The sequence below is a fragment of the Streptomyces mirabilis genome (assembly GCF_018310535.1).
GTDB lineage: Bacteria > Actinomycetota > Actinomycetes > Streptomycetales > Streptomycetaceae > Streptomyces.
The window spans coordinates 2,410,726-2,468,396 of record NZ_CP074102.1 but is presented as its reverse complement, the minus strand read 5'-3'; the positions used below and the strand labels follow the sequence as shown (position 1 = coordinate 2,468,396).

Genomic DNA, 57,671 nt, shown 5'->3' with positions numbered 1-57,671 from the left:
CCATGTTGGTGGTGCCGGGGACGCCGGGGGGCGAGCCGGCGGTCATCACGACGATGTCGCCGTCGTTGAACCGCTTGAGCTTCTGGAGCTCGTGGTCGACGAGGTCGACCATCTCGTCGGTGCTCTTCACGAACGGCACGACGTGCGACTCGACGCCCCAGCTCAGCGCGAGCTGGTTGCGGGTGCCCTCGTCGGTGGTGAAGGCCAGGATCGGCTGGGCCGCGCGGTAGCGGGAGAGCCGGCGGGCGGTGTCACCGGACTTGGTGAAGGCGACCAGGCCCTTGCCGCCGAGGAAGTCGGCGATCTCGCAGGCGGCACGGGCGACCGAACCGCCCTGCGTGCGCGGCTTCTTGCCGGGGACCAGGGGCTGCAGACCCTTGGAGAGGAGTTCTTCCTCGGCCGCCACGACGATCTTCGACATCGTCTTGACCGTCTCGATCGGGTACGCGCCCACGCTCGACTCGGCCGAGAGCATGACCGCGTCGGCGCCGTCGAGGATCGCGTTGGCGACGTCGGAGGCCTCCGCGCGGGTCGGGCGGGAGTTGGTGATCATCGACTCCATCATCTGGGTCGCGACGATCACGGGCTTGGCGTTGCGGCGGCACAGTTCCACGAGGCGCTTCTGCACCATCGGGACCTTCTCGAGCGGGTACTCGACGGCCAGGTCACCACGGGCCACCATGACGGCGTCGAACGCCGCGACGACGGCCTCCATGTTCTCGACCGCCTGCGGCTTCTCGACCTTGGCGATGACGGGGACCCGGCGGCCCTCCTCGTCCATCACCTTGTGCACGTCGTTCACGTCGCCCGCGTCACGCACGAAGGACAGGGCGACCATGTCGCAGCCCATCCGCAGCGCGAAGCGCAGGTCCTCGACGTCCTTCTCGGACAGCGCCGGCACGTTCACGGCCGTGCCGGGCAGGTTGATGCCCTTGTGGTCCGAGATCACACCGCCCTCGATGACGACCGTCTTGACCCGGGCACCGTCGACCTCGACGACCTTCAGCTCGACGTTGCCGTCGTTGATGAGGATCGGGTCGCCCTTGGAGACGTCACCGGGCAGGCCCTTGTAGGTCGTGCCGCAGATGTGCTTGTCGCCGGGCACGTCCTCGGTGGTGATGGTGAACTCGTCACCGCGCACCAGCTCGACGGGTCCCTCGGCGAAGGTCTCCAGACGGATCTTCGGGCCCTGCAGGTCGGCGAGGACACCGATGGCCTTGCCGGTCTCGGCCGCGGCGGCCCGGACCCGGTCGTAGCGGCTCTGGTGCTCGGCCTGCGTGCCGTGGCTGAAGTTGAAGCGGGCCACGTTCATGCCGGCTTCGATCAGCGCGACGAGCTGCTCGTGGGAGTCGACCGCGGGGCCGAGAGTACAGACGATTTTCGAACGGCGCATAGGGCGATCCTATCGGTTTGTTTCGCTACGGAATATTCCGTCTGGCGGAAGATACAAAGGGGCGCGCTGCCGCTCAGGTGAGGTGGCACGGTGCCGCCCGTTCGAGGTGGCGTGGTGCCGCTCAGATGAGGTCGTGGGACGCGCCCACGAGTGCGTAGGTCTGCGTGGCGATCTCCAGTTCCTCGTCGGTCGGCACCACGGCGACCGCGACCCGTGCGCCCTCGGGGGAGACGAGTCTGGGCCCGTCCCCTCGAGCCGCGTTCAGGTCGGCGTCGACCGCCAGGCCGAGTTCCTCCAGGCCGGCCACCGCGGCCTCGCGCACCGGAGCGGCGTTCTCGCCCACTCCGGCGGTGAAGGCGATCGCGTCCACCCGGCCCAGTACCGCGTAATAGGCGCCGATGTACTTCTTCAGGCGGTGGATGTAGATGTCGAAGGCGAGCCGCGCCTGCTCGTCACCCTCGTCGACACGGCGACGGATCTCCCGCATGTCGTTGTCGCCGCACAGACCGATCAGGCCGCTCTTCTTGTTCAGCAAAGTGTCGATCTCGTCCGTGGACATCCCGCCAACACGCGTCAAATGGAAGATGACCGCGGGATCCACGTCGCCCGACCGCGTGCCCATGACCAGTCCCTCCAGCGGCGTGAGCCCCATGGAGGTGTCCACGCATCGGCCGCCCCGTACGGCGGAGGCGGACGCGCCGTTGCCGAGGTGCAGCACGATGACGTTCACGTCCTCGGGGGCCTTGCCCAGGAGCTCGGCCGTCGCCCGGGACACATACGCGTGCGAGGTGCCGTGGAAGCCGTAGCGCCGGATGCGGTACTCGTCGGCGGTCTTCACGTCGATCGCGTAGCGCGCCGCCGACTCCGGCATCGTCGTGTGGAAGGCGGTGTCGAAGACGGCGACCTGGGGCAGGTCGGGGCGCAGCGCCCGGGCCGTACGGATACCGATCAGGTTCGCCGGGTTGTGCAGCGGGGCGACCGGGATCAGCCGCTCGATCTCGGCGAGCACGGCCTCGTCTATGACCGTGGGCTCGGTGAACTGCTTCCCGCCGTGCACCACCCGGTGGCCGATCGCGGCCAGCTCGGGGGAGTCCAGGCCGAGGCCGTCCTTGGCCAGCTCCTCGGCGACGGCCTTGAGCGCGGCGGCGTGGTCGGCGATGGGGCCGATCGTCTCGCGGGTCTCGCCCGTGGTGAGCGCCGTGTGCTTCAGCCGGGAGGTGCCCTCGCCGATGCGCTCGACGAGGCCCATGGCGAGACGGCTGCTGTCGCGCATGTCGAGCAGCTGGTACTTCACCGACGAGGAGCCGGAGTTGAGGACGAGGACGCGGGTGGCGGTCACTGCGGGGGTGCCTTCTGGGTGGAGGACGATGGTGGTCATGCCCTGCTCGGAGTCTGGGCCTGGATCGCCGTGATCGCGACCGTGTTGACAATGTCCTGTACCAGCGCGCCGCGCGACAGGTCGTTGACGGGCTTGCGCAGGCCCTGCAGGACCGGGCCGACGGCGATCGCGCCGGCCGAGCGCTGTACGGCCTTGTAGGTGTTGTTGCCGGTGTTGAGGTCGGGGAAGATCAGCACGGAGGCCTGCCCGGCGACCTCGGAGTCCGGCAGCTTGGTCGCCGCGACGGTCGGCTCGACCGCGGCGTCGTACTGGATCGGCCCCTCGATCTTCAGGTCGTCGCGACGCAGCCGCACCAGGTCGGTGGCCTCGCGCACCTTGTCGACGTCGGCGCCCGACCCGGACGTACCCGTCGAGTACGACAGCATCGCGATCCGGGGCTCGACGCCGAACTGTTCGGCGGTGGCGGCCGACTGGATGGCGATGTCGCAGAGCTGCTCGGCGTTCGGGTCGGGGTTCACGGCGCAGTCGCCGTAGACGAGGACCTTGTCGGCGAGGCACATGAAGAAGACGGAAGAGACGATCTTGGTGTCCGGCTTGGTCTTGATGATCTCGAAGGCGGGCCGGATGGTCGCGGCGGTGGAGTGCACGGAGCCGGAGACCATGCCGTCGGCGAGCCCCTCCTGCACCATCAGCGTCCCGAAGTAGTTCACGTCGGCGACGACGTCGTACGCCAGCTCGACGGTGACGCCCTTGTGGGCGCGCAGGACGGCGTACTTCTCGGCGAAGCGCTCGCGCAGCTCGGAGGTGACCGGGTCGATCAGCTGGCAGCCGCCCAGGTCGATGCCGAGGTCGGCGGCCTTCTTGCGGATCTGGTCGACAGGACCGAGCAGCGTCAGCTCGCACACGCCCCGGCGCAGCAGCACCTCGGCGGCGTGCAGGACGCGGGCCTCGGTGCCCTCGGGGAGCACGACGCGGCGCTTGTCGGAACGGGCCTGTTCGAGGAGCTTGTGCTCGAACATCATCGGGGTGAGGCGGTCGCTGCTCGGCGCGGAGACGCGCCTGAGGAGGTCGCTGGTGTCGACGTACCGCTCGAAGAGGCCGAGGGCGGTCTCCGCCTTGCGGGGGGTGGCGGCGTTCAACTTCCCCTCCAGGGAGAAGAGTTCGGCCGCGGTGGGGAAGGAGTTCCCGGCCACCGAGATCACCGGGGTGCCGGGGGCGAGACGGGCCGCGAGGGTGAGGACCTCGTCGCTGGGCCGCTCGTTCAGGGTGAGGAGCACGCCGGCTATGGGCGGGGTGCCGGCGCTGTGCGCGGCGAGCGAGCCGATGACCAGGTCGGCGCGGTCGCCCGGGGTGACCACGAGACATCCCGGGGTCAGGGCGTTCAGGAAGTTCGGCAGCATCGCGCCGCCGAAGACGAAGTCGAGCGCGTCCCGGGCGAGGCCCGCGTCGTCGCCGAGGAGCACCTTGCCGCCGAGGGCGTGGGTGATCTGCGCGACGGTGGGCGCGGAGAGAGCGGGCTCGTCGGGCAGGACGTAACAGGGGATGGGCAGACGGTGGTCGATCCGCTCGCTGATCTCGGCGCGGTCGGCCGGAGCCACCCGGTTCACGACCATGGCGAGGACGTCGCAGCCCAGGCCGTCGTACGCGCGGTAGGCGTTGCGCGTCTCGGCGCGCACGGACTCGGCGGTCTGTCCGCGTCCGCCGACCACGGGGATCACGGAGGCGCCGAACTCGTTCGCGAGCCGCGCGTTCAGCGCCAGCTCGTCCGGGAACTGGGTGTCGGCGAAGTCGGTGCCCAGGACGAGGACGACGTCGTAGTCGCGGGCGACGAGGTGGAACCGGTCGACGAGGGTGGAGACCAGCTCGTCCGCGCCCTGCTCGGCCTGGAGCGTGGACGCCTCGTGGTAGTCCATGCCGTACACGCTCGCCGGGTCCTGGGTCAGCCGGTAGCGGGCGCGCAGCAGCTCGAAGAGCCGGTCCGGGCCGTCGTGGACGAGTGGACGGAAGACGCCCACCCGGTCGACCTGGCGAGTCAGGAGCTCCATGACCCCCAGCTCGACGACCTGGCGGCCGTCGCCGCGGTCGATCCCGGTCACGTAGACGCTGCGGGTCACGCGTGCTCTCCATCCGTTGCGGCGCTGGGTGGTTTCGGGGCTCGGAAAAATGGCCCACTGGGGTGAGCGGAACCCTCTTGACAATACCTCTGAGGGTGGCTAAGGCGCCCGCCAGGACAAACGGCCTGGTGGGGAGGAGGGAATCGTCGGTGCCCTTCGGCGCATGAAACAATCGGACTGGCTCACACGTACCAGCAGCGAGCAGGAGACACAGCACGATGCGTATCGGAGTTCTCACCGCAGGCGGCGACTGCCCGGGCCTGAACGCCGTGATCCGGTCGGTCGTGCACCGAGCGGTCACCAATTTCGGGGACGAGGTCATCGGCTTCGAGGACGGCTACGCGGGCTTGCTCGACGGCCGCTACCGCACCCTCGACCTCAACGCGGTCAGCGGCATCCTCGCCCGCGGCGGCACGATTCTCGGCTCCTCGCGACTGCAGCGCGACCGGCTCCGCGAGGCCTGCGAGAACGCGCAGGACATGGCCCGCGAGTTCGGCATCGACGTGCTGATCCCGATCGGCGGCGAGGGCACGCTGACGGCAGCCCGGATGCTGTCGGACGCGGGGCTGCCGGTGGTCGGTGTCCCGAAGACGATCGACAACGACATCTCGTCGACGGACCGCACCTTCGGATTCGACACCGCGGTAGGTGTGGCCACGGAGGCCATGGACCGCCTCAAGACCACCGCCGAGTCCCACCAGCGCGTCATGGTCGTCGAGGTCATGGGCAGGCACGCCGGCTGGATCGCCCTGGAGTCCGGCATGGCGGCCGGCGCCCACGGCATCTGTCTGCCCGAGCGCCCCTTCGACCCGTCCGACGTGATGGCGATGGTCGAGGAGCGCTTCGCCCGCGGCAAGAAGTTCGCGGTCATCTGCGTCGCCGAGGGCGCCCACCCCGTCGAGGGCACCATGGACTACGGCCACGGCGCCATCGACCAGTTCGGTCACGAGCGCTTCCAGGGCATCGGTACGGCGCTGGCGTACGAGCTGGAGCGGCGCCTCGGCAAGGAGGCCAAGCCGGTCATCCTCGGTCATGTGCAGCGGGGCGGCACCCCGACCGCGTACGACCGGGTGCTCGCCACGCGGTTCGGCTGGCACGCGGTGGAGGCGGCGCACCGGGGCGACTTCGGGCGGATGACGGCGCTGCGCGGCACGGATGTGCTGATGGTGCCGCTGGCGGAGGCGGTCACGGAGCTGAAGACGGTGCCGAAGGACCGGATGGACGAGGCCGAGTCGGTGTTCTAGGTCGTACCCGCTCGGGTCGCACGACCTCGGGTCGAGTGGACTCAGTACGTACTTCTCTGGAGCATCGCCCAGAAGTGATCGACGATCCGGTCGAGGAAGTCGCGGCCGGAGTCGTCGGCGTCGGCGGCGGCCGATCCGCCGCTCCAGCTGAGCGTGACGACCATCTGCCCCTGGTACTCGGTGTGCATCTCCTGGAGGACGTCCTCCAGGAGGCGTCGGTCCAGCGGGATCATCTTCCCGACCGGACGGACGTACGCCTGCCAGCGCGTCGTCACCGCGCTGCGCAGCAGCTCGGCCAGCTTGGCGTCGCGTCCGGTGACGGTGATGAAGTCCCGCAGCGACAGTTCGAGGGTGTCGGCGAGGGCGACCGACTGCCGGTCGTTGCCGCGCCACTCGTCGGCCTCCTCCATCCGCTGGTAGGCGAGGAGTTCGAGGCCGACGGTACGGGCGATGTCCTCCTGGGCCAGCCCGCGTGACACGCGATGCTCGCGCAACGTCCTTGGCGCGCCGATGAGTTCACCCAGTGAGCACCACAACACGCCCGCCAGCGCGGTGAGTTCGGGGCCACTGGGGGTGGTCGTGCCTCTCTCCCAGGCCGCGACGAGGTCGGGGGTGACGTACGGCAGCCCGTACGAGGCTCGCATTCCGTACGCGACGTGCTCGGGGCCCATGCCGAGGGCCGCCCGCAGTCTGCGGGCGGCCGGAGCGTTGAAGGGCGGGGTGGGCTGATGGGCTTGCGGTTGCTGCACGCGCACAAAATATGGGGCCGGGGCGGTGGTGACTACGGTCTGTTCGGCCACAATTACGGATCGTACGAACATACGGTGTTGCCCTCGTCGCCCCTTCCCGTCACCGGTCACCAGGCACCCCGGCGAGACCGGCCCGGCTCTCACCCCTTGACCGCGCCGCCCAACGCGAACCCCCCGCCCAGCCGCCTGGACACCAGCACGTACAGCAGGATCACCGGCGTCGAGTAGATGACCGAGAACGCGGCCAGCTGCCCGTAGACCACCGTCCCCCGATTTCCGAAGAAGTCGTTGATGCTCACGGACGCCGGCATCTGGTCCGGTGTCAGCAGGAGCATGAACGGGACGAAGAAGTTCCCCCACATCATCACGAACGAGAAGACCGTCACCACCGCGACCCCCGGCCCCATCAGTGGCAGCACGATCCGTACCAGGGACTGGAGCGACGACGCCCCGTCCGTCCACGCCGCCTCCTCCAGTTCCTTCGGCACGCCGTCCATGAAGTTCTTCATCAGCCAGATGGCGAAGGGGAGTTGGGACGCGGCGAAGAAGAAGATGGTGCCCTGCACGGTGTCGATGAGGTTCACCCGTACGAACAACGCGTACACCGGGACCATGATCGCCGTGATCGGCAGGCACGTCGCGAAGAGGATCGTCAGCAGGAAGGGGCGGTTCAGGCGCGAGCGGAACCGCGACAGCGGATACGCGGCCAACGCCGCGCACACCACCGTGAGCAGCGTGCCGCCCCCGCACAGGATCAGACTGTTGAGCAGCGGTGTGTAGGTGATGTCCGGTTTCAGGACCGCGTCGAAGTTGTCCAGCGTGAGGCCGTCCGGAACCTTCACCCTGAGGCCCGCGTGCGGGTCGAGGGCCGACAGGACCACCCAGGCGAGGGGGAGGGCGAAGGCGGCGGCCACCGCCAGCAGGCCCGCGTCGGCGGCCAGTCGGCGGCCGGTGCGGCGGGACCTCAGTGTCTTACGGACCGGCATGTCACACCTCCGTCCGCAGCAGCCGCATGTACACCAGCGAGAACAGCGAGCCGACCACCAGCAGGAGCAGCGCCACCGCGGTGCCGTATCCGATCATGCTCTTCTGGAAGGCCTGCTCGTACATGAAGAGCGGCAGCGTCTGGCTCCTGTTCCCCGGGCCGCCCCTCGTCATCACCCAGATCAGCCCGAACACCGACAGCGTCTGAAGGGTGTTGAGCATCAGGTTCGTGCCGATCGAGCGGCGGATCATCGGCAGCGTGATGTGCCACATACGGCGCCAGCCACCCGCCCCGTCCACCTCCGCCGCCTCGGTGATCTCCTTCGGTATCTCGTTCAGGGCCGCCGAGTACACCAGCATGGAGAAGGCCGTCCCCCGCCAGACGTTCGCGAACGACACCGCCAGGATCGGCAGCGTGAACAGCCAGTTCTGGGTGGGGAGGTGGAGCCAGTCCAGGATCGCGTTCAGCGTGCCTTCCCGTCGGAAGAACGCGTACAGCAGGAACCCCGCCACCACCTCCGGCAGCACCCACGCCGTGATCACGATCCCGCCCACGACCGTTCGCACCGGCTTCGACGCCCGCTGCATCAGCGAAGCCAGCGCCAGGCCCAGCGTGTTCTGGCCGACCAGTGACGACAGGACCGTGAACACCAGCGTCAGCCAGACCGCGTTCAGGAACGCGTCGTCCTTGAACGCCGCCCGGAAGTTCTCGAAGCCGACGAAGGACGAGTGCGCCTGGCCGGTGAGCTGGAGGTCGGTGAAGGCGATGTACGCGCAGTACGCGATCGGGCCCGCCAGGAAGAGGAGCAGGAGGGCGACGGCGGGGGTGAGGGGGAGGGCGCGGGTCAGGGTGCGGCGCAGCCTCACTTCCTGATCACCTGGTTGTCGGTGGCCGTCTTCAGCTCCTCGTCGTACCCGCTCGCCGCCTTGTCGACCGAGCTGTCACCTGTCGTCACGCCCTCCATGGCCTCCTGGACGGCCGTCGAGACCTTGGGGTAGGCCGGGTACGCGGGGCGGTAGTGCGTGCTCGCGACCAGGTCCGTGAAGAACTTGATGCCGGGCTGCGCCTTCACGTATCCGGGGTCGGAGGCCACGTCCTTGCGCACCGCGATGCCGGAGTTGGCGATGTACCACTTCTGTGCGTTCGCCCTGGTCTGCATCGTCTCGATGAACTTGAAGGCGAGGTCCGGGTTGGACGCCTTGGCGGGGATCGACCAGGTCCAGCCGCCGGACATGCTCACCTTGCCGGGGGCCTGGCCGGATTGCGTCGGCATGTAGGCGAGGCCGAGTTTCTGCGACCACTCGGGCCACTCGTGCCCCGCGCCCTTCAGCCAGTCCTGCGGGAGCCAGCTGCCGTCCAGGTTGATGCCGAGCTTGCCCTTGGGCATCAGTTCGCCGCGGACGTTCGTGGGGAAGTTCGGGTCCAGGGCGTCCGAGACATCGGGGCCCAGCTTCTCCTTGTAGACCGTGTGCACGAAGGTGAGCGCGTCCTTGAAGGCCTGGCTGCCCGCGATCCACTTCTTCGACGCCGTGTCGTACAGGGGGTCCGACGTTCCGTCACCCGTCCCGTACAGCAGCATCTCGAATCCCTGCATGGTGGCCGCCTCGCCCGCCGGCTTGCCCGTGTAGACGTTGAGCGGGGTGACGCCGGGGACCTTCGCCTTGATGGTGCGTGCGGCGGCCAGCACCTCGTCCCACGTCTTCGGCTGCCAGTCGGCGGGCAGGCCCGCCTTCTTGAAGATGCCCTTGTCGAACCAGAGGCCCCGGGTGTCCGTGCCGTCCGGGACGCCGTACGTTTTCCCGTCCTGCGCCTTCGCGGCCGACTTCGCCGTGTCGATGAACTGGTTCCAGTCCGGCCACTTGTCGAGGTAGGGGTCGAGGGGCTTCAAGTACCCGCTCGTGATGTCCGAGTTGATGAGGAAGGTGTCCTCGTAGACCAGGTCGGGAGCCGTCTTGGGAGATCTCAGCATCTGCTGGAGCTTGGTGTAGTACTCGGAGTCCGGGGCCTTGATCGGGACGAGTTCGACCTTCTTGCCGGGGTTGGCCTTCTCGAACTCCTTCTTCATCTCCCCCAAGTAGGTGTCCATGACGCGGATCGAGTTGTCCGTGGACTGCTTGAAGGAGACCTTCACGGTGTCCGGATCGCTTCCGGAGCCCGATCCGCAGGCGCTGAGCGCGGTCGCGGTGAGCAGAGTGGCGAGGAGTAGCGGGGCGGCGGTGGGGCGCACGGGCACGACCTCCTACTGGCCGACGTCATTGGTGGCCGAGTTGTCTGCCCGGTGAACGTAAGAGCGTGGACTAGTCCACGTCAATGACCTTGCACCGGCTTCAGGAGATGGGGGACGAGATGGCGGAACAGGGCCGAGTTGGGGCCGAGGCTCGCCGAACTCGCCTGCACCGATGGCATTTTCAGGTGGGAGACTGCTCACCGCGGTGATACCCGGAGAGCATCGCGCAAGGTCATCCAGTGCGGCGTCGACCTGCTCGCCTTCGGCGTCGTGCCACTCGCCGGGCTCGTCGTGTACTGGGTCGGTGGCCAGGTCGCCGGCCCGGGGCTGCTGGTGCTGTCGGTGGTCGAGGCGCTCGCGGTCCTGGGGGCGAGTTGAACGCGCCATGCGGGGGCGACGTGACATCGGAGTCGCCGTGGGGCGGGTGTCGCCGCCCTCGGCTGGAGTGGCGGCCTGTTCCCGATGGTGCTCGGCACATGGACAGCCCTGGTCGACGATGTGATCAAGGGGGTGCGGTATCGCTGGCCGGCCTTCACGGTCGGCCTGCCGGCCGGATGGTTCGCCAACTGGCTCGTGCGGGTCGGCACCTCCGCTCCCGCCGATCCTGACTGGGCCCGCTATCCCGGTTTCGTGGTCGGGACTCTGGGCGCCTACGCCGTCTTCGTGGCGATCACCCGACTGCCGGACCACCGGCGGGCCGCTTCTCCCCATGGCTGACGCTCGACCGGGGCTACCCCTTCACCCACCGGTACTGCAACTCCGGCCGCCCCACCTGCCCGTACTGCGGGGCGCGCGCCGCCCGTCCCGCGTCCACCAGGTGCTCCAGATAGCGCCGGGCCGTGATCCGGGAGATGCCGACCGACTCCGCGACCCCGGCCGCCGTCAGGCCCTCGGCGCTGTCCCGCAGCGCCCGGGTGACCCGCTCCAGGGTCGGCGCGCTGAGGCCCTTGGGGAGGGCGGCCGGGCTCGGGGCGCGCAGGGTGGCCAGGGCGCGGTCCACCTCGTCCTGGCCACTCGCCTCGCCCACCGCCGCGTGGAACTCGGCGTACCGGACGAGGCGGTCGCGCAGGGTGGCGAAGGTGAAGGGCTTCAGGACGTACTGGACGACCCCGAGCGAGACCCCTTCCCGTACGACCGCGAGGTCCCGCGCGGACGTCACCGCGATCACGTCCGCGTGATAGCCGGCGGCACGCAGGGAGCGGGCGAGCTGCAGTCCGTGCACGTCCGGCAGGTGCAGGTCGAGCAGCAGCAGGTCCACCGGCGTACGGTCCAGCGCGCGCCGCGCCTCCGCTCCGGTGTGCGCCTTGCCGACCGCCGTGAAGCCGGGCACCCGGCCCACGTACATGACGTGCGCGTCGGCGGCGACCGGGTCGTCCTCGACGACGAGTACACGGATGGGGTCGGCGGTCATACGTCGCCTCCAGGCAGGGCGTGCTGGGCGGACTCGGGCTCGGCGGCGGCCCCTTCGGCGGTGGCCCCTTCGGCGGTGGCCGGGGCCGGTTCTCCGGCGGCCCCCGGCACGGGTTCGGCGGGGGCGCCCGGGGTAACCGTAGGCAACGGCAGCCGCGCCTCGAACTCCGCCCCGCCCCCGCGCGCCTCCGCCACCGTCAGCGTGCCGTAGTGACGGCTCACGGCCTGACGTACGAGGGCCAGACCGAGGCCCCGGCCGCCGGGCCCCGCCGGTTTGGTGGACCAGCCGCGCTGGAAGACCGCCTCCGCGTGGGCGGGGTCGACTCCCGCGCCCGTGTCGGCGACCCGCAGGACCAGGCCGGAGTCGTCCGTGAAGGCCGTGACGGTCACCCGTGCCCCCACCGTCCCCTGCGCCGCGTCCATCGCGTTGTCGATCAGATTGCCCAGCACGGTCACCAGGTCACGGGCCGGCAGGCCGGTCTGGAGCAGCCCGTCGTCGATACCGCTCTCCTCCGACACCACCAGTTCCACGCCCCGCTCGTTCGCCTGGGCCGCCTTGCCCAGCAGCAGGGCGGCGAGGACCGGCTCGCTGACCGCCGAGATCACCTCGTCGGTGAGCGTCTGGGCGAGTTCGAGCTCGGCGGTGGCGAACTCGACGGCCTCCTCGGCGCGCCCGAGCTCGATCAGCGAGACCACCGTGTGCAGCCGGTTCGCGGCCTCGTGCGCCTGTGAGCGCAGCGCCTGGGTGAAGCCGCGCTCGGAGTCCAACTCGCCCATCAAGGACTGGAGTTCGGTCACATCGCGCAGGGTGACCACTGTGCCGCGCCGCTCGCCGCCGGACACCGGGGAGGTGTTCACGACCAGTACGCGCGACGCCGTCAGATGCACCTCGTCCACCCGTGGCTCCGCCGACAGCAGGGCGCCGGTGAGCGGTGCGGGCAGCCCGAGGTCGGCCACGGAGTGTCCGACGACCTCGTCCGTCACCCCCAGCAGCTCCCGCCCGCCGTCGTTCATCAGCGCCACCCTGTACTGCCCGTCCAGCATCAGCAGCCCCTCGCGCACGGCGTGCAGCGCGGCCTGGTGGTAGTCGTGCATCCGGCTCAGCTCGGCCGCGTTCAGGCCGTGCGTGGAGCGGCGCAGCCGGGCGTTGATGACGTACGTGCCGATGCCGCCGAGCACGAGTGCGCTGCCTGCGACGCCGACGAGGGCGGTCACCTGCTCCTGCACGCGCTGCGTGATCGCCTCGACCTTGATGCCCGCGCTGACCAGGCCGACGATGTGGCCGTTGTCCAGGATCGGGGTGACGGCGCGGACGGACGCCCCGAGGCTGCCCGTGTATGTCTCGGTGAAGGACTTGCCGTGCAGGGCGGGTCCGATGTGCCCGAGGAAGTGCTTGCCTATCAGCGTCTCGTCGGGGTGGGTCCAGCGGATGCCCTGCGGGTTCATGATCGTCACGAAGTCCACGCCGGTGTCCCGCTGCACCTGGAGCGCGTACGGCTGGAGATCCTTGGTGGGGTTCGTGGTGCGGATGGCATCGCGGACGGAGGGTGCGTCGGCGATCGAACGGGCCACGGCCATGGCCTGGCGGCCCGCCGCGTCCTCGGCCTGGCTGCGGTCGCTGACGTAGCTGAACAGCGCGTAACCGGCGACGAGCACCGCGATGAGCACGGCCTGCATGGCGAAGAGCTGGCCGGCCAGGCTGCGGGGTCGCGGGACGTGGGGAAGGCGCATGGAATCAGTGTGCCTCGCCCTTGCCTGTCACTCGGAGTCCTGTAATTCGTACGTCCGTCGTCCGTCGTCCGCCGCCGTCGGGGTTCGAAGTTCGGTTGTTCCTATAAGTGTGAACTAATTGGCCTCTCCCCCCTTCAAGCAGGGGGGAATCTCCGACTCTGCACCGCTAAGCGGTGCTCCTTCGGAGCATTCCTGCTTCAGCGCCGACAGCCCGCCCGGAGGTTCTCCGCTGAGGTCTTACACCGGCTCCACAGGCCGACACCGCCAGCCCGGCGGCCAAAATGTTCTTCGCCGCGTTCTCGTCGCGGTCGTGGACAGTCCCGCACGCGGCACAGGTCCATTCCCGGATGTTCAACGGCAGCTTCGCGACCAGATGGCCACAGGCCGAGCAGGTCCTGCTCGACGGGTACCAGCGGTCCACCGCGATCAGGTCGCGGCCGTACCACTGGGTCTTGTACTCGAGCATGGAGCGCAATTCGGTCCAGGACGCGTCGGAAATCGCACGGGCCAGTGTGCGGTTTTTCAGCATGTTCCGGACGGTGAGGTCCTCGATCACGATCGTTTGGTTCTCACGAACGAGACGCGTGGACAGTTTGTGCAGGAAGTCCCGGCGCCGGTCGGCGATCCGGGCATGGATGCCGGCGACCCGGGCACGCGCCTTGTTGCGGTTGCTGGAACCCTCCGCCTTGCGGGACAGCTCTCGCTGGGCGTGGGAAAGCCTGGCCCGGTCCCTCTTCTCGAACTTCGGGTTGGTGACCTTTTCTCCGGTCGAAAGGGTCACCAGCGAGGTGACGCCGACATCGACGCCCACTGCCGCACTGATGGCCGGGAGCGCCTTCACTGAGGCGTCTTCGCAGAGCATGGAGACGAACCAGCGCCCCGCACCGTCCTGCGACACCGTCACTGTCGAGGGCACCTGCCCCTCGGGCAGCGGCCTGGACCAGGCGATGTCCAGCGGCTCCTGCATCTTCGCCAAGGTCAGCCGACCATCGCGGTAGGTGAAAGCCGAGCGGGTGTACTCCGCGGACTTGCGCGACTTCTTGAGGGACTTGAAGCGCGGGTAGGCGGAGCGCCTCTCGAAGAAGTTGGTGAAGGCGCCCTGCAGGTGCCGCAGCGTCTGCTGCAGCGGAACCGACGAGACTTCGGCCAGGAAGGCGTACTCCTCGGTCTTCTTCCAATCGGTCAGCAGCGCGGAGGTCTGGACGTAGTTGATCCGGCGGTGCTCGGTGAACCAGGCCGTGGTGCGGGCCTGCAGGGCCAGGTTGTAGACCTTGCGCACACAACCGAACGTGCGCGTCAGTTGAGCCGCCTGCGCGTCGTTCGGATAGAAGCGGTACTTGAACGCCCGCTTCACGTGATCCCCCATGCTCAGAAACTAGCACGCCAGTGTGTGAGTCGTGCCGATCGCTGTTTCGATGTACTAAATGAACGGAAGGGTGACCGCCCTCACAGGGCGGGAGATAGTCACCGCATCCCCCGGAGTGAGCCGCACCCCGGGATCCCCCCGAGTGAGCCGCACCCTGGGATCCCCCCAGGAGCAGGCCGCACACCGGGTTCCGCCGGACGTGAGCCGCACGCCGGATGATGCCGATGACGTCGTCAAGGAGGGCAGCCGTGGCCAGCACCCAAACGGCACCTGCCGCACCCGCAGCCAAGCGGGACCGCACCCACTATCTGTACATCGCGGTGATCATCGCGGTTGTGCTCGGCATCGCCGTCGGGTTCGCCGCACCGGACTTCGCCAAGGAGCTCAAGCCGATCGGCACGGGCTTCGTGAGCCTGATCAAGATGATGATCTCCCCGATCATCTTCTGCACGATCGTGCTCGGCGTCGGCTCGGTACGCAAGGCCGCCAAGGTCGGCAAGGTCGGCGGTCTCGCGCTCGGCTACTTCATCTGTATGTCCTTCGTGGCGCTGGCCATCGGCCTGGTCGTCGGCAACATCATCCACCCGGGCAGCGGGATGCACCTGACCGAGGCCGTGAAGGGCGTCGGGCACACGCAGGCCGCGGCCGCCGCCGAGGGCCCCGTCGACTTCATCCTCGGGATCATCCCGACCACCTTCGTCTCGGCCTTCACCGAGGGCCAGGTGCTCCAGACCCTGCTGATCGCCCTCCTCGTGGGCTTCGCGCTGCAGGCCATGGGCCGTGCGGGACAGCCGGTGCTCAAGGGTGTCGAGCACATCCAGAAGCTGGTCTTCCGCATCCTCGGCATGATCATGTGGGCCGCGCCCGTCGGTGCCTTCGGCGCCATGGCCGCCGTGATCGGCGAGACCGGCATGGACGCGCTGAAGGCGCTGGGCACGATCATGCTCGGCTTCTACATCACCTGTGCGCTCTTCATCGTCATCGTGCTCGGCACGCTCACGAAGCTCGTCGCCAAGGTCAGCCTCTTCCAGCTGCTGAAGTACCTCGGCCGGGAGTTCCTGCTGATCGTCTCCACCTCGTCGTCCGAGTCCGCGCTGCCGCGGCTCATCGCCAAGATGGAGCACCTGGGTGTCAGCCGCCCGGTCGTCGGCATCACCGTGCCGACCGGCTACTCCTTCAACCTCGACGGCACGATGATCTACCTGACCATGGCCTCGCTGTTCATCGCCGACGCGATGGACCAGCCGATGAGCATCGGTCAGCAGATCGGCCTGCTGCTCTTCATGATGGTCGCCTCGAAGGGCGCGGCGGGTGTCTCCGGCTCCGGTATCGCCGTCCTGGCCAGTGGTCTGCAGTCGCACAAGCCCGCGCTGGTGGACGGTGTCGGTCTGATCATCGGTATCGACCGCTTCATGAGCGAGGCGCGTGCGGTCACCAACTTCGCGGGCAACGCGGTCGCCACGCTGCTGATCGGTACGTGGACCGGTGAGGTCGACAAGGAGCGGGTGAACCGGGTTCTCGCCGGTGAGCTGCCGTTCGACGAGAAGACTCTGCTGGACAACGACGAGGATGACGTCTCGGACGTCGCCGCGGAGATCCCCGAGCAGGGCGGGGAGAAGGAGCTGGCGAAAGCGTAGGCGCTCCGCTGGAAGAGGGGCTGCGGGTCGTTCGGAGGCTGCGTGTGGATCGTGGCTTGTCGCGCAGTTCCTCGCGCCCCTGACGGGCGCGGTCCCGCACGGGGCTCATAAGCCCCCCCAAGCCGCCGGGCGGCCAGGTTCTCCCCCCGTAGACCTGGCCGCTCGGTGTTTTGCCGAAGAAGTGCGAAGAAGAACCTCAACAGCTCAATCGCTCAGCTTGGTCACCAGTTCGGTGGCTCTGGAGGCGGGTACGCCCGCCGCGGTCAGCATGGTGATCGCGGCGGAGCGGCCCGCCTCTTCCGGTGCCAGCAGGCCGTCGTTCACCGCCTCCATGAGGGCGAACAGCATCTGCTCGTGCACGTACGCCAGTGCGGGCGCCGGCAGCGCGGACTCGAACACGCCCTGGTCGAGGCCGCGCCGCAACAGCTCCGCGCAGGCCTCGCGCACCGGCGTCAGCCGCTCACGGATGCCCTGGACCGTGACGCTGCGCTGGGCGAGGGCGACCAGCAGCCGGTAGCGGTCGGCGATCTCCCAGACGGCGAGCGTCGAGCGGACCAGCGATTCCGCCGGGTCCCGGCCGCTCTCCCGGCCCGCCGCGTGCGCCGCGGCCACCGCCTCCACCGCGCCGTCGGTCAACGTGCCGATCAGGGCCTCGCGGCTCGGGAAGTGCCCGTACACCGTGCGCCGTACGACGCCCGCGGCCCGTGCGATCTGGTCCATGGACGCGTCGGGGTCGCGCAGCAGCTCGGCGAGCGCGACGTCGAGGATACGGCGGCGATTCGCATCCGCGCGGCTGGCACTACCCGTGGTCATGGCTGCCATTCTGCACGCCCCCGGAGCCGCGCGAGGTGATCACTCGTGCCCTCCACAAGGGCTCCACCTCCTTCATTTGCACAGCTGTGTGCATGGACGTACATTGCACATGGTTGAGCAATTACACGTCAGTGTGCAAGAAGAACGAGAGAGAGGGCGACCGTAGTCATGCGTCTCGTCATGAACGAACCGGTCGAGGGGATGGGCCGGCCCTACGCCCGACGCTGGTGGGCGCTGCTGGTGCTCTGCCTGAGCCTGCTGATCATCGTGATGGCGAACACCGCCCTCACGGTCGCGGCCCCCGACATGACCCAGGACCTGGGCCTGTCCAGCGCGGACCTGCAGTGGGTCATCGACGGCTACACCGTCCCGTACGCCGCGCTGATGCTGCTGCTCGGCGCGATCGGCGACAAGTACAGCCGGCGCGGCGCCCTCATCCTGGGGCTCGTCGTCTTCGGCGGGGGCGCGGTCGCGGGCTCGCTCGTCGACAGTTCCACCGGGGTCATCGCGGCCCGTGCCGTGATGGGCGTCGGCGCCGCCCTGATCATGCCCGCGACGCTCTCCCTGCTCGCCGCGACCTTCCCGCGCGAGGAGCGGGCGAAGGCGATCACCTTGTGGACCGCCACCGCCGGACTCGCCATCGCGGCCGGGCCACTGGTCGCCGGTGCGCTGCTGGAGCACCACGGCTGGTCGTCCACGTTCCTGATCAACGTGCCCATCGCCGCGCTCGCGATCGTCGGCGCCCTCGTCCTCGTACCGCCGTCCAGGGCCGCGCACCACCACCGCATCGACCACGTCGGCGGCCTGCTGTCCGTGGTCTGGATCGGCTCGCTGGTCTACATGATCATCGAGGGGCCGCACTTCGGATGGGGCGTCAAAGCCGTGACCGCCGCGGTCGTCGCGGGTGCCGGCCTCGTGGCCTTCGTGGTCTGGGAGCTGCGCCACCCGCGCCCGGTCGTCGACGTACGCCGCTTCGCCCACCGCCGGTTCGCCGGCTCCAACCTCGCCGTCGCCCTCTTCTTCCTTGCCGTCTTCGGCGCCTTCTACTACCTCACCCAGCACCTCCAGTTCGTCCTCGGCTACGACGCGCTGGACACCGGGGTGCGGATGCTGCCGCTCGCCGGGGCCGTGTTCGTCGGCTCGGCGCTCACCGGGTACCTCACCCCGCGCGTCGGCATGAAGATCACGGTCACCGCGGGCATGGTCGGCGGCACTGCGGCGCTCGCGCTGCTCACCCGGGTCGACGCGGCATCCTCGTACGGCGATTTCGTGCTGCCCCTCACCATCCTGGGCCTCGCGATCGGGCTCGCGCTCTCGCCCTGCACGGACGCCATCATGGGCGCGTTCCCCGAGGCCGAACTCGGCGTCGGCGGCGCCGTCAACGACACCTCGCTGGAGCTCGGCGGCTCACTCGGCATCGCGATCCTCGGTTCCGTGCTGGCGAGTTCGTACTCCTCGCACCTCTCGGACGCCACCGCGGGCAGCAAGCTCCCGGCGGGCGCCCTGTCCACGGCACAGGACTCGGTCGGCGCGGGCTACGCGGTCGCCCAGGGCATCGGCGACAAGGCCCGGCAGCTCGGCGACCAGGCCGCGCGGGCGGGGCACGCCGGGAACACCGAGAAGGCCGCGCAGCTGAAGGCGCAGGCCGACCAGCTCGCCCACGGGGCGCAGCGGATGGCGGACGCCGTCGGTTCGTCCTTCTCGGACGCGGTGGCGCACACCAGCCTGATCGGCGCGGTGATCCTGGGAGTGGGGACCGTGCTGGTCGCCGTCCTGCTGCCCCGAAAGGGCGGTGCGCACCCGGGGGAGGCCCCGGAGCAGGTGGCGCAGGAACTACCGGAGCTCACCGGCGCGGCGACGCGCTGAGCGCATCCTCGCCCGCCTCGGAACCGTGACCCTCGGGCCTCCGTCTCGTAGAACATGCACTACCGTGCCGTGCCGGACTGACCGGCACGGCGCGGCATGTTCTGCGGAGGACACGGAGTATGAAGATCGACTGGGACCGGCGGACGTGTGCGCGCAAAGGCCATGTGACGTACGCGCCCGACGAGCCGGAACTGCGCCGGCGGCTGCGCGCCGAGACGAGCCTCGGCGAGGCCTGGCGCTGTCTGCGCTGCGGCGATTTCGTGCTGGACGAACCACATGGCTCGGGCCCCGCGCAGGACGCTCCCCTGGTGCCGCGCGGCAAGGTGCTGCGCGATCTGTTCATCCTGCGCTTCCTGGCGATCGAACGGGCCGTGCGCGGGGTGTTCATCGTGCTGGTCGCGGCCGCGGTGTGGAAGTTCAGCAACAGCCAGGACTCGGTGCGCCGGCTCTTCGACGAGAACCTCGCAGTCTTCCGGCCGGTCTTCAGGCACTTCCACTACGACCTCGACCACTCGCCGGTCGTCGGCACCATCCAGAAGTCCTTCGGCTACAAGCACTCCACGCTGGCCCTGGTGGCCGCGCTGCTGCTGGCGTACGCGCTGATCGAACTCGTCGAGGCGGGCGGCCTCTGGTACGCCAAGCGCTGGGCGGAGTATCTGACGGTGGTCGCCACCGCCGCCTTCCTGCCTCTGGAGATCTACGAACTCACCGAGCACGTCAGCTACTTGAAGATCGCCACCCTGGTCCTCAACATCCTCGCCGTCCTCTACATCGCCCTCGCCAAACGCCTCTTCGGGCTGCGCGGCGGACGCAAGGCGTTCGAGGAGGAGCGGCACAGCGCGTCGCTCCTGGAGGTCGAGGAGTCCGCGGGCGTGGCCGCGCACGCCTGACGGACAGGTCCTAGTAGTGGCCCAGCCGTGCCAGCTCCACCGCGCTCAGCACCAGGTCCGCCGCGGCCGCCGAGTCGCGGATCGTCTCCGGGCGGCCGGAGCCCGGGATCGGGAGCACGGTGGGGGAGAGCGACAGCAGCCAGGCCAGGCAGATCCGTTGGGGGCTGACACCGCGCTCGCGGGCCACTTCGTGGAAGGCGTCGAAGCCCTCGGGTGCCAGTTCCGAGGAGCCGTCCAGGGAGCTGCGGGAGATGCCGCCCAGGGGGCTCCACGGCATGAAGGCGAGGCCCAGCTCGGCGCAGAGGCGGAGCTCGGGGTCGCTGTCGCGTACCGCGGGGGAGTACTGGTTCTGGACGGAGACCAGCCGGTCGCCGAGGATCGCGCGGGCCCGGCAGATCTGGTCGGTGTCCGTGTTGGAGAGGCCGACCAGCCGGACCTTGCCCTCGTCGAGGAGTTCGCGCAGGGCGCCGACCGAGTCCTCGAAGGGGACGGCGGGGTCGGGCTTGTGGAGCTGGTAGAGGCCGATCGCCGCCACGCCGAGCCGCTTCAGGGAGGCCTCGGCCGCCGCCTTGAGGTGGCGCGGGGAGCCGTTCACCGTCCAGCTGCCGTCGGCCGGTCGCCCGCGCCCGCCCTTCGTGGCCACCAGGACGTCCGCCGTGTCGCCGCCGTACGACGCCAGGGCGCGGGCCACGAGCCGCTCGTTGTGGCCGGGCTCGTCCCCGGGCAAGTGGTAGGAGTCCGCGGTGTCCAGGAGGGTGACGCCCGCGTCGAGGGCGGCGTGCACCGTGGCCAGGGCCCGCGCCTCGTCCGGCCGGTTCTCGATGGACAGGGGCATCGCGCCGAGCCCCACGGCGCTCACGCGCAGGCCGCCAAGCGTGCGGTACCGCATGTCAGGCGTCCCTTCCCAGCGTCTCCGCCACAGCCTGCGGCAGCCACGCCCGCGCGTCGCCGAAGGCGAACCCGAGCCGGCCGGCCCGGGAGTTGTCCATGCCGTAGGAACGGCTGAAGGAGAAGGGGGAGACCTCGCCCACCTCGACGGGACGCAGGAGGGTCTTGCCGTCCGGGAGGTGCGCGGCGATCGCCTCGCACAGCTCCTGCGTGGTCAGCGGCCCGTGGGAGGCCGCGTTGACCGGGCCCGTGAAGTCCTCGCCCGCCGCCCAGAACAGGAAGTCGGCGATCTCCTCGACGTGGATGTACGTCGCCGGGTGGTTCACGGGCGGTACGGCGATCGGCTCGCCCGTGCGGACGCGCTCCGCGTAGTGCTGGAGGCGGCCGGTGAAGTCGTCGTCCCCGCCCAGGACGTGGGCCACCCGGACGGCCGTGTACGGGAACGCGGGGCCGGCCGCGAACACCGCCTCGGCCTGACGCTTGCCCTCCCCGTAGTGGCTGTCGAGGAACTCCGGTTCGTCCCAGGGGAGTCCGAGGTCGACGGGCACGGCACGGGGGTCCACGGCGTCCTCCCGTACGAGATCCGCCGAGTCCTCGTACTCGTACACCTCGACGGTGGAGGTCATGACGTACCGCCGAGTGCGTCCCGCGAAGACCCGGCGCGCGATCTCCGCCTGCCGCGGTGTGTAGCAGACCTGGTCGACCACGACATCGAAGGTGCGTGACCCCAGCGCCTTCTCCAGGGAATGTCCGTCATTGCGGTCCGCGACGAGATGCACCGCCCCGGCGGGCGGTGCGGAGGAACCTCGATTGATGACGGTGACGTGGTCTCCGGCGGCCAGCAGCCGGGCAATCAGCCGCTTTCCGAAATAGCGGTTTCCGCCAATGACACCTATCTCGCGCACGGCGTTCCTCCCCCTCGTACTTCCCACGCCCGCTGGGCTTCTGTGGCCATAATTCTCCCGGCGTACGCGTCACGTCTGAAGGGGGAGACATGGGAGATCCGGCCGCTGTACCGAAGGAACCACGGCAGCCGCGTGCGGGCGCCAACGAAACGTCGGTGGCCTTCGACGCGCTGGACCGGCAGATCCTGGAACTGCTGCAGAGCGACGGCCGGATCAAGCTCAGCGAGCTGGGCCGGCGCGTCCGGCTGAGCCCGGCGGCCGTCGCCGAACGCGTGCGACGGCTGGAGTCCACGGGAGCCGTCACCGGCTACGGCGCCCATGTCTCACCGCCCCTCCTCGGCTACGGCATCCAGGCCTTCGTCCGCGTCAACCCGCACGGCGGCTACACCCTGCGCCACCCCAGGACCCTGGAGCTGATCTCCCGCCCGGAGATCATCGAGGTCCACCACGTCGTCGGCGAGGACTGCTGGATCCTCAAGGTCGCCGTCGCGGACACGATCCACCTGGAGGACGTCCTGGAACAGACCTCCGCGCTGGGGCGCACGACGACCTCGATCGTCCTGTCCTCACCGGTGGAGCGAAAGCCATTGCTGCCCTTGCCTTGACGTCGGCGTCAAGGAATATCGTCGGGGCATGCGAATCGGCGAGCTGGCGGCGCGGGCCGGGACCACCACGCGGACTCTTCGGTACTACGAGTCGCGGGGGCTGCTGCCCGCGCGGCGGGGCGAGAACGGGTACCGGACGTACGACGAGCACGACCTGCGGCTGCTGCGGCAGATCAGGACACTGCAGGACTTCGGGTTCGACCTGGAGGAGACCCGGCCCTTCGTGGAGTGTCTGCGGGCGGGACACCCGCAGGGCGACTCCTGTCCGGCCTCGCTCGCGATCTACCGGCGCAAGCTGGGCGAGCTGGACTCGCTGATCGACGAGTTGCAGGCCGTACGGGCCGAGGTCGGCGCGCAGCTGGCGCGGGCCGAGCGGGCGCGTGACGAGCTGGCGGCCGAGGCGGAGGTTCCGGGCGGCCCGGAACCCGTATGCGAACTGGAAGGGCGGACACGGTGATCAAGGTGGCAGGCGTGGCTTCGGTGACGGACGCGGACTTCGAGACGGAGGTGATCGGCGCCGAGCTCCCGGTGCTGGTGGAGTTCACGGCCGACTGGTGCCCGCCGTGCCGGCAGATGGGGCCGGTGCTGAGCGCCCTGGCGGCCGAGGAGGGCGAGCGGCTCAAGGTGGTCCAGTTGGACGTGGACACCAACCCGCTGACGACGAACGCCTACCGGGTGCTGTCGATGCCCACGTTCATGGTGTTCCGCGGTGGTGAGCCGGTGAAGTCGATGGTGGGCGCCCGGCCGAAGCGCCGGCTGCTGGAGGAGCTGTCCGACGTGCTCTGACTGTCCGGCGGGCTCGGACCTAGCCGATATACAGCGGAACCACAAGAAATCCCCCGGGCAATTGCGCCCGGGGGATTTCTTTGCGTATATTGAATGATTCGCGACTTCAGAAGAATTGAGTCGCGGAGAAGTTCACTGGGCACAGTATATCCGGCCGGGAGCGGAATTGTCAAACAGGGGCGCAAACGCAGAGAGCACCACAGGATTTCCCGACGATGAATTGCTGCACGAGCAGGAATTCATCGACGGGTTGTACGCACGCGTGGACGCGCTGCGGGGCGACACCGAGGCCTCCGTCGGCGACGCGCTCGCGCAGGGCAACACACCCATGCAAGCCAGGCTCGAAAGGGACGTGCTCGTCGCCGAGCGCTCGGGCCTGCTCGCCGCGCTGAACGCCGTGGACGGATCGCTCTGCTTCGGCCGGATCGACCTCACCTCCGGCGTCACCCACCACATCGGCCGTATCGGCATCCGCGCCGACGACACCGAGCACACCCCCATCCTCATCGACTGGCGGGCCCCGGTCGCCCGCCCCTTCTACCTCGCCACCGGCCACACGCCGATGGACCTGCGCCGCCGCCGGCACATCACCACCGACGGCCGCCGGGTGACCGACCTGCACGACGAGATCCTCGACCTCGGCGACCACGAGCGCACCGGCCACGAGGACCCGACCGGCGACGCCGTACTGCTGTCCGCGCTGAACTCGGCACGCACCGGCCGCATGAGCGACATCGTGCAGACCATCCAGGCCGAACAGGACCGGATCATCCGCGCCCCGCACAAGGGCGTGCTGGTCGTCGAAGGCGGCCCCGGCACCGGAAAGACGGCCGTGGCGCTGCACAGGGCCGCGTACCTGTTGTACGAGTACCGGGAACTGCTGGCGAAGCGCGCCGTCCTGATCGTCGGCCCGAACCCCGCCTTCCTCGGTTACATCGGCGAGGTACTGCCCTCGCTCGGCGAGACGGGCGTGCTCCTCGCGACCGTCGGCGAACTGTTCCCCGGCGTCAGGGCGACCGCCGGCGACACCCCGCGGGCCGCCGCGGTGAAGGGCCGCGCCGACATGGCCGAGGTGCTCGCCGCCGTGGTCCAGGGCCGCCAGGTGCTGCCCGACCCGGTCATCGCGATCGAGCACGACCGGGACATCCTGATGCTCGACGCCGGGCTGGTCCAGGTCGCCCGCGAGCGCACCCGTGAGGCGAAGCTGCCGCACAACGTGGCCCGCGAGTACTTCGAGGGCCACATCCTCAACACGCTCACCGACATGCTGGCCGAGCGCATCGGCACCGACCCCTTCGACGGTTCGAACCTGCTCGACCCGAGCGACATCACCCAGATCCGCGACGACCTCGCCGAGAACCCCGAGGTCTGGTCGGCCATCGACCAGCTGTGGCCAAGGCTGACCCCGCAGAGTCTGGTCGCCGACTTCCTCGCGGACCCCGAGGGATACGTCCCGGACGAGGACGCGGACGCGATCCGCCGCCCGGTCGACGGGGCCTGGACCACCGCCGACGTCCCCCTCCTCGACGAGGCCGCCGAACTGCTCGGCGAGGACGACCGCGTGGCCCGCGCCCTCGCCGACCAGGAACGCCGCGCCCAGGTGGCGTACGCGCAGGGCGTGCTGGACGTGTCCTACGCCTCCCGTACCTACGAGTTCGAGGACAAGGACGAGGAGGACTCCGAGGTCCTGTCCGCGCACAACATCATCGACGCCGAGCGGATGGCCGAGCGGCACGAGGAGGAGGACCACCGCAGCGCCGCCGAACGCGCGGCGGCCGACCGGACCTGGGCGTTCGGCCACATCATCGTCGACGAGGCGCAGGAGCTCTCGCCGATGGCCTGGCGCCTGCTGATGCGGCGCATCCCGACCCGCTCGATGACCCTGGTCGGCGACCCCGCGCAGACCGCGGAGGCGGCCGGAGTGGGATCCTGGTCGGAGATCCTCACCCCCTACGTCGAGGACCGCTGGGAGCACAAGCGCCTCGCCGTCAACTACCGCACCCCGTCCGAGATCATGGACGTGGCGGCAGGCGTACTGCGTGCGCAGCACCCGGACTTCGAGCCGCCGCGTTCGGTGCGTTCGACAGGTGTACGGCCGTGGGCGCGCGCCGCCGGGGACGACCTGCCCGGCACCGTCGCGAAGGCCGTCGCCGAACTGACCCCCGCCGAGGGACGGCTCGCCGTGATCGCGCCCCGCGAACTGCACACCTCGCTCGCGGCCCGGCTGGAGGACGTGACGGCCGGGGAGGAGCCCGACCTGACCCGGACGGTCGTCCTCCTCGACCCCCGCCAGGCCAAGGGGCTGGAATTCGACTCCGTCCTCGTGGTCGAACCGGCGCGGTACGGCACGAGCGACCTGTACGTGGCGCTGACGCGGGCGACGCAGGCGCTCGGGATCGTGTACGAGGGCGAGCTGCCCGAGGCGCTGCGGGCGGCGACGGTCTGACCACCGGGCGGGGCGAGGCGCTCACCTTCCTCGCCCCGCCCCGCGCGGGCATCATCGACGCGCGACCGTCGACGCCGTGGTCACCGGAGGCGTCAGGCGGGGCGGAGCCAGATCGTGGCCAGGGGAGGCAGGGTCAGGCGAAGGCTGGTGGGGTGGGCGTGGGCGGGGTGGGGTTCGGGTTTGACGGGGTGGGGGTTGTGGACGTCGCTGCCGCCGTAGCGGGCGGCGTCGGTGTTGAGGACTTCGTGCCAGGCGGGGATGTCTTCGGGGATGCCGAGGCGGTAGTCGTGGCGGACGACGGGGGAGAAGTGGGAGACGGCGAGCAGGGGGGTGCCGTCGGCGTCGTGGCGGAGGAAGGCGAGGACGTTGTCGTCGGCGGCGTCGCCGGCGATCCAGGTGAAGCCGGCGGGGTCGGTGTCGCGTTGCCAGAGGGCGGGTTCGCCCCGGTAGACGGTGTTGAGGTCGCGGACGAGGTCGCGTACGCCGCGGTGGTCGGGTTCGGCGGGGTAGGCGGGGTCCAGGAGCCACCAGTCGGGGCCGTGGGTTTCGGACCATTCGGCGCCCTGGGCGAATTCCTGGCCCATGAAGAGGAGTTGTTTGCCGGGGTGGGCCCACATGAAGCCGAGGTAGGCGCGGGTGGTGGCGCGTTGTTGCCACCAGTCGCCGGGCATTTTCGACACGAGTGAGCGTTTGCCGTGGACGACCTCGTCGTGGGAGATGGGCAGGACGTAGTTCTCGCTGTAGGCGTACACCATCGAGAACGTCATCTCGTTGTGGTGGTACTTGCGATGGACCGGCTCGTGCTGCACGTAGCTCAGCGAGTCGTGCATCCACCCCATGTTCCACTTCAGCCCGAACCCCAGCCCCCCGAACCCGCCGGGCCCGGTGTGATGGGTGGCCCGCGTGACGCCGTCCCAGGCCGTGGACTCCTCGGCGATCGTCATGACGCCGGGTGCGCGCCGGTAGACGGTGGCGTTCATCTCCTGGAGGAAGGCGACGGCGTCGAGGTTCTCCCGGCCGCCGTGTTCGTTCGGGGTCCACTGTCCCGGCTCGCGCGAGTAGTCGAGGTAGAGCATCGAGGCGACGGCGTCGACGCGCAGTCCGTCGATGTGGAACTCCTCGCACCAGTACACGGCGTTGGCGACGAGGAAGTTGCGTACCTCGTGGCGGCCGTAGTCGAATTCGAGGGTGCCCCAGTCGGGGTGGGCGGCCCGCTGCGGGTCCGCGTGTTCGTAGAGGGGGCGTCCGTCGAACTCGGCGAGGGCCCATGCGTCGCGCGGGAAGTGGGCGGGTACCCAGTCCATGAGGACGCCGATCCCGGCGCGGTGCAGGGCGTCGACGAGGTGTTTGAAGTCGTCGGGGGTGCCCAGCCGTGCGGTGGGGGCGTAGAAGCCGGTGACCTGGTAGCCCCAGGAGCCGCCGAAGGGGTGCTCGGCGACCGGCATCAGTTCGACATGGGTGAAGCCCAGGTCGCGGACGTAGGCGGGCAGTTGCTCGGCCAGTTGGCGGTAGGTCAGGCCCGGTCGCCAGGACGGCAGGTGGACCTCGTACACCGACAACGGTGCCTCGTGCACCGGACGGGCCCCCCGCGCCGCCATCCACTCCTCGTCCGTCCACACGTGGTGCGAGGCGTGCACGATCGACGACGTGCGCGGCGGGACCTCGGTCCGCCGGGCCATCGGGTCGGCGCGCAGGGTGCGGGAGCCGTCCGGGCGGGTGATCTCGAACTTGTAGAGCTCGCCCTCGCCGATCGCCGGCACGAACAGCTCCCACACCCCGGAGGAGCCGAGCGACCGCATCGGAAACCCGGTGCCGTCCCAGAAGTTGAAGGTGCCGGCGAGGCGGACACCGCGCGCGTTCGGCGCCCAGACCGTGAAACGGGTGCCGGTCACCCCTTGGTGCACCATCGGCTCCGCACCCAGGGCGCGCCACAGCTCCTCGTGGCGTCCCTCGCCGAGCAGATGGAGATCGAACTCCCCGAGCGCGGGCAGGAAACGGTACGCGTCCTCGGTGTCCTGAACCGTCCCCTCGTACGCGACGAGCAGCCGGTACGCCTCCGGGACCGCGCGCAGCGGCACCAGCGCCGAGAAGAACCCGTCCCCGTCGTCGTGCAGCTCGGCCCGCAGGTCGTCCGTCACGACGGTCACCCCGAGCGCGTACGGACGGAAGGCCAGGAAGGCCACACCGCCGGGCACCGGATGGGCGCCGAGCACCCCGTGCGGATCGTGGTGCGTGCCGGAGAGCAGCCGCTCGCGGTCACCGGGCTCGACCCCGGCGAAGACGGGAGCGCTGTCGACGACGGCGGGCTCGCAAACCCCGACGACGGGCTCGGCACCCTTCGGTTCGGCGGCGCGCGGTTCGGGAACCCTCGCCCCGGCCCCCTTCCCAGAGACCTTGGAGACCGTCGGGACCTTCGCATCCTTCGTGGCCTTGCTCCCGGCAGGCTTCTGAGCAGCGGCCTTCTTGACCGCCGCTTTCTTCACCGCCGCCTTCTTGGCGGCAGCCGGCTTCTTGGCACCGTTCTTCTTCGGACTGTCGTCGGACGGGGGGCGGGGTGTCACGGGCAGGGCCTCCTCGGCGGGGTGAGGTGGGGAAGGTCAGGGGGATGCGGCGAGTCGGCGTATCGCCGCCATCGGCACCGGTAGCCAGTCGGGCCGGTGCCGGGCCTCGTACAGGACTTCGTAGATCGCCTTGTCCGTCTCGTAGGCGCGCAGGAGTACGGGATCGGCGCGCGGGTCGCGGCCGGCGACCTCCGCGTATCCGGCGCAGTACGCGGCCCGGCAGGTGTCGGCCCAGTCACCCACGCCGTCCCCGGAGCAAAGGGCCCCGGGGACGGCGTGGGCCGCGTAGTCGAAGGAACGGAGCATCCCCGCTATGTCCCGCAGGGGCGGCTGGGGCATGCGGCGCTCGGCGAGCGGTTTCGAGGGCTCGCCCTCGAAGTCTATGAGCGACCACTCCCCGGAGGGCGCGCGCAGGCACTGGCCGAGGTGCAGATCCCCGTGTATGCGCTGAGCGGTCCAGGTCTGCCGCTCGGCGGCCAGGTCGGCCAGCGCCTCGAAGGCGGCGCGCAGACCGGCGGCGTACGGCCGCAGCGCGGGCACCGCCTGCACTGCCGCGGCCAGCCGCTCGGTCATGCCGTCGACGAGCAGTTCCATCTGCACGTGCCCCAGCGTGACCGTGGGCAGCGCCCGGGCGAGGGCCGTGTGCACCTCGGCGGTGGCCCGGCCCAGCGCCCGCGCCTCCTCTGCGAAGCCCTCGCCGCCGAGGTCGCCGCCTTTGGCCAGTTCGCTCAGCGCCAGCTCCCAGCCGTCCACCGCGCCCTGGACATAGGGTTGCAGCACTCCCAGGACGTACGTCTCCTCGTCCAGGTCGGCGACCATCCACGCCGCCGGCGCCGGCACCCGCGGGCAGCCCTCCCGGGACAGCATCAGCGGCAGCTCCAGATCGGGGTTCACCCCCGGAACCACGCGGCGCAACAGCTTCAGGATGAACGTATCTCCGAAGACCAGGGACGAGTTGGACTGTTCCGCGGTGATCAGGCGCGGTATCAGATCGCCCCGTATCTCCTGGCGTCGATCCCGCTCGAAGCGCAGCTCGCCGACGCGGGCCTGGGTGCGCAGGGCCTCCAGGAGTACGTCGGCGGGGCGCGGGTCGTGCAGTGCCTCGTAGACCGTGTGTCCCGCCAGCGGTCCCTCCTCCACGTGTCCGATCAGGGCGGGCGCGAGGTGCGGCGGGAGTGCCTCGCGTACGCCGATGAGCAGTTGGTAGCAGTCGCCGGGCTGGGTGCCGGCTCCCTGGGCGGGGGTGAGCGGCTGGTGCGCCCGGACCAGCAGGTGGAGCAGGCCCAGCTGACCCGCCGAGGGCAGCAGTTCGTTGGCCGTCACCAGGGAGAACCCGGTCACCGGACGCCCCTTGCCCGCGAACCAGCGCTGCCGTGGCAGCCATTCCCTCAGCAGCGGATCGAGCGACGCGAGCAACTCGGGGCGTGCGACGGGGGCCGTGGCAGAGTGGATTGCGGCTTCCGACATGACGTCGCGTCCTTTCCCCAGGGGCCCGGAGACCGGGCGAGTCGGGGTGTTACTGATGCGTGCCCAGGGCGGGACGGAGGAAACCGCCCCGCCGCCCGGGTTCTGGAGTCTGTCCTTGGATCAGACGGCGTCCTTGCGGAGCCGGAACCAGTAGAAGCCGTGGCCCGCGAGGGTGAGCAAGTACGGCAGCTCTCCGATGGCCGGGAATCGCACCCCGCCGATGAGCTCGACCGGGTGGCGGCCGCTGAAGGCCCGCAGGTCCAGTTCGGTGGGCTGGGCGAAGCGGGAGAAGTTGTGCACGCACAGGACGAGGTCGTCCTCCGTGTCCTCGGTGGAGGGAGCCTCGCGCAGGAACGCGATGACCGCCGGGTTGGAGGACTGGAGTTCCGTGTAGGAGCCGAGGCCGAAGGCCTTGTTCTGTTTGCGGATCTCGATCATGCGGCGGGTCCAGTGCAGCAGGGACGAGGGCGAGGACATCGAGGCCTCGACGTTGGTCACCTGGTAGCCGTAGACCGGGTCCATGATCGTGGGCAGGAACAGCCGGCCGGGATCCGACGAGGAGAAGCCCGCGTTGCGGTCGGGCGTCCACTGCATCGGGGTGCGTACCGCGTCCCGGTCGCCGAGCCAGATGTTGTCGCCCATGCCGATCTCGTCGCCGTAGTAGAGGATCGGCGAGCCGGGCAGGGACAGCAGCAGGGCGGTGAACAACTCGATCTGGTTGCGGTCGTTGTCGAGCAGGGGCGCGAGCCGCCGCCGGATCCCGATATTGGCGCGCATGCGCGGGTCCTTGGCGTATTCCGCGTACATGTAGTCGCGTTCCTCGTCGGTGACCATTTCGAGGGTCAGCTCGTCGTGGTTGCGCAGGAAGATGCCCCACTGGCAGCCGGACGGGATCGCCGGGGTCTTCGACAGGATTTCCGACACCGGGTACCGGGACTCCCTGCGCACCGCCATGAAGATCCGGGGCATGACGGGGAAGTGGAACGCCATGTGGCACTCGTCGCCGCCCGAGGGGAAGTCGCCGAAGTAGTCGACGACGTCCTCGGGCCACTGGTTCGCCTCCGCCAGCAGCACCGTGTCCGGGTAGTGCGTGTCGATCTCCTTGCGGACCCGCTTCAGGAACTCGTGCGTTGCCGGAAGGTTTTCGCAGTTCGTTCCCTCGACCTGGTACAGGTACGGCACCGCGTCCAGCCGGAACCCGTCGATGCCCAGGTCCAGCCAGAACCGCAGCGCGGAGATGATCTCTTCCTGGACGGCCGGGTTCTCGTAGTTGAGGTCGGGCTGGTGGGAGAAGAAGCGGTGCCAGAAGTACTGCTTGCGGACCGGGTCGAAGGTCCAGTTGGAGGCCTCGGTGTCGACGAAGATGATCCGGGCGTCCTCGTACTGTTTGTCGTCGTCGGCCCAGACGTAGTAGTCGCCGTAGGGTCCGTCGGGGTTCGAGCGGGACTCCTGGAACCACGGGTGCTGGTCGCTGGTGTGGTTCATGACGAAGTCGATGATGACGCGCATGCCGCGCTGGTGGGCGGCGTCGACGAACTCGACGAAGTCGGCGAGGTCACCGAACTCGGGCAGGACGGCCGTGTAGTCGGAGACGTCGTAGCCGCCGTCCCTGAGGGGGGACTTGAAGAACGGCGGCAGCCACAGGCAGTCGATGCCCAGCCATTGCAGGTAGTCGAGTTTCGCGGTGAGGCCCTTGAGGTCGCCGACGCCGTCGCCGTTGCTGTCCTGGAAGGAGCGGACCAGGACTTCGTAGAAGACGGCGCGTTTGAACCAGTCGGGGTCGCGGTCCCTGGCCGGGGTGTCCTCGAAAGTGTCCGGGACGGGCTCGTTGACGATCATGTGGTGGGTGACCCTCCGATCTGCGGTGAGGACGGTCGCAGGACGGTGAGGATGTGCGCGGGGCTATGCCCTGGCTCAAGACGCACATAGTTGGCCCTGCCCCAGTTGTAGGTCTCGCCGGTGAGCTCGTCGCGCACCGGCACGGACTCGTGCCAGTCCAGGCCGAGTTGCGGCATGTCCAACGAGACCGTCGCCTCCTGGGTGTGGTGGGGGTCGAGGTTGACCACCACCACAACCGTGTTCGATCCGCTCCCGTCCGTGACCGACTTCGAGTAGGCGATCACCGTGTCCTTGTCCGTGTGGTGGAAGTGGAGGCCGCGCAACTGGCGCAACGCCGGACTGCGCCGCCTGATGGTGTTGAGCGCACCCAGCAACGGCGCGATGCTACGACCCTCCCGCTCCGCCGACTCCCAATCCCGCGGACGCAGTTGGTACTTCTCGGAGTTCAGGTACTCTTCGCTGCCCGCACGCATCGGGGTGTTCTCACAGAGCTCGAATCCGCTGTAGACGCCCCAGGTCGGAGACAGCGTCGCGGCGAGCACCGCACGCAGTTCGAAGGCCGGCCGGCCGCCGTGCTGAAGGAACTCGTGCAGGATGTCCGGGGTGTTCACGAAGAAATTGGGCCGCATGTAGGCGGCCGCCTCCCCCGACAGCTCACTGAGGTAGTCGGTGAGCTCCTCCTTCGTGTTGCGCCAGGTGAAATAGGTGTACGACTGCTGGAAGCCGATCGCCCCCAGCGTGCGCATCATCGCGGGCCGGGTGAACGCCTCGGCCAGGAAGATCACGTCCGGGTCGGTGCGGTTGACGTCCGCGATGACCCGCTCCCAGAAGACGACCGGCTTGGTGTGCGGGTTGTCGACGCGGAAGATCCGCACGCCGTGGCTCATCCAGTGCCGCAGCACCCGCAACGTCTCCTGGACCAGCCCCGGCATGTCCCGGTCGAAGGCGATCGGGTAGATGTCCTGGTACTTCTTCGGCGGATTCTCCGCGTACGCGATCGACCCGTCCGCCCGGTGGTGGAACCACTCGGGATGCTTCTGCACCCACGGGTGGTCCGGCGAGCACTGCAGCGCGAAGTCGAGCGCGATCTCCAGCCCCTCCCGCTCCGCCCGCCTCACGAAGGCGTCGAAGTCGTCGATCGTGCCGAGGTCCGGATGAACGGCGTCGTGCCCGCCCTCCGGGGATCCGATCGCCCACGGCACACCGACGTCGTAGGCCCCAGCCGAGAGCGTGTTGTTGGGCCCCTTGCGATAAGTGGCCCCGATGGGATGGATCGGCGGCAGATACACCACGTCGAAGCCCATCCGCGCGATGGCGGGCAACCGCTCGGCGGCGCTGCGGAAGGTGCCGTGCACCGGCGGATCGAGATGTCCGCTCTCCGAACGCGGGAAGAACTCGTACCAGGAGCCGTACAGCGCCCGCTCGCGCTCCACCAGCAGGGGCAACGGCTCCGAACTGCTGACCAGCTCACGCAGCGGATGACGAGCGAGGACCCTGTCCACTTCAGGGGTGCGGGCGGCGGCGAGCCGGGCCGCCGCGGGACGGTCCACATCCCGCAGCGCGTCCGCCGCGGTGAGGACGACATCCCTTCTGCCCTTGCTCTTCGGCACTCCGGCGGCAGCGCGCTCGTACAGCCGGGCGCCCTCCTCCAGGACCAGTTCCGTGTCGATGCCCGCCGGGATCTTGATCCCCGCGTGATGGCGCCAGGTGCAGACCGGATCGCTCCAGGCCTCCACGGTGTACGTCCAGTGGCCGGTCGTCCCGGCGGAGACGGTGGCGCCCCAGCGGTCGGTGCCGGGGGCGAGTTCGCGCATCGGGGTCCAGGGGCCGGTGCGGCCCTCCGGATCGCGCAGGACGACGTTCGCGGCGACGGCGTCGTGGCCTTCACGGAAGACGGTGGCCGAGACTTCGAAGGCCTCGCCGACGACCGCCTTGGCCGGGCGGCGGCCTTGCAGGACGAGGGGCCGAACGTCGACGACGGGAATACGTCCGACGCTCCCGCCGCCTTCGCCGACCTGGTCGGAGGGTTGCTCCGGGGCGCGGGGGACGGCGTCGACCTTGCGTATGGGGGGTGTGTCGGAGGTGGTCGTCGGGGGTGGCGACGTGTGGTGCGTGGCGGGCATGACCGCTCCTGTCCGCGTCAACGTGGGTGGGCGGATGACGGTGTGGGGAGGTGGGGCCTGCGGGGTGTACCGGGGGAGCCTTCCCACCCTATTCGGGTGAGCAATCCGGCAGGTTGCTAACTACTTACGCGTATGTCTACACACAAGACCGGCCTCGTCCGACGGGCGAGGCCGGTACCTGTTCCGGCGGTTCTTTACGAAGAGCCGACCTGCAGAAGCCTGTTCGGCGAACCGAGCCCCGCACCGCCGACCTTCCCGTACACCGCCCGCTGAACCAACGCTTTGCCCACTTGGGCCGGGGTCGCCTTCGGGTGGCCGGCGAGATAGAGCGCCGCCGCGCCCGCGACATGCGGGCTCGCCATCGACGTACCGGAGAAGGTCGCCTTCCCGGTGTCGCTCGCGTACGACGCCGACGTGATCGCCACGCCGGGCGCGAACAGGTCGAGCGCCGCGCCGAAGTTGGAGAAGCTCGCCCGGGCGTCGGTCCTGTCACTCGCTCCGACCGTCAGCGCCTCCTTGACCCGGGCGGGGGAGTACAGCCCGGCGGGCAGCGCGTCGTTGCCCGCCGCGACCGAGTACGTCACTCCCGAGGCGATGGAGTTGCGTACGGCGACGTCCAGCTGGGCGTTCGCGTGGCCGCCCAGGCTCAGATTGGCGACCGCCGGCTTGTGCGCGTGCCGGGTCACCCAGTCGATACCGGCGATGACCTGCGCGGTGGTGCCGGACCCGGCGTTGTCGAGCACCCGCACGGACACGACCTTGGCCTTCTTCGCCACACCATAGGTGGTTCCCGCGATGGTCCCGGCGACATGGGTCCCGTGCCCGTTTCCGTCCCCCGCCGCCTTGTCGTTGTCCACGAAGTCCCAGCCGTAACTGGCCCGCCCCCCGAAGTCCTTGTGCGTGATCCGGATCCCCGTGTCGATGACGTACGCCGTCACGCCCGCGCCCGCCGACTCCGGCCACGTGTAGCCCTTGTCGAGCGGCAGAGCGGGCTGGTCGATCCGGTCCAGCCCCCAGGACGGCGGGTTCTTCTCGAAGTGGTCGAGTGTCACTCGGGTGTCCTGGACGACGGAGGCCACACGGGAGTCCCCCGCGAGCCGCCGAGCCTGCCTTTCGCTGACCTGGACCGCGTATCCGTTGAGCGCCGTGCCGTACGTGTGGCTGATTCGCGCCCCGTACTTCTCGGCGATGCCCTTACCCACCGACGACGGAGCCTTCGTACCCCCCTTGAGCGTCACGATGTAACTACCGCTGACGGAACCGGGTTCGCCGGCGCCGAGTATCCGCCCCTCCGGGGCGGCGTGCGCGGGCAGGGTGATGGCCGAAAGCACCGCGGTCGTCGTGACCGCGGTGAGGCATCCTGCCCAGCGCAGACGCCGCTGTCTCGTCTGTGCCATGACGTGAGTTCCCCTCCTCAAGTCGGCGTACGCCGACCGGGACCGACCGGTGTGCGACCGGGGTCGCCCGTACGCCACTTGGCAGCCTCTCGTGTGGTGTGAAGCACCACAAGGCCGCCCATGCGTGCGGAATCGGCCATACCCTCCGGGGGTTGCGCGGAATGGTTGCGTCGATTACCAGCCGAGGGCTCCGCCGGTGGGGCCGGTGGGGTGAGTTCGTCGGCTGCGGGCCGGTGGGGGCCGTTCGCGCAGTTCCCCGCGCCCCTGAGGCGGGGGCTGCGCCCCGCGCTCCCCGACTGGGCGTTTTGTTCGACTGACGGCCGGTGGGGGCTCGTCGCGCAGTTCTCCGCGCCCCTGAGGCGAGGGCTGTGCCCCGCCCTGCCTGTGGGGTGTCCCCATCACTCGCGGTCGGCGTACCCCGACCCACCCACGACGCCGGAGTTCATCGATGCGCCGTGTTGTGGAAACACCCTCGCCGCTACCGTCGTGAGTGACGTACCTCCCGCCGCATACGTCTTTTGTGAAGGTGGAACTCGTGAAGGCAATCCGCAGATTCACCGTTCGCCCCGTACTGCCCGACGCCCTTCACCCGCTCAGTGACCTCGCCCGCAACCTGCGCTGGTCCTGGCACGCCGAGACCCGCGACCTCTTCCAGTCCGTCGACCCCGAACGCTGGACCGCCTCCGACGGCGACCCCGTACGCCTGCTCGGCAGCGTCCCTCCCCGCCGCCTCGCGGAACTCGCCGAGGACCGCCGCTTCCTGCGCCGCCTCGCCGCCGTCGCCGACGACCTGCGCGACTACGTGACCGGCGAACGCTGGTATCAGACCCAGACCCAGATTCCCGACCTCCCCGCCGCCATCGCCTACTTCTCACCCGAGTTCGGCATCACCGCGGCCCTGCCCCAGTACTCCGGCGGCCTTGGCATCCTCGCCGGCGACCACCTCAAGGCCGCCAGCGACCTCGGCGTACCCCTCATCGGCGTAGGACTCCTCTACCGGCACGGCTACTTCCGCCAGTCCCTCTCCCGAGACGGCTGGCAGCAGGAGCACTATCCCGTCCTCGACCCCAACGAACTCCCGCTCGTACCCCTGCGTGAATCCGACGGCACCCCGGCCCAGGTCACCCTCGCTCTCCCCGGCAGCCGCGCCCTGCGCGCCCGCATCTGGCTGGCGCAGGTCGGCCGCGTTCCCCTCCTCATGCTCGACTCCGACGTCGAGGAGAACGACCTCGGCGAACGCGGCGTGACGGACCGGCTGTACGGCGGCGGCAGCGAGCACCGGCTGCTGCAGGAGATGCTGCTCGGCATCGGCGGGGTGCGCGCCGTAAGGACGTACTGCCGACTGACCGGCCATGCCCAGCCCGAGGTGTTCCACACCAACGAGGGCCACGCGGGCTTCCTCGGACTGGAACGCATCGCCGAGCTCGGCGAAGGGCACGACGGGCTGGACTTCGAGGCCGCCCTCGAATCCGTCCGCGCCGGTACCGTCTTCACCACCCACACCCCCGTCCCCGCAGGCATCGACCGCTTCGACCGTGAACTGGTCGCCCACCACTTCGGCCCGGACGCCGAACTCCCCCGTATCGACGTCGAGCGGATCCTCGGCCTCGGCATGGAGACCTACCCGGGCGGTGAGCCGAACCTCTTCAACATGGCCGTGATGGGGCTCAGGCTCGGCCAGCGGGCCAATGGGGTGTCGCTGCTCCACGGTCACGTCAGCCGCGAGATGTTCTCCGGGCTGTGGCCGGGTTTCGACCCGGACGAGGTCCCGATCACCTCGGTCACCAACGGCGTGCACGCACCCACCTGGGTGGCACCGGAGGTCTTCCGGCTCGGCGCCCGCCAGATCGGCGCCCAGCGCACCGAGGACGCGATGACGGTCGGCGGCTCGGACCGCTGGGACGCGGTGGCGGACATCGCCGACCAGGAGATCTGGGACCTGCGCCGGGTACTGCGCGAGCAGCTGGTGATCGAGGTACGGGAACGCCTGCACGCCTCCTGGCGCCAGCGCGGCGCCGGAACGGCCGAACTCGGCTGGATCGACGGAGTGCTGGACCCGGACGTGCTCACGATCGGCTTCGCGCGCCGCGTCCCTTCCTACAAGCGCCTGACCCTGATGCTGCGCGACCGCGACCGTCTGATGGACCTCCTCCTGCACGCCGAGCGCCCGATCCAGATCGTGGTCGCGGGCAAGGCGCACCCCGCCGACGACGGCGGCAAGCGACTCGTCCAGGAACTTGTCCGGTTCGCGGACGACCCGCGCGTACGCCACCGGATCGTCTTCCTCCCGGACTACGGGATGGCGATGGCGCAGAAGCTGTACCCGGGCTGCGACATCTGGCTGAACAACCCGCTCCGCCCGCTGGAGGCCTGCGGCACGTCCGGGATGAAGGCGGCGCTCAACGGCTGTCTGAACCTCTCCGTCCTGGACGGCTGGTGGGACGAGTGGTTCCAGCCGGACTTCGGCTGGGCGATTCCGACGGCGGACGGTACGGCGACGGACGACGACCGCCGCGACGAGCTGGAGGCGGCGGCCCTCTACGAGCTGCTGGAACAGCGCGTGGCGCCCCGCTTCTACGAGCGGGGTCAGTACGGTCTGCCCGACCGGTGGATCGAGATGGTGCGCCAGACTCTGACCCATCTCGGCCCGAAGGTCCTGGCGGGCCGGATGGTGCGCGAGTACGTGGAGCGCCTGTACGCCCCCGCGGCCCGCGCCCACCGCGCCCTGGCCCCGGAGGCGGCCCGCGAACTGGCTGCCTGGAAGTCCCGCGTCCGGGCGGCCTGGCCCCGGGTCACGGTGGACCATCTGGAGGCCTCCGCCGCCACCACGACCGCCGAACTGGGCACCGCCCTCTCCCTGCGCGTGCGGGTGGCGCTGGCCGACCTCGCCCCGGACGACGTCGAGGTTCAGGCGGTCTCGGGCCGCGTCGACTCGCAGGACCGCATCGCGGACGCGAGCTGCGTCCCGCTGAAACCGGCGGGCGGTCCGGACCTGGAAGGGCGCTGGGTGTACGAGGGCCCCCTCTCCCTCGACCGCACCGGCCCGTTCGGCTACACGGTCCGTATTCTCCCCACGCACCGGCTGCTCGCGTCCGGCGCCGAGCTGGGCCTGGTGACGATGCCTTCGGAGGAGGTGGGGGAGGAGGCCGGGGTCTTGATGCGCTGAGCGAGCCGAAAGCGGGCGGCAGGCAGCCGACCTACGGCTCGAACCCCGCGCACAGCCGGCGCAGTACCGCCCCACAGCGCCGCGCGTAGGCGTGCTGGAGCCCCCGGGTCGCCGGTCCGCCGGCACGGGTGTACCACTTGGCCGCACGGCTGAAGGCGGTCACGGTCAGCCAGACCGTGCCGTCGCCCGTGCGGTCGACCACGAAGGCCTCCTCGCCGCGCTCGGGGTGGCCGGGCAGCGTGCCGTAGGCCCAGCCGGCCCGGCGGTACTCCTCGACCGTCCAGACCACACGACAGGGAGCCTTGAGGGGGCCGAGTCCGACGGTGACGTCGACTCCGGGGGCCGCCTTCTCGGCGGTGGCGGTGATGCCCACGCCCATCAGGCGGTGCATCTCCCAGGTCATCACCGCTTGGCACGCGGCGCGGAAGGCGGCCTCGCCCTCGCCGACGCGGGTGCGCAGGTGCAGGGGGTGGAACCCCGGCGGGCAGCGGCCGTCGCGCGTCGCGCCCACGTCCTCGTATGTGAAGGGGTTGTCCGGGGAGACCATGGGGAACAGCGTAGGGCGGTACCCGGAGGTGCCTTCTCTCCGGGTACCGCCCAAGGTGCCTAAGGGAGTCTCGAGGACCCCGTGGGCACTAGCTCACGTTGACCGCGGTCCAGGCCGCGGCCACCGCCTTGTACTCGGCGCTGGTCGAGCCATACAGGGCGGACGCCGCGGAGAGCGTCCCCGTGCGGGCCGACTTGTAGTTCGTCGTCGACGTGAAGTACGTCGTCAGCGCCTTGTACCAGATCTGCAGGGCCTTGTCCCGGCCGATGCCGGTGACGGCCGTGCCGTTGTACGTGGGCGAGTTGTAGCTGACGCCGTTGATGGTCTTGGCGCCGCTGCCCTCGCTCAGCAGGTAGAAGAAGTGGTTGGCGACACCGGACGAGTAGTGCACGTCCAGGTTGCCGACGCTGGAGGACCAGTAGTCGGCGGAGCCGCCGTCCTTGCTGGGCTTGTCCATGTAGCGCAGCGGGGTGCCGTCGCCGTTGATGTTGATCTTCTCGCCGATGAGGTAGTCACCCACGTCGGAGGAGTTCCCCGCGTAGAACTCGACGCCCGTGCCGAAGATGTCGGAGGTCGCCTCGTTCAGACCGCCGGACTCGCCCGAGTAGTTGAGACCGGCCGTGTTGGCGGTGACGCCGTGGCTCATCTCGTGGCCGGCCACGTCCAGCGAGGTCAGCGGGTGGGTGTTCCCGGAGCCGTCGCCGTACGTCATGCAGAAGCAGCTGTCGTCCCAGAACGCGTTGACGTACGCGTTGCCGTAGTGGACGCGGGAGTACGCGCCGACGCCGTTGTTCTTGATGCCGCTGCGGCCGAAGGTGTTCTTGTAGAAGTCCCACGTCTCCTGCGCGCCGTACGCGGCGTCGGCGGCCGCGGTCTGGTCGGTGGTGGAGCTGGAGGCCGCGCCGGTGCCCCAGGTGTCGTCCGCGTCGGTGAACAGGGTGCCCGCGGAGGAGGTGGTGGTGTGCGACTTGTTGTACGTCTTGTGGCCGCCGCGGGTGCCGTCGGTCAGCTGGTACGTCGAGCCCGACAGGGTCGTGTTGAGGCTGACCGTGCCCGAGTAGAGGGTCTTGCCGGTGCCGGTCTCGATGCCCTGGTACTCGTAGAGCTTCTTGCCGGTGGCCGCGTCGGTGATGACGTGCAGCTCGTTCGGGGTGCCGTCGTCCTGGAGACCGCCGATGACCGTCTCGTAGGCGAGGGTGGGCTTGCCGGTGGCGGCCCAGATCACCTTGCGGGGGGCGCGGTCGGCCGTGGTCTTCTCCGAGCCGGCGGCCTTCGCGGCGGTGAGGGCCTGCTTCTCGGCCTTCGCGCTGGTGACCTGCGGCTTCAGCGAGGCGACCTTGATGGCCGTCTTCACGGCCTTGGTGACGCCCTCGGTCTTGCCGGCCTTGGACTCGTGGACGACCAGGTCGCCGCCCAGGACGGGAAGGCCGTTGTACGTGCGCTCGTAGCGGGTGTGCACCGTGCCGTCCGCGTCCTTGAGGACGTCTCTGACGACGAGCTTCTCCTTGGCGCCGAGGCCTATCTGCTGGGCGGTCTCGGGCGCGGCCGCGTCGGCCTTCTGGATCAGGCTCGTGCGCGCGGTGGCGGAGAGCTGGACCGTGGCGCCGGGGAGCTTCGCCTTGGCGGCGGCCGACTCGGTCTGGGCGGAGGCACCGGTGGTCAGACCGGTGGTGAGCAGGGCTCCGGCAGCGACAGCGGTAGCGATGGCCAGAGTGGTGCGCTTGTGACGCGCGTAGAGGGGGGTCACGCAATCTCCTCTTGTGGGGGCGACCGGACGGCGTGGGGTGGCCGTACGGAAGGTGCGAAGTTGCGGTGCGGGTGAGCCGTGCGGTGGAAGAGTGACATCCGGGACGCGTACATGTCAGGAGGGCGATGAAATCTTGGCCGGAAAGCGTCCGTTGGATGAAGATCGCTGTTCGTTGCGCGGATCTCGATCTTGGTCAAGCGGCAACAAAAGCAGGGTCATGGCGCGGCAAAGAGGGCGCCGCCCCGGGGAGTCGAACCCCGGGGCGGCGCCCTCTCGATGCCGTGTGTTCAGGTGCGGTCTACGGGAACGTCAGCTTCCAGCTGTCGATGTAGCCGGTGTCCTGCGCGGCCTTGTCCTGGACCCTCAACTTCCAAGTGCCGTTGGCGACTTCGGAGGACGCGTTGACCGTGTAGGTCTCCTGGACGTTGTCCGCCGAGTCGGAGGAGCTGAAGGCCTTCAGGGGGTACACCGTGCCGTCCGGGGCCAGCAGATCCACGACCAGGTCGCCGCGCCAGGTGTGCACGATGTTCACGTCGACCAGAAGGTTCGACGGGGCGTTGCCGGTACGGCCGGTGACCGCGATCGACGACGTCACGGCCGGCCCGTTGTCCGGAATCGATACGTCGCCGGTGTTCTCGAACGACGTACCGGTGCCGCCGCCACCGCCCGGACGCGAGCCGACCTTCACGGCCGCCCAGGCGTTCTGCACCGCCGTGTACTCGGCGCTCGTCGTGCCGTACAGCTCGCCCGTCGCCGCGAGCGTGCCGGTGCGGGCCGCCGCGTAGTTGGTGGTCGAGGTGAACTTGGTGGTGAGCGCCCGGTACCAGATCTGCAGGGCCTTGTCCCGGCCGATGCCGGTGACCGGAAGGCCGTCGGCGGTCGGCGAGTTGTAGCTGACGCCGTTGATGACCTTGGCGCCGCTGCCCTCGCTCAGCAGGTAGAAGAAGTGGTTGGCGACACCGGACGAGTAGTGGACGTCGAGACCGCCCACGCTGGAGGACCAGTTGTCCGCCGAGCCGCCGTCCTTGCTGGGCTTGTCCATGTAGCGCAGCGGGGTGCCGTCGCCGTTGATGTCGATCTTCTCGCCGATGAGGTAGTCACCGGGGTCGGAGGCGTTGTTGGCGTAGAACTCGACGCCGGTGCCGAAGATGTCCGAGGTCGCCTCGTTCAGGCCGCCGGACTCACCGGTGTAGTTGAGACCCGCGGTGTTGGAGGTGACGCCGTGGCTCATCTCGTGCCCGGCCACGTCCAGCGCGGTCAGCGGGTCCGCGTTGCCGGCCCCGTCGCCGTACGTCATGCAGAAGCAGCTGTCGTCCCAGAACGCGTTGACGTACGCGTTGCCGTAGTGGACCCGGGAGTACGCACCCACGCCGTTGTTCTTGATGCCGCTGCGGCCGAAGGTGTTCTTGTAGAAGTCCCAGGTCTCGGCGGCGCCGTAGTGCGCGTCGGCGCCCGCGGTCGCCGCGTTCGACGTGGTGCCGTTGCCCCAGGTGTCGCTGGTCTGGGAGAACAGGGTGCCGGTGCCGGACGTACCGCGGTTGAGGTTGTACGTCTTGTGGCCGCCGCGCGCGCCGTCGGTGAGCGTGTAGTTGGAGCCCGACTGCGTGGTCGTCAGCGTCACCTGGCCGCTGTACTGGGTGTTGCCGATACCGGTCTCGATGCCCTGGTACTCGTAGAGCTTCTTGCCGGTGGCCGCGTCGGTGATGACGTGCAGCTGGTTCGGGGTGCCGTCGTCCTGGAAGCCGCCGACGACCGTCTCGTACGCGAGGGTCGGTCTGCCGTCCGCCGCCCAGATCACCTTGCGGGGCGCCCGGTCGGCGTCGGTCTTCTTCGAACCGTCGGCCTTGGCGACGGAGAGGGCCTGCTTCTCCGCCTTCGAGGCGGCGATGGCGGGCGTGAGCGAGGCGACCTTGAGGGTGGCCCGCGTGGCCTTGATGACCCGCTCGGTCTTCCCGGCCTTGGTGGTGTCGACCACGAGGTCGCCGCCGAGGACCGGGAGTCCCGCGTAGGTCCGCTCGTAGCGGGTGTGGACCGTGCCGTCCGCGTCCTTGATGACGTCGCGGGCGACGAGCTTCTCGTTGGCTCCGAGGCCGAGGTCCTTGGCGGTGGCCGCCTTGGCGGCGTCCGCGTCGCGTATCAGCTCCGCGCGCTGCGAAGGCGTGAGCTGGACGGCGAGAGAACCACGGTTGATCTTGCCGAGGGAGGATTTCTGGGGGGCCGCGCTCGCGGCGCCCGACTGGACGGCCGCGGCCAGCAGGGCGGAGACGCCGACGAGGGCGACGGCCGCGACACGGCGCTGAGTGGTGTGGGAGGTGCGTCTGTGGGAGGAACTGCTGCTCAACACACTGACTCCTTCTGCGTGGCCACGGGTCGCGCGGCCAGTGGGGATCCGGTCGGGGTGGGTACCCGTCCGGGCAGAACAGGGCAGAACAGGGCGGAACGCGGAACCAGTTGCATGGGGTCTACGACCACGACACGGCGATGGTGCTGTGGGATTGCTGTGAAGTTGCCGTGGGAAGAGTGGCAGGAGATTTCGCTTTCTGTCAGGACCGCGTCAGGAACTTGGCCGGAATTCGTCCGTTGTCCGGGTGTTCATGTTCGGCATGCGGACTGTTCGCCGGAGTGCGTCTGGTCTGTGGCGCGGCAAGGCGCGGCGGCCCTGCCGCCCCGGGCCCAGGACGACCGGACGCGACCCGATCAGTCGCCCCCTAGTCCCCGTGCCACGTCCGCCAAAGTGCCGCGTACGCGCCCCCGGCCGCCGCCAGCTCGTCATGCGTGCCGAGTTCGGTGAGCAGTCCGTCCTCCATCACGGCGACCCGGTCCGCGTCGTGCGCGGTGTGCAGCCGGTGCGCGATGGCGATCACGGTGCGCCCCTCCAGTACGGCGGCGAGCGCACGCTCGGTGTGGCGCGCGGTCGTCGGATCGAGCAGCGCGGTCGCCTCGTCGAGGATGAGAGTGTGCGGGTCGGCCAGCACCACCCTGGCCAGGGCGAGCTGCTGGGCCCGCGACCCGTCCGTCCGGCGGCCGCCGGTGCCGAGCTCGGTGTCCAGCCCGTCCGGCAGCTCCCGGACCCAGCCGTCGGCACCGACGGCGGCCAGCGCCGCCCACAACGCCGCGTCACCGGCGGCGGGTTCGGCGATCAGCAGGTTGTCGCGAACGGAGCCCAGGAACACGTGGTGCTCCTGGGTGACGAGGACGACCTGCCGGCGCAGCTGCTCGGGATCGAGGTCGGCGATCGGTACGCCCCCCACCGTCACCGACCCGGACCGCGGCGCGTCGATGCCCGCGAGCAGCCGGCTCAGCGTGGTCTTCCCGGCGCCGGAGGGCCCGACGACGGCCAGCCGTTCCCCGGGCCGGACGGTCAGGTCGACTCCGCGCAGCACCTCGCCCCCGCGGTCGTAGGAGTAGCGGACATCCGTCACGTCGATCCGGTCGTCGGCCGGGGTGGGCGAGCCCGACGGCACGGCCCGTGGCGCCCGGGCCAGCCCCTCTACGCGGGCGAACGAGGCACCGCTGCTCTGGAGTTGCTCGACCTGCATCAGGATCTGGTCGAGTGGTTCCGCGAGCTGGCGCAGATACAGGGTCGCGGCGACCACCGCCCCCAGGCTCATCGACCCCCGCGCGTGCAGGGCACCGCCCACCAGCAGGGCGGCGACCACGGGAACGACGTACGACACCTCCACGGCCGGGAAGAACACGCTGCGCAGGAAGAGGGTCCGCATCCGCCTGAGGCGGGACGTCTCCAGCGTCCGACGGCTCGCGGTGATCCGGCCGCGCTGAAGCCCGAACGCCTCCACCGTACGGGCACCGGACGCGGTGGCCGCGAGGATCTCGGCGACGTCCGAGGTGGCGGTGCCCTCGGCGAGATACGCGGTGCGCGCACGGCGCAGATACCAGCGAAGGGCGAACCAGATGCCGACGAGCCCGAGCACCCCGCAGACGCCGAGCAGCGGGGCGATGACGAAGACCGCGCCGAGGATGAACAGCGCCTGGGCGCAGGAGATGAGCAGTTCGGGTCCGGCGTCGCGCAGGGTGTTGCCCACCACGGTGACATCGGCGGTGCCGCGCGCGGTCAGGTCACCGGTGCCTGCCCGCTCCACGACCGACGCGGGCAGGCTCAGCGCCCGCTCCACGAACTGCTCCCGCACCCGGGCCAGCGTCCGCTCCCCGAAGCGGTGCCCCACGTACCGGGCCCACCGCGCCAGCAGCAACTGCGCAAGCGAGCACACCAGGATGACCGACGCCAGCCGGTCCACCACGTCCACACCGTCCCCGGCCCGTACGTCGTCGATGATCCGCCCGAGCAGCCACGGCCCGACCAGACCGGTCGCGGCGGCCAGCGCGTTGAGGCCGAGCACAGCGGCGAAGGCCCGCCCGTCCGCCCGGATCAGCCGCAGTGCCGCCCGGCGCACCTCGGCGGGCTCGGCGACCGGCAGGTGCGCGCTCATCGCAGGGCCTCTTGCGTGTCGCGGGCCACCAGCGCCCGGTATCCCGGCTCCGCGCCGAGGAGTTCGTGATGGCTGCCGCTCGCCGCGACCTTGCCGTCGACCAGGAAGTGCACGGTGTCCACCTGGTCCAGCATCAGCGGAGAGGTGCTGGTGACGACGGTCGTACGGCCAGAGCGGGCGGCCCGCAGCCGGGCCGCCACGGCCGCCTCGGTGTGCGCGTCGAGCGCCGAGGTCGGTTCGACGGCGAGCAGTACCTCGGGGTCGGCGAGCAGCGCCCGCACCAGGCGTACACGCTGTCGCTGGCCGCCGGAGAGGCTGCGGCCCTGGGCGGCGACGTCCGAGTCGAGACCGTCGGGGAGACCGAGCACGATGTCGTCCGCCGCCGCCGCGCGCACCGCCCGGGCGATCGCCTCCTCGTCGTGCTCCCGGCGACCGCAGACCAGCTCGCGCAGGGTGCCGGCGAACAGGTCGGCCTCGTTGTCCGCGACCAGGATCCGCTCGCGCACCTGCGCCACGGCGATCTCGTCGAGCCGTACGCCACCCCACGTGACCGCCGACTCCGCGTACCGGCCGAGGCGGTCGACGACGGCCTCGGACTCCGCGGGAAGTGCTCCGACCAGCGCGGTGAGCCGCCCCGGCAGCACCCGTACCCCGGAGTCCGGATCGTGCAGCACCGCCGGGGAGGCGGGCGCGTCCCGGGCGTCGGGATGGTCGGCGACGGGCTCCAGGGACAGGAACCGTACGACGCGCCGGGCGGCGACGACGGCCCGGCTGAGCTGGTAGCCGCTCTCGATGAAGAAGTACACCGGCATCACGAGGACCGCGACATAGCCGTACACGGACACCAACTGGCCGATGGTGATCTCCCCCTGGGCGGCGAGCCGGGCCGCGAGCCAGGTCACGACGGCGAGGAAGAGGGTCGGCAGACCCGTGCCCAGCGCCTGGATCCAGCTGGTCGCCGCCCCGACCCGGTACCCCTGCGCCCGCAGCTGCTGCGAGTCACGGCGGAAGGTGTCCGCGAACAGCCCCTTGCCGCCCAGGCCGTTGAGGACGCGCAGACCGCCCGCGAGGTCGCCGATCCGCGCGGTCAGCACGCCCTGCCGCTCGCGGTACTCGGTCTCCGCACCCTGGAGCCGACCCATCAGCGGGCCGACCAGCCCGGCGATCATCGGCACCCCGAGGAGGATCACCACCGAGAGCTGGAGCGAGACCGACATCAGCAGCGCGGCCACCACGCCGTAGGTGACGATCGCGGCGATGCCGGGACCGACGACGGTCAGCGACTGGCTGATCGTCTGGACGTCACCGACGCCGATCGTGACGACCTCCCCGGCGCCGACCTGGCGGCCCAGCGCGGCACCCAGCCGCGCGGACTGCCCCACCACGACCTTGACCGTGCGGAAGTTGGCGTCCATCCGGACCTTGGTCATGGTGCGATGCCGCATGATGCCCAGCCAGGCGTTGAACACCCCGATGCCCAGCACGGCGGCCGTCCAGCCCCACAGCGCGCCCTCGTCGCCCGGCTCCAGGCCGTCGTCGATCGCACGGGACAGCAGATACGGCGGCAGCGCCAGGAGCGTCATCCACACCGTGGCGAGCAGCGCGCCGGCCGCGCTGCGCCCCGACTGCCGGGTGACCAGCCACCACAGATACCGCCACCCGCCCCGGCGGTCGGGCGTCCCCGGGTCCTCGTGAGCGTCGATCATCCAGCCCTCACGCCTTTCACTCGCCGTCCGCTGTACGAGTCACTCGTCGTCCGCTAGACGAGGCTTTCGCGCCACGCCTGGTGCAGGTCCGCGAATCTGCCGGTGGACGCCACGAGTTCGGCCGGGCTGCCGTCCTCGACCACCCGCCCGTGCTCCATCACCAGCACCCGGTCGGCGATCTCCACCGTGGACAGGCGGTGGGCGATGACCACCGCCGTCCGGCCGCGCAGGACCGTCGACATGGCGCGCTGCACCGCCCGTTCCCCCGGGATGTCGAGGGAGCTGGTCGCCTCGTCGAGGATGAGGACGGCCGGGTCGGCGAGCAACGCCCGTGCGAAGGCGACGAGTTGGCGCTGCCCGGCGGAGATGCGGCCGCCCCGCTTGCGTACGTCCGTGTCGTAGCCCTCGGGCAGCGCGCTGATGAAGTCGTGGGCGCCGATCGCCTTGGCGGCCCGCTCGATCTCCTCGCGGCTCGCGTCGGAGCGGCCGATGGCGATGTTCTCGGCGACCGTGCCGGAGAACAGGAAGGCCTCCTGGGTCACCATCACCACCCCGCGCCGCAGTTCGGGCACGGACAGCTCGCGCAGATCGACGCCGTCGAGCAGGACGCGGCCGTCCGTCGGGTCGTAGAAACGGGCCAGCAGCTTGGCGAGCGTCGACTTGCCCGCGCCCGTCGAGCCGACCACGGCCACCGTCTGCCCCGCGGGGAGCGTGAGCGAGAAGGTGGGCAGCACCTCGCCGCCGGTGCGGTACGCGAAGCGGACGTCCTCGAAGGCGACCTCGCGGCCCGGCTGTGCGGAGGCGAGCGCGGGCAGCCGCCTCGGCTCGGCCGGCTCCGGCACGGATGGCGTCTGGGCCAGCAGGCCCGCGATCTTCTCCAGCGAGGCCGCCGCGGACTGGTACGCGTTGAGGAACATGCCCAGCCGGTCTATCGGGTCGTACAGGCGGCGCAGATACAGCACGGAGGCGGCCAGCACGCCCAGCGCCAGCGAACCCGAGGCCACCCGGTACGCGCCCCACAGCACGATCCCCGCGACCGCCGTGTTGGCGACCAGCCGGGAGCCGACGACATAGCGGGCCATCTCCAGCAGGGCGTCGCCGTTGGTGCGCTCGTGGCGCTTGTTGAGCACCCGGAACTCCGCGTCGTTGGCCTCCTCACGGCGGAACGCGCGCACCGGCCGGATCCCGTTCATCGTCTCCGCGAACTTCACGATCACGGCGGCGATCGCGGTCGAACGGAGGCGGTAGATACGGCCCGCACGGCGCCGGTACTGCCGTACGAGGAGGTAGAGCGGCACGAAGGACGCCACCGCCACCGCGCCCAGGCTCAGGTCCAGCCAGAGCAGCATCGCCGAGATGTAGACGAAGGACAGGATCACCGTGATGAGTTCCTGCAGGCCCTCGCTGAGCAGTTCGCGCAGCGACTCGACGTCCGTCGTGGAGCGGGAGATCAGGCGGCCCGAGGTGTAGCGCTCGTGGAAGTCGATGCTGAGCGCCTGCGCATGGCGGAAGATCCGGCCACGCAGATCGAGCAGCACGTCCTGGTTGACCCGGGCGGACGCCTGGGTGAAGGCGTACTGGAGCCCGCCGGCGGCCAGCGCGCACAGCAGATAGCCGACTCCCACCGCGATCAGCGGGCCGTGGTCGTGCGCGCGGAACGCCGGTACGGCGCGGTCGATGGCGTACGCGACGAGCAGCGGGCCCGCCTGGATCGCGGCCTGCTGGAGCAGGAGCAGCACCATCGTCACCACCACACGCGCCTTGAGCGGGGCGAGGAGGGAACGCAGCAGCGCGGCGGTGGCGCCCGGGGGAGTGGGCAGGGTGTCGCGGTCGAAGGGGTCCTGGTGCTTGTGGGACTCCCGCGCGTCCGGACGGTCCGTGCCGGGCTCCCCGCCGTCGGGTTCCGTGCCCGGTTCCCGGTCCGGCTCCTTGTTCGGCGCGGTCGTCGTGGGCGCCGTCATCGGTCGGCCTCCTCGTCACCTGACATCAGATGGGCGTACTCGGCGTTGCTGCGCAGGAGTTCGTGGTGGGTGCCGACCGCCGTGATACGGCCGCCGGAGAGCAGGGCCACGCGGTCGGCGAGCAGGACCGTGGACGGGCGGTGCGCCACGATCAGCGCGGTCGTCTCCGCCAGTACGCGGCGCAGCGCGGCCTCGACCGCGGCCTCCGTGTGGACGTCCAGCGCCGACAGAGGGTCGTCGAGGACGAGGAAGCCGGGGCGGCCGACGACGGCCCGCGCGAGGGCGAGGCGCTGGCGCTGGCCGCCGGACAGGCTCAGGCCCTGCTCGCCGACCTGGGTCCGCGTCCCCTGCGGGAGCGTGTGCGCGAAGTCGGCCTGGGCCACGGCGAGGGCACGGTCCAGGTCCGCTTCTCCCGCGGTGTCCGGGGCGCCCATGAGCACGTTCTCCCCGACACTGGCCGAGAAGAGGGTGGGCTCCTCGAAGGCCACGGCCACACGCGCGCGAAGCTCCTCGCGGGGCATCGCCGTGATGTCCTCGCCGTCCAGCGTGATCCGCCCGGCCGTTACCTCGTGCAGCCGTGGGACGAGGGCGGTGAGGGTGGTCTTCCCGGTGCCGGTCGCGCCGACCAGGGCCATCGACTCACCCGGACGGATGTGCAGATCGATGCGGTCGAGGACGGGGGGCGCGTCCGCCGGGGCGTCGGGATAGCGGAACCGGACGCCGTGGAAGCGGAGTCCGCCCTCGCCCTTCCCGGCGGCGACCGCGGACGTACCGGCGGACTCCGGCTTCTCGTCCATCACCTCGAAGTACCGCTCCGTCGCCGTCGCCGCCTCCTGGCTCATCGCGAGGAGGAAGCCGATGGACTCGACGGGCCAGCGCAGCGCGAGCGCCGTGGAGAGGAACGCTACCAGCGTGCCGGCGGACAGGCGGCCGTCGGCGACCTGGACCGTGCCGAGTACGAGGGCGGCGCCGATGGCGAGTTCGGGGAGGGTGACGATGACCGTCAGGATGGCGGCGAGGAGGCGGGCCTTGGCCAGCTCCGTGCCGCGCAGGGTGCGGGACAGCTCGCGGAAGGCGAGGGCCTGGCTGCGGTGGCGCCCGAAGCCCTTGATGATGCGGATGCCGAGCACGCTCTCCTCGACGACCGTCGTCAGATCGCCCACCTGGTCCTGGGCCCGCCGCGCCACCAGCGAGTAGTGCCGCTCGAAGAGCCAGCAGACGACCATCAGGGGCGCCGCGGGAGCGAGCAGCACCAGGCCGAGGGTCCACTCCTGGGCCAGCATGATCATGACCCCGACCAGGATCGTCACGGAGTTGACCAGCAGGAACGTCAGGGGGAAAGCGAGGAACTGGCGCACCAGCATCAGGTCCGTGGTGCCCCGGGACAGCAGCTGACCGGAGGCCCAGCGGTCGTGGAAGGCGACCGGGAGCCGTTGCAGATGCCGGTACAGATCCGCCCGCATGTCCGCCTCGACCCCCGACAGCGGCCGCGCCACCAGCCACCGCCGCAGCCCGAACAGCACCGCCTCCGCGATACCGAGCAGCAGCAGGTACAGCGCGCCGAGCCAGATGCCCGCCGAGTCGTGGTCGGCCACCGGACCGTCCACCATCCACTTCAGGACGAGCGGGAACACCAGCCCCGTACAGGAGGCGAGGACCGCGACGAAGGCGGCACTGAACAGCCGCACGCGCACCGGCCGCACGTACGGCCACAGGCGCAGCAGGCTGCGTACGGTCGAATGGTCGGCTCGGCCCGGGGTCACCGCATCTGGAGTGGACATCAGGAGCGAGCCTACGGTTCGGCACTGACAGAGCCCACCGAGTTTTGGCCGGACCTGAATCGTTCCACGGACCTGGGACCGGTGCTCCAGGGCCTGGGAATCGGTGCTCCTGGGCCCGGGGCTCGGTCGTATCGCCGCATCAACCGATCGGCTGATGCCGCTTCGAGCGCGATGGACGATGTGCCCGCTCCCGTCCCGCCGGGATCCTCGGGACATGTCAGTCATCGAAGTCACCGCACTGCGCAAGTCCTACGGCGGCAGGCCCGTGGTCGACGGTGTCTCCTTCGCCGTCGAGGAGGGCGAGATCTTCGGGATCCTCGGCCCGAACGGCGCCGGCAAGACCACCACCGTCGAGTGCGTCGAGGGTCTGCGGATCCCCGACGGGGGCCGCGTCCGGGTCACCGGGCTCGACCCCGTCGCCGACCACGAACAGGTCGCCCGCGTCCTCGGTGCCCAGCTCCAGGAGAGCGAGCTCCAGGCCAAGCTGACCGTCCGCGAGGCCCTGGAGCTGTACGCGGCCTTCTATCCGCACCCCGCCGACTGGAAGCCCCTCGCCGAACGCCTCGGCCTGACCGCCAAGCTCACCACCCGCTTCGCGAAGCTGTCCGGCGGTCAGAAGCAGCGCCTGTTCATCGCGCTCGCCCTCATCGGCAACCCCCGGGTCGTCGTCCTCGACGAACTGACCACCGGGCTCGACCCGCGCGCCCGCCGCGACACCTGGCAACTCATCGAGGACGTCCGGGCGAGCGGCGTCACCGTCCTGCTCGTCACGCACTTCATGGAGGAGGCGCAGCGCCTGTGCGACCGGATCGCCGTGATCGACAAGGGCCGGGTGGCCGCCCTGGACACCCCGTCAGGCCTGATCCGGCGCTCGGCGGGCTCCACCGTCATCAGCTTCACGCCGTCCGCGCCGCTGGACGAGGGTGACCTGAACGCGCTGCCCGCGCTCGCGTCGGTCGAGCACAAGGACGGCCGGATCACGCTGTCCGGCACCGACGAGACCGTCAACGCGGTCATCACGCTGCTCGCCCGCAACCACATCACCGCCCACCAACTCCGCGTATCCGACGCCACGTTGGACGACGCGTTCCTGGACCTGACGGAGGTCACCGCATGAACACCGCCGTCCTGCGCACCGAGTTGCGCCTCTTCCGCCGCGAACCGGGCGCCCTCTTCTGGATCTTGGCGTTCCCCACCCTCCTCCTGGTGATCCTGGGCTCCATCCCGTCCTTCCGCCACCACCAGGCAGACCTGGGCGGCCTGCGCACCGTCGACGTCTACGTCCCGGTCGCCGTGCTGCTCGGCATGATCGTCGGCGCGCTGCAGGCGATGCCGCAGAACATCACCGGCTACCGCGAGCGCGGCATCCTGCGCCGCATGTCCACCACTCCGGTACGGCCGTCCGCCCTGCTGTCCGCGCAGATGCTGGTGTACGGCGCGGCGGCCCTGGCCTCCGCCCTGTGCGCGCTGATCGTCGGCCGGCTGGCCTTCGACGTACGACTGCCCGAGCAGCCGTACGGCTATCTCCTCGCCCTGCTCCTCGCGATCCTGGCCGCGCTCGCGCTGGGCGCGGTGGTCTCCGCGCTGTCCCGGACGACGAAGATCGCGGGTGCGATCGGGTCGGCCGTGTTCTTCCCGATGATGTTCTGCGCGGGCGTGTGGATCCCGGTGCAGGCCATGCCGGACCTGCTCGCCCGGATCGTCGGCTACACCCCGTTCGGCGCCGCCGCGCAGGCCCTGAACAGGGCGGCGGCGGGGGACTGGCCGGGCTGGGCGCACCTGGGTGTGCTGGTGGCCTGGACCGTGCTGCTGACGGCGAGTGCCTCTCGCTGGTTCCGCTGGGAGTAGGAGAGGGGCCGTGCAGACTGGGGAGATGACCGTCAAGGACCGGCAGATCGAGCGGCGCTGGGAGCAGTTGCACACCTGGGGGCCGTACGGGCTGCTCGGCATCAGTGTCGTCCTCGCGTTCGCCTCCGTCGGCCGCCTGTTCGGCCGTTCCGCCGAGTGGTACGCCGCTTGGGCCCTGATCGTCGCCGCGGTCGTCCTCCAGCTGTGGTGGCACGGCACCCGCTCCCGCCGGGCCGGCCGTGGCCGGATCCCGTCCCGGGTGGGGACGGCGTACTACGTCGTCCGCTGGGCCATCGGCTTCGCCCTCACGTGGATCGAGCCGTTCTTCGCGTTCTACGCCGCCGCCGGTTACATGGACGCCGACGAGCTGATCCCGGGCAGGTGGCAGCGGCTCGGCCTGTTCGCGAGCGCGGTCACCGTGGCCAGTGCGCAGGCCGGCGGGCTGCCGTTCGGGAGCGGCGTCCAGTGGATCCTCTTCGCCGCGCTCCTGGTCGCCAACTCCGGCCTGCAGATGGTGGTCGCCCATCTGCAGCAGCAGGAGGCGCAGCGCTCCCGCGAGCGCACCGAGACCATCACCGAACTCGAACGCACCAACGCCGCCCTGCAACAGGCCCTCGACGAGAACGCCGCCCTGCACGCCCAACTCGTCGTCCAGGCAAGGGAAGCCGGGGTCGCCGACGAGCGCCGTCGACTGGCCGCCGAGATCCACGACACGATCGCCCAAGGCCTGACAGGCATCATCGCCCAGCTCCAGGTAGTAGCCAGTGCACCCGACTTGACCACGGCCCGCACCCACCTCGAACGCGCCTCCGGGCTCGCCAGACACAGCCTCGGCGAGGCCCGCCGCTCCGTGCACAACCTGGCTCCGATGGCGCTGGCGGACGACGGTCTGCCGGAGGCGCTGAAGAAGACGGTGGCCGAATGGGCCGAACGAACCGGCATACGTGCCGAGTTCACCGTGACGGGCACGGCCGAGCAACTCCACGAGGAGATCGCGGCGACCCTCCTCCGGATCGTCCAGGAGGCCCTGTCCAACGCCGCCCGGCACGCGCACGCCACCCGCCTCGGCGTCACCCTCTCCTTCCTGGGCGACGAGGTCATCCTCGACATCCGCGACGACGGACAGGGCTTCGACCCTCTGGCGCTTCCCGAGCGCACTCGCGCCGGCGGCTTCGGCCTCGACGGTATGCGCGCCCGCGCCGAACGCATCGCCGGCACCCTCACCATCGAGGCCGAGCCGGGGCACGGCACGGCGGTCTCGGCTCGCGTACCGTTGGTCCGCGATGACCGATGACGTGACCGATGACGCTGTGATCACCCTGCTGATCGTCGACGACCATCCCGTCGTACGGGACGGTCTGCGCGGCATGTTCGAGTCCGCGCCGGGATTCACGGTCCTCTGCGAGGCCGCGAACGGAGTCGAGGCCGTCGCCCTCGCCACCTCCCTCGACCCGGACGTCGTCCTGATGGACCTCCGCATGCCCGGCGGCAACGGAGTCGAGGCCATCGCGGAACTCACCCGCCGCGGCGCCCGCGCCAAGGTGCTCGTCCTCACCACCTACGACACCGACTCCGACACCCTCCCCGCGATCGAGGCGGGCGCGACGGGCTATCTGCTGAAGGACGCCCCGCGGGAGGAGCTCTTCACCGCCGTGCGCGCGGCGGCGCAGGGCCGTACGGTGCTCTCGCCGGCGGTCGCCTCCCGCCTGATCTCGGCGGTCCGCGCGCCCGCCTCGACCCAGGACTCCCTCTCGGCCCGCGAGCGAGAGGTACTGGCCCTGGTGGCCAAGGGCACCTCGAACCGTGAGATCGCCCGCGTCCTGTTCATCAGCGAGGCCACGGTCAAGACCCACCTCACCCACCTGTACGCCAAGCTGGGCGTCAACGAACGCGCGGCGGCGGTGGCGGTCGCCTACGACCGAGGCATCCTGGGCTGACGCCACCTGAGGCGGAGCTTCGCCCCGAATCCCCGCGTGTTCCCGAGTCCGTTGCCTGCGGCCCGGTGGGGGCCGGCCGCGCCCACGCGGCGGAGCCGCAAATGTCACAGCCCCGCGCCCCTGAAAGCCTCAGCCCACCACCCGTAGCAACAACACCGCCCGCGCCGGCACGGTGACCGTGCCGCCCGCCCGATGGACCACACCCGGCGCCCGTGCCTGATCCTCCGCCGAGGTGTCGACCACGAGTTCGTAGCGCGAGGCCCACGGGGGCCCCGGCAGGACGAAGCTCACCGGACGGTCCCCGGCGTGCAGCACCGCGAGGAAGCTGTCGTCCACGACCGGCGCTCCGCGGGCATCGCGTCCGGGGATGTCCCGGCCGGAGAGGTACATCCCGAGCGTCCCGGCCGGCGCGTACCAGTCCCGTTCCGTCATCTCCGTCCCGCGCGGGGTGAACCACGCCAGGTCCCGCAGCCCGTCGACGGAGTGCGCCCGGCCGGAGAAGAACGCGCGGCGCCGCAGCACGGGATGCCGGTGCCGCAGCGCGATCAGACGGGAGGTGAGGTCGAACAGGGCACGCCAGCCCGGTTCGTCGAGCAGGCTCCAGTCGACCCAGCTGATCTCGTTGTCCTGGCAGTACGCGTTGTTGTTGCCGCGCTGGGTGCGCCCGAACTCGTCCCCCGCGACGAGCATCGGCACCCCGGTGGACAGCAGTAGCGTCGTCAGCAGGTTCCGCAACTGGCGGCGCCGCAGCCCCCGTACCCGCTCCTCGTCCGTCTCCCCCTCCGCCCCGCAGTTCCAGGCCCGGTTGTCGTTCGTGCCGTCCCGGTTGCCCTCCCCGTTGGCCTCGTTGTGCTTGCGCTCGTAGGAGACGAGGTCGCGCAGCGTGAAGCCGTCGTGGGCGGTCACGAAGTTCACCGAGGCGTAGGGGCGCCGTCCGCCCCACGCGTACAGGTCGCTCGACCCCGAGAGGCGGTACCCCAGGTCCCGTACGTCCGGCAGTGCGCCCCGCCAGAAGTCCCGGACCGCGTTGCGATAGCGGTCGTTCCACTCCGTCCACAGGGGTGGGAAGGCGCCGACCTGGTAGCCGCCGGAACCGACGTCCCAGGGTTCGGCGATCAGCTTCACCCGGCGCAGGACCGGGTCCTGGGCGATGACCGCGAGGAAGGGGGAGAGCATGTCGACGTCGTGCATGGAGCGGGCCAGCGCCGCCGCCAGGTCGAAGCGGAAGCCGTCCACCCCCATCTCCGTCACCCAGTACCGCAGCGAGTCCGTGATCAGGCGCAGGACGTGCGGCTGGACCACGTGCAGGGTGTTGCCGCAGCCCGTGTAGTCGGCGTACCGGCGGGCGTCCGACTGGAGCCGGTAGTAGCCCCGGTTGTCGATGCCGCGAAGGGACAGCATCGGGCCCAGCTCGCCGGCCTCCGCCGTGTGGTTGTAGACCACGTCGAGGATCACCTCGATGCCGGCGGCGTGCAGCGCCCGCACCATGCGTTTGAACTCGCCGACCTGCTGTCCCGTCGTCCCGGAGGACGCGTAGCCCGCGTGCGGGGCGAAGTAGCCGATCGAGTTGTAGCCCCAGTAGTTCTTCATTCCGCGCCGCAGGAGATGGTCCTCGTGGGCGAACTGATGGACGGGCAGGAGTTCCACGGCCGTGACGCCCAGCCCGACCAGGTGCTCGATCGCCGCCGGGTGGGCCAGCCCGGCGTAGGTGCCGCGCAGTTCCTCCGGGATCCCGGGGTGCAGCCGCGTGAAGCCGCGTACGTGCAGCTCGTAGATCACCGAGTCCGCCCACGGCGTCTTCGGGCGGTGGTCGTCCGACCAGTCGTCGTCATCGTGGACGACGACACCCTTGGGGACGTACGGCGCCGAGTCCCGGTCGTCGCGCACGGTGTCCGCGACCTGCTGCTGGGGCCAGTCCCGGACATGCCCGTACACCTCGGGCGGCAGACTGAAGTCGCCGTCCACCGCACGGGCGTACGGGTCGAGGAGCAGCTTCGCCGGGTTCCAGCGGGCGCCGGTCCACGGGTCCCAGCGGCCGTGCACGCGGTAGCCGTAGCGGCGGCCGGGCAGCACGCCGGGGACGAAGCCGTGCCAGATCTCGTGGGTCAGCTCGGTGAGCGGTACGCGTGTCTCGTGGACCTCGCCGTCCCGCTCGTCGAAGAGACAGAGGTCGACGGCCTCCGCCCCGCCCGCCCACAGGGCGAAGTTGGTGCCCGCCGCGCCGTCGGGGCCGACGCGGAAGCGCGCTCCGAGCGGGGTCGGGGCGCCCGGCCACACGGACACGGCGGGCGACGGCGCCCGCTGGGCGCCGTTCAGCACGGGGGATGACTGCGCGGGCAGCTTCTCGCCCGTGGCCCGCCCCTCCGGCACTGCCTCCTGCTCGGCTGCGCTCGACACCGTTCAGCCTCCTGCGGCTCGGTGGACGGCCCGTAGGGAAGCGCGCAGTGTCCCCGCTGCGGCTCCCCCTCGCGTCGTCCTCCCCACTGTTCTGCCCAGCGCTTGGCTCGCACTCACGTTTCCCCAGAGGTGCACACTCGTTGGGCCCGCTGTGAAGCACGAACAGACACGCGCGCGGCACGCAGGGGCCGCACTGGCCGCCGTACTGACCTGGGCCGGCCTGCTCGCCGGAGCCGCCGGCTGCACCTCGCACGGGATGGAGGAGGTGCTTGGCAAACCCCCCGCCGCCGAGGACGTCATCCGGATCTCTCCCGACGACAACAGCAAGGGCGTACGCTCGCGGCAGGCGCTGCGGGTCCGGGTGCCCGACGGGCGTCTGGAGTCCGTGCAGGTCGTCAAGGACCAGGACGCGCAGGAGTCCGCGGTGCCCGGGCACATCTCCGCCGACGGCCTGACCTGGGCGCCCGACGACCCGCGGCTCGCGCTGGCCGCCAAGTACGCCGTGGACGTGGTGGCCCTCGACGGGCAGGGGCGGCGCTCGGCGCGGCACACGACATTCACGACGTACGTCCCCGAGGAGCGGTTCATCGGATACGTGACGCCGGAGAACCGCTCCACCGTCGGCACCGGCATGATCGTCTCCCTCTCGTTCAACCGGGAGATCGAGAACCGGTCCGCCGTCGAGCGCGCGATCCACATCGAGGCCAGCCCCGCGGTGGAGGTCCGCCCGCACTGGTTCGGCAAGAGCCGCCTCGACTTCCGGCCCGAGAAGTACTGGAAGCCGGGCACGAAGGTCACCGTCGGGCTGCGGCTGCGCGATGTCGAGGGGGCGAAGGGCGTCTACGGACTCCAGTACAGGACCTTCTCGTTCACCATCGGACGCAGCCAGGTCTCGCTGGTCGACGCCGCCGCGCACACCATGGAGGTACGCCGCGACGGCGACCTCCTCGCCACGGTGCCGATCACGGCGGGCGCCCCCAAGAGGACGACGTACAACGGGAAGATGGTCGTCATGGAGATGCTGGAGGTGACCCGGATGAACAGCCGCACGGTCGGCTTCGGCGGCGAGTACGACATCCCGGACGTCCCGCACGCGATGCGACTCACCGACTCCGGGACCTTCGTGCACGGCAACTACTGGGCCTCGGGCGTCTTCGGCAACAGCAACGTCAGCCACGGCTGCGTCGGTCTCGAGGACGTGAAGGGCGGCAGCTCCGACACCCCCGCGGGCTGGTTCTTCGACCGCAGTCTCATCGGCGACGTCATCGAGATCGTCAACAGCGCCGACAAGGAAGTCGCTCCCGACAACGGCCTCGGAGGCTGGAACATGGGCTGGAAGGAGTGGAAGGCGG

The 57,671-nt window shown here is 70.2% G+C and carries 41 protein-coding genes (2 of these 41 only partly in view); 15 read left to right on the top strand and 26 right to left on the bottom strand.

The window, feature by feature from the left end:
- From pyk to pta, 3 genes are all read right to left on the bottom strand, one after another.
- Window positions 1-1,393: the 5' portion of a pyruvate kinase gene (pyk, locus tag SMIR_RS10630; protein ID WP_168495655.1), read on the bottom strand. The gene continues 41 nt to the left of window position 1, outside the view; only the first 1,393 of its 1,434 coding nucleotides appear in the window; its start codon is at window positions 1,391-1,393; its stop codon lies beyond the left edge, outside the window.
- Window positions 1,394-1,514: 121 nt separating this feature from the next.
- Entirely contained in the window at window positions 1,515-2,732 is a 1,218-nt protein-coding gene (locus SMIR_RS10625) for an acetate kinase (protein WP_168501303.1), read from the bottom strand.
- Window positions 2,733-2,767: 35 nt separating this feature from the next.
- Window positions 2,768-4,846 (bottom strand): phosphate acetyltransferase, encoded by a 2,079-nt coding sequence (gene pta, locus SMIR_RS10620; RefSeq protein WP_168495657.1) that lies wholly within the window; start codon window positions 4,844-4,846, stop codon window positions 2,768-2,770.
- Between the two features lie 218 nt (window positions 4,847-5,064).
- Between pta and SMIR_RS10615 the strand changes: the two genes are divergently transcribed.
- Window positions 5,065-6,090, top strand: a complete 1,026-nt coding sequence (locus SMIR_RS10615) for an ATP-dependent 6-phosphofructokinase (RefSeq protein ID WP_054233176.1) — start codon at window positions 5,065-5,067, stop codon at window positions 6,088-6,090.
- A gap of 41 nt (window positions 6,091-6,131) precedes the next feature.
- Here SMIR_RS10615 and SMIR_RS10610 read toward each other — a convergent pair whose 3' ends face one another.
- The 4 genes from SMIR_RS10610 to SMIR_RS10595 all read right to left on the bottom strand — a co-directional run bounded on the left by SMIR_RS10610 (window position 6,132) and on the right by SMIR_RS10595 (window position 10,057).
- Window positions 6,132-6,761: a helix-turn-helix domain-containing protein gene (locus SMIR_RS10610; protein ID WP_168501304.1), complete on the bottom strand. Its 630-nt coding sequence runs from the start codon at window positions 6,759-6,761 to the stop codon at window positions 6,132-6,134.
- A gap of 218 nt (window positions 6,762-6,979) precedes the next feature.
- The gene (locus SMIR_RS10605; RefSeq protein WP_168495659.1) at window positions 6,980-7,825 is read right to left on the bottom strand and encodes a carbohydrate ABC transporter permease; all 846 of its coding nucleotides are present in this window, start codon (window positions 7,823-7,825) and stop codon (window positions 6,980-6,982) included.
- 1 nt (window position 7,826) lies between these two features.
- Complete coding sequence (locus SMIR_RS10600; protein ID WP_079174127.1) at window positions 7,827-8,690, bottom strand: carbohydrate ABC transporter permease; 864 nt, start codon at window positions 8,688-8,690, stop codon at window positions 7,827-7,829.
- The gene (locus SMIR_RS10595; RefSeq protein ID WP_168495661.1) at window positions 8,687-10,057 is read right to left on the bottom strand and encodes an extracellular solute-binding protein; all 1,371 of its coding nucleotides are present in this window, start codon (window positions 10,055-10,057) and stop codon (window positions 8,687-8,689) included. The genes SMIR_RS10600 and SMIR_RS10595 overlap by 4 nt, the downstream gene beginning before the upstream one ends.
- A gap of 456 nt (window positions 10,058-10,513) precedes the next feature.
- Here SMIR_RS10595 and SMIR_RS10585 point away from each other — a divergent pair, with 456 nt between their 5' ends.
- Window positions 10,514-10,768, top strand: a complete 255-nt coding sequence (locus SMIR_RS10585; RefSeq protein WP_212726914.1) for a hypothetical protein — start codon at window positions 10,514-10,516, stop codon at window positions 10,766-10,768.
- A 13-nt stretch (window positions 10,769-10,781) separates the two neighbouring features.
- Here SMIR_RS10585 and SMIR_RS10580 read toward each other — a convergent pair whose 3' ends face one another.
- From SMIR_RS10580 to SMIR_RS10570, 3 genes are all read right to left on the bottom strand, one after another.
- On the bottom strand, window positions 10,782-11,462 hold the full coding sequence (locus SMIR_RS10580) for a response regulator (RefSeq protein ID WP_101400727.1): 681 nt from the start codon (window positions 11,460-11,462) through the stop codon (window positions 10,782-10,784).
- Window positions 11,459-13,192 (bottom strand): ATP-binding protein, encoded by a 1,734-nt coding sequence (locus tag SMIR_RS10575; protein WP_212726913.1) that lies wholly within the window; start codon window positions 13,190-13,192, stop codon window positions 11,459-11,461. Before SMIR_RS10575 ends, SMIR_RS10580 begins: the two co-directional genes overlap by 4 nt.
- 166 nt (window positions 13,193-13,358) lie before the next feature.
- A complete protein-coding gene (locus tag SMIR_RS10570) occupies window positions 13,359-14,558 on the bottom strand; it encodes an RNA-guided endonuclease InsQ/TnpB family protein (protein ID WP_168495667.1) in 1,200 nt (399 codons plus the stop codon).
- 215 nt (window positions 14,559-14,773) lie between these two features.
- Between SMIR_RS10570 and SMIR_RS10565 the strand changes: the two genes are divergently transcribed.
- On the top strand, window positions 14,774-16,195 hold the full coding sequence (locus SMIR_RS10565) for a cation:dicarboxylate symporter family transporter (protein WP_422664420.1): 1,422 nt from the start codon (window positions 14,774-14,776) through the stop codon (window positions 16,193-16,195).
- A 204-nt stretch (window positions 16,196-16,399) separates the two neighbouring features.
- On the opposite strand, the gene SMIR_RS10560 is transcribed toward SMIR_RS10565, so the two are convergent.
- On the bottom strand, window positions 16,400-17,017 hold the full coding sequence (locus SMIR_RS10560) for a TetR/AcrR family transcriptional regulator (protein ID WP_168495671.1): 618 nt from the start codon (window positions 17,015-17,017) through the stop codon (window positions 16,400-16,402).
- A gap of 159 nt (window positions 17,018-17,176) precedes the next feature.
- Here SMIR_RS10560 and SMIR_RS10555 point away from each other — a divergent pair, with 159 nt between their 5' ends.
- Together SMIR_RS10555 and SMIR_RS10550 are read left to right on the top strand one after the other, a co-directional pair.
- Window positions 17,177-18,874, top strand: coding sequence for an MFS transporter (locus SMIR_RS10555; RefSeq protein WP_212726912.1), 1,698 nt, complete (start codon window positions 17,177-17,179; stop codon window positions 18,872-18,874).
- 119 nt (window positions 18,875-18,993) lie between these two features.
- The gene (locus tag SMIR_RS10550; RefSeq protein ID WP_168495675.1) at window positions 18,994-19,764 is read left to right on the top strand and encodes a DUF2127 domain-containing protein; all 771 of its coding nucleotides are present in this window, start codon (window positions 18,994-18,996) and stop codon (window positions 19,762-19,764) included.
- Between the two features lie 10 nt (window positions 19,765-19,774).
- Here SMIR_RS10550 and SMIR_RS10545 read toward each other — a convergent pair whose 3' ends face one another.
- Window positions 19,775-20,653, bottom strand: a complete 879-nt coding sequence (locus tag SMIR_RS10545) for an aldo/keto reductase (RefSeq protein WP_168495677.1) — start codon at window positions 20,651-20,653, stop codon at window positions 19,775-19,777.
- 1 nt (window position 20,654) lies between these two features.
- The gene (locus tag SMIR_RS10540; protein ID WP_168495679.1) at window positions 20,655-21,557 is read right to left on the bottom strand and encodes an NAD-dependent epimerase/dehydratase family protein; all 903 of its coding nucleotides are present in this window, start codon (window positions 21,555-21,557) and stop codon (window positions 20,655-20,657) included.
- Window positions 21,558-21,646: 89 nt separating this feature from the next.
- Here SMIR_RS10540 and SMIR_RS10535 point away from each other — a divergent pair, with 89 nt between their 5' ends.
- The 4 genes from SMIR_RS10535 (at window position 21,647) to SMIR_RS10520 (ending at window position 25,394) form a co-directional block, all read left to right on the top strand.
- Window positions 21,647-22,162, top strand: a complete 516-nt coding sequence (locus SMIR_RS10535) for an Lrp/AsnC family transcriptional regulator (protein ID WP_211118812.1) — start codon at window positions 21,647-21,649, stop codon at window positions 22,160-22,162.
- Window positions 22,163-22,190: 28 nt separating this feature from the next.
- Window positions 22,191-22,619, top strand: a complete 429-nt coding sequence (locus tag SMIR_RS10530; protein ID WP_168495681.1) for a MerR family transcriptional regulator — start codon at window positions 22,191-22,193, stop codon at window positions 22,617-22,619.
- A gap of 14 nt (window positions 22,620-22,633) precedes the next feature.
- Window positions 22,634-22,948: a thioredoxin family protein gene (locus tag SMIR_RS10525; RefSeq protein WP_095857766.1), complete on the top strand. Its 315-nt coding sequence runs from the start codon at window positions 22,634-22,636 to the stop codon at window positions 22,946-22,948.
- Between the two features lie 148 nt (window positions 22,949-23,096).
- Window positions 23,097-25,394: a HelD family protein gene (locus SMIR_RS10520; protein ID WP_422664515.1), complete on the top strand. Its 2,298-nt coding sequence runs from the start codon at window positions 23,097-23,099 to the stop codon at window positions 25,392-25,394.
- Window positions 25,395-25,486: 92 nt separating this feature from the next.
- Here the strand turns inward: SMIR_RS10520 and glgB are convergent, their stop codons facing one another.
- The 5 genes from glgB to SMIR_RS10495 all read right to left on the bottom strand — a co-directional run bounded on the left by glgB (window position 25,487) and on the right by SMIR_RS10495 (window position 34,781).
- Window positions 25,487-27,955, bottom strand: coding sequence for a 1,4-alpha-glucan branching enzyme (gene glgB, locus SMIR_RS10515; RefSeq protein WP_168495685.1), 2,469 nt, complete (start codon window positions 27,953-27,955; stop codon window positions 25,487-25,489).
- Between the two features lie 36 nt (window positions 27,956-27,991).
- A complete protein-coding gene (locus tag SMIR_RS10510; RefSeq protein ID WP_168495687.1) occupies window positions 27,992-29,422 on the bottom strand; it encodes a maltokinase N-terminal cap-like domain-containing protein in 1,431 nt (476 codons plus the stop codon).
- Between the two features lie 120 nt (window positions 29,423-29,542).
- Window positions 29,543-31,261, bottom strand: coding sequence for a maltose alpha-D-glucosyltransferase (gene treS, locus SMIR_RS10505; RefSeq protein WP_168495689.1), 1,719 nt, complete (start codon window positions 31,259-31,261; stop codon window positions 29,543-29,545).
- Complete coding sequence (locus tag SMIR_RS10500) at window positions 31,258-33,384, bottom strand: alpha-1,4-glucan--maltose-1-phosphate maltosyltransferase (RefSeq protein ID WP_168495691.1); 2,127 nt, start codon at window positions 33,382-33,384, stop codon at window positions 31,258-31,260. Before SMIR_RS10500 ends, treS begins: the two co-directional genes overlap by 4 nt.
- A gap of 194 nt (window positions 33,385-33,578) precedes the next feature.
- Window positions 33,579-34,781, bottom strand: coding sequence for a S8 family peptidase (locus SMIR_RS10495; protein WP_168495693.1), 1,203 nt, complete (start codon window positions 34,779-34,781; stop codon window positions 33,579-33,581).
- 535 nt (window positions 34,782-35,316) lie between these two features.
- Between SMIR_RS10495 and SMIR_RS10490 the strand changes: the two genes are divergently transcribed.
- Entirely contained in the window at window positions 35,317-37,947 is a 2,631-nt protein-coding gene (locus tag SMIR_RS10490; protein WP_168495695.1) for a glycosyltransferase family 1 protein, read from the top strand.
- Between the two features lie 31 nt (window positions 37,948-37,978).
- Here the strand turns inward: SMIR_RS10490 and SMIR_RS10485 are convergent, their stop codons facing one another.
- The 7 genes from SMIR_RS10485 to SMIR_RS10455 form a co-directional block, all read right to left on the bottom strand.
- Entirely contained in the window at window positions 37,979-38,494 is a 516-nt protein-coding gene (locus SMIR_RS10485; protein ID WP_168495697.1) for a DUF1990 domain-containing protein, read from the bottom strand.
- 88 nt (window positions 38,495-38,582) lie between these two features.
- Window positions 38,583-40,241, bottom strand: coding sequence for a M4 family metallopeptidase (locus tag SMIR_RS10480; RefSeq protein ID WP_168495699.1), 1,659 nt, complete (start codon window positions 40,239-40,241; stop codon window positions 38,583-38,585).
- A 298-nt stretch (window positions 40,242-40,539) separates the two neighbouring features.
- Window positions 40,540-42,582, bottom strand: coding sequence for a M4 family metallopeptidase (locus SMIR_RS10475; protein WP_168495701.1), 2,043 nt, complete (start codon window positions 42,580-42,582; stop codon window positions 40,540-40,542).
- Between the two features lie 367 nt (window positions 42,583-42,949).
- Complete coding sequence (locus SMIR_RS10470; protein WP_168495703.1) at window positions 42,950-44,689, bottom strand: ABC transporter ATP-binding protein; 1,740 nt, start codon at window positions 44,687-44,689, stop codon at window positions 42,950-42,952.
- Complete coding sequence (locus tag SMIR_RS10465; protein ID WP_168495705.1) at window positions 44,686-46,395, bottom strand: ABC transporter transmembrane domain-containing protein; 1,710 nt, start codon at window positions 46,393-46,395, stop codon at window positions 44,686-44,688. Before SMIR_RS10465 ends, SMIR_RS10470 begins: the two co-directional genes overlap by 4 nt.
- A gap of 53 nt (window positions 46,396-46,448) precedes the next feature.
- Entirely contained in the window at window positions 46,449-48,356 is a 1,908-nt protein-coding gene (locus SMIR_RS10460) for an ABC transporter ATP-binding protein (protein ID WP_212726911.1), read from the bottom strand.
- Window positions 48,353-50,137: an ABC transporter ATP-binding protein gene (locus SMIR_RS10455; protein WP_168495709.1), complete on the bottom strand. Its 1,785-nt coding sequence runs from the start codon at window positions 50,135-50,137 to the stop codon at window positions 48,353-48,355. Before SMIR_RS10455 ends, SMIR_RS10460 begins: the two co-directional genes overlap by 4 nt.
- Window positions 50,138-50,351: 214 nt before the next feature.
- On the opposite strand from SMIR_RS10455, the gene SMIR_RS10450 reads away from it, so the two are divergent.
- Genes SMIR_RS10450 through SMIR_RS10435 form a run of 4 tightly spaced genes read left to right on the top strand, consistent with a single transcriptional unit; the run spans window position 50,352 to window position 53,922 of the window.
- Window positions 50,352-51,254 (top strand): ABC transporter ATP-binding protein, encoded by a 903-nt coding sequence (locus tag SMIR_RS10450; RefSeq protein WP_168495711.1) that lies wholly within the window; start codon window positions 50,352-50,354, stop codon window positions 51,252-51,254.
- Entirely contained in the window at window positions 51,251-51,985 is a 735-nt protein-coding gene (locus tag SMIR_RS10445; RefSeq protein WP_168495713.1) for an ABC transporter permease, read from the top strand. Before SMIR_RS10450 ends, SMIR_RS10445 begins: the two co-directional genes overlap by 4 nt.
- 25 nt (window positions 51,986-52,010) lie before the next feature.
- On the top strand, window positions 52,011-53,279 hold the full coding sequence (locus SMIR_RS10440; RefSeq protein ID WP_168501307.1) for a sensor histidine kinase: 1,269 nt from the start codon (window positions 52,011-52,013) through the stop codon (window positions 53,277-53,279).
- Complete coding sequence (locus SMIR_RS10435; RefSeq protein WP_283959558.1) at window positions 53,269-53,922, top strand: response regulator; 654 nt, start codon at window positions 53,269-53,271, stop codon at window positions 53,920-53,922. Before SMIR_RS10440 ends, SMIR_RS10435 begins: the two co-directional genes overlap by 11 nt.
- Before the next feature lie 129 nt (window positions 53,923-54,051).
- Here SMIR_RS10435 and glgX read toward each other — a convergent pair whose 3' ends face one another.
- Window positions 54,052-56,319, bottom strand: coding sequence for a glycogen debranching protein GlgX (gene glgX / locus SMIR_RS10430; RefSeq protein WP_168495715.1), 2,268 nt, complete (start codon window positions 56,317-56,319; stop codon window positions 54,052-54,054).
- A 151-nt stretch (window positions 56,320-56,470) separates the two neighbouring features.
- Between glgX and SMIR_RS10425 the strand changes: the two genes are divergently transcribed.
- Window positions 56,471-57,671, top strand: the 5' portion of a protein-coding gene (locus tag SMIR_RS10425; RefSeq protein WP_168495717.1) for a L,D-transpeptidase. The gene runs 17 nt beyond the window's last position; 1,201 of the gene's 1,218 nt are visible here — the first part of the coding sequence; the start codon lies at window positions 56,471-56,473; the stop codon falls past the right edge of the window.

Coding starts and splice junctions, on each gene's coding strand:
- SMIR_RS10615 (WP_054233176.1), top strand. CDS start 5,065: ATGCGTATCGGAGTTCTCACCGCAGGCGGCGACTGCCCGGGCCTGAAC.
- SMIR_RS10610 (WP_168501304.1), bottom strand. CDS start 6,761: ATGGGCCCCGAGCACGTCGCGTACGGAATGCGAGCCTCGTACGGGCTG.
- SMIR_RS10605 (WP_168495659.1), bottom strand. CDS start 7,825: ATGCCGGTCCGTAAGACACTGAGGTCCCGCCGCACCGGCCGCCGACTG.
- SMIR_RS10585 (WP_212726914.1), top strand. CDS start 10,514: ATGGTGCTCGGCACATGGACAGCCCTGGTCGACGATGTGATCAAGGGG.
- SMIR_RS10580 (WP_101400727.1), bottom strand. CDS start 11,462: ATGACCGCCGACCCCATCCGTGTACTCGTCGTCGAGGACGACCCGGTC.
- SMIR_RS10575 (WP_212726913.1), bottom strand. CDS start 13,192: ATGCGCCTTCCCCACGTCCCGCGACCCCGCAGCCTGGCCGGCCAGCTC.
- SMIR_RS10570 (WP_168495667.1), bottom strand. CDS start 14,558: ATGGGGGATCACGTGAAGCGGGCGTTCAAGTACCGCTTCTATCCGAAC.
- SMIR_RS10565 (WP_422664420.1), top strand. CDS start 14,774: ATGATGCCGATGACGTCGTCAAGGAGGGCAGCCGTGGCCAGCACCCAA.
- SMIR_RS10560 (WP_168495671.1), bottom strand. CDS start 17,017: ATGGCAGCCATGACCACGGGTAGTGCCAGCCGCGCGGATGCGAATCGC.
- SMIR_RS10555 (WP_212726912.1), top strand. CDS start 17,177: ATGCGTCTCGTCATGAACGAACCGGTCGAGGGGATGGGCCGGCCCTAC.
- SMIR_RS10550 (WP_168495675.1), top strand. CDS start 18,994: ATGAAGATCGACTGGGACCGGCGGACGTGTGCGCGCAAAGGCCATGTG.
- SMIR_RS10545 (WP_168495677.1), bottom strand. CDS start 20,653: ATGCGGTACCGCACGCTTGGCGGCCTGCGCGTGAGCGCCGTGGGGCTC.
- SMIR_RS10535 (WP_211118812.1), top strand. CDS start 21,647: ATGGGAGATCCGGCCGCTGTACCGAAGGAACCACGGCAGCCGCGTGCG.
- SMIR_RS10530 (WP_168495681.1), top strand. CDS start 22,191: ATGCGAATCGGCGAGCTGGCGGCGCGGGCCGGGACCACCACGCGGACT.
- SMIR_RS10510 (WP_168495687.1), bottom strand. CDS start 29,422: ATGTCGGAAGCCGCAATCCACTCTGCCACGGCCCCCGTCGCACGCCCC.
- treS (WP_168495689.1), bottom strand. CDS start 31,261: ATGATCGTCAACGAGCCCGTCCCGGACACTTTCGAGGACACCCCGGCC.
- SMIR_RS10500 (WP_168495691.1), bottom strand. CDS start 33,384: ATGCCCGCCACGCACCACACGTCGCCACCCCCGACGACCACCTCCGAC.
- SMIR_RS10495 (WP_168495693.1), bottom strand. CDS start 34,781: ATGGCACAGACGAGACAGCGGCGTCTGCGCTGGGCAGGATGCCTCACC.
- SMIR_RS10485 (WP_168495697.1), bottom strand. CDS start 38,494: ATGGTCTCCCCGGACAACCCCTTCACATACGAGGACGTGGGCGCGACG.
- SMIR_RS10470 (WP_168495703.1), bottom strand. CDS start 44,689: ATGAGCGCGCACCTGCCGGTCGCCGAGCCCGCCGAGGTGCGCCGGGCG.
- SMIR_RS10465 (WP_168495705.1), bottom strand. CDS start 46,395: ATGATCGACGCTCACGAGGACCCGGGGACGCCCGACCGCCGGGGCGGG.
- SMIR_RS10460 (WP_212726911.1), bottom strand. CDS start 48,356: ATGACGGCGCCCACGACGACCGCGCCGAACAAGGAGCCGGACCGGGAA.
- SMIR_RS10455 (WP_168495709.1), bottom strand. CDS start 50,137: ATGTCCACTCCAGATGCGGTGACCCCGGGCCGAGCCGACCATTCGACC.
- SMIR_RS10450 (WP_168495711.1), top strand. CDS start 50,352: ATGTCAGTCATCGAAGTCACCGCACTGCGCAAGTCCTACGGCGGCAGG.
- SMIR_RS10445 (WP_168495713.1), top strand. CDS start 51,251: ATGAACACCGCCGTCCTGCGCACCGAGTTGCGCCTCTTCCGCCGCGAA.
- SMIR_RS10440 (WP_168501307.1), top strand. CDS start 52,011: ATGACCGTCAAGGACCGGCAGATCGAGCGGCGCTGGGAGCAGTTGCAC.
- SMIR_RS10435 (WP_283959558.1), top strand. CDS start 53,269: ATGACCGATGACGTGACCGATGACGCTGTGATCACCCTGCTGATCGTC.